Below are 57,671 nucleotides of genomic sequence, written 5' to 3' on the forward strand. Positions count from 1 at the left end.
GCCATTAGCTATTAGATTAACGCAAATGGTTAAGCAGACCAAAATATTAGATTAAATAGCTGTTAGCCATTAGCTATTAGATTAACGCAAATGGTTAAGCAGACCAAAATATTAGATTAAATAGCTGTTAGCCATTAGCTATTAGATTAACGCAAATGGTTAAGCAGACCAAAATATTAGATTAAATAGCTGTTAGCTTATAGTAAAATGACAATAGATCCGCTGCATTTTGCTAAAAGCTAACAGCTAAAAGCCAAAAGCTAATGCGAATCATATCTTACAATGTAAACGGCCTGAGGTCAGCCATGACTAAAGGGTTCACCGAATGGTTACAATCTGATCCTGCCGATATTATCTGCCTGCAGGAAATCAAAGCTCACCAGGAAAACATCGACTTTGCCCAATTTGAGAAACTCGGTTACGAACATTACTGGTATCCTGCACAAAAGAAGGGATATAGTGGAGTGGCGGTGCTCACACGTATTAAGCCCGACTTTGTACAATATGGTAATGGTCATGAACAGAGTGACACAGAAGGCCGCTTTATAAGGCTGGATTTCGGCGATATTACCCTGATCAATACCTACTTCCCTTCCGGGACGAGCGGGGATATCAGACAAACCTATAAATACCAGTGGCTGGAAGAGTTTTTCAAGTACCTCGATGAGTTAAAGAAAACCCGTCCAAAGCTGGCGGTATGCGGCGATTACAACATTTGCCACAAGCCGATAGATATACATGATCCGGTGAGCAATAAAAATTCTACCGGCTTTTTGCCTGAAGAACGGGCCTGGATGGACCGTTTCTTTGAGAGTGGCTTCGTAGACAGCTTCCGTCATTTTAATACAGACCCGCATCAATACAGCTGGTGGAGCTTCCGGGCCAATGCCAGGAACAATAACAAGGGCTGGCGTATAGACTATATCAATGTTACAACGCCCCTGAAAGAGCAGCTTAAACATGCCACTATATACCAGCAGGTAAAGCATTCAGATCATTGTCCGGTGTTTGTGGAACTGGCCATATAAGCATTTGAGAACAAGCCCAATTTAATATGATTATATACAATGTAACCACGAAAGTGGCCACAGACAGGGAGTTTCAGTGGCTACAATGGATGAGGGAGTCGCAGATTCCGGCTATTATGGCCACGGGATTGTTTAGTGATTACCGTATGAGCCGGTTACTGGAGCAGGACGATACAGAAGGGCCTACTTATGTAATACAATATTTTGCGGATAGCCTGGAACAGTACAATATCTTCTCAGAAAGGCACCAACAAGGGCTCCGGGAAAGTGCCTATGCTATTTTTGGGGATCGTTTTATTGCCTTTACAACCGTTATGGAGGTGATTTAAGTAAGGGATCTTGACTAAACTTATCCACAGGAAATCCACTATTTTCAAGGCATCCGGACTTTGGTACAATACTTGGTTTAAAGCCGCGTTAATAGTAAAAAAACAGGCAAACATGCCACGGTGCAGGGTTCTACAAGATCCTGCTAAAGCTCATTACTTTAGCATGGATCAGGTCAATCAGCTGTAACCGTTACCAGTAGCGTTTTTCAGCCGATAAATTTTTCTATAAAAAAGTTGTAAAAAATTTGGTAATCTGATAAAACGCGCTATATTTGCTCACATCAAACATTTTTTCACTAGTTAAATCTTACTAACTATGAACAAAGCCGAATTAATCGACAAGCTTGCTAAAGATGCAGCTATTACCAAAACCCAAGCTAACGAAGCTCTGGATTCTTTCACCAAAGCAGTTGCTGATACCTTGAAAAAAGGTGGCAAAGTAACTTTGGTTGGTTTCGGTACTTTCTCCGTTTCTAAACGTGCTGCACGTAACGGTAGAAACCCACAAACCGGTCAGATCATCAAGATCAAGGCTAAGAAAGTTGCTAAGTTCAAGGCTGGTAAAGCTTTATCCGACAAGCTCTAATCAGTTAGCACAACTTATTCAAGCAAGGAACAATCATGTTTCTTGCTTTTTTTTATATCAAACGGCCGGCACTATACAATTTCATCGAATTACAGTAATTTGCAGCCTGATAACATCATATTTAATAAACAACAAACTTCAAATTATTCGTTATGGGTAGAGGAGATATCAAAACCAAAAAAGGTAAGATCTTCAGTGGATCCTTCGGTAAAGTAAGATCTGCTAAGACAAGAAAAAATACTGCAGCCAAGACTGCCGCTACAGCTGCACCAAAGGCATAAGCATAAAGCATAAGGCTAAAAGCAAAAAGCTATTGAAGCGAATAATTAAAGTAAAGGGTTAATACCCGCTTGGATCATTCGCTTCAATAGCTTTTTGCTTTTAGCCTTATGCTTTACACCTACATCAGGGCGCCAGCCGCTCTATCTTCCAGCTACCATCCGCTGTTAAAGTATACAAAATCCGGTCGTGCAGACGATTACTTCTACCCTGCCAGAATTCTATCACCTGAGGCTTCACTACGTAGCCACCCCAATAATCGGGTCTCTGAGGGGCTTCTTGCTGATATTTTGCGGTTGCCTGGTCTACCTGTTCTTCCAGGAAAGATCTGCCCGGAATGACCTTGCTTTGAGGCGAAACGATGGCGCCTATCCTGCTACCTAATGGACGGCTGTTATAATACTCATTACTGATCGCTACCGGTGCTTTACTAACGGTACCCTCTATACGAACCTGTCTTTCCAGCTCCCGCCAGAAGAACAACAACGTAACATGTGGATTCTCTGCCAACTCCTGTCCCTTGCGGCTTTCGTAGTTACTGAAAAACAAAAATCCATCTTCAGCAAAGCTCTTCAGCAATACAATTCGCGCCGAAGGATGCCCATCTGGCGTGCTGGTTGCCAGGGTCATGGCATTGGCTTCATCTATTTCGCTATGGATAGCATCGTCCCACCACTTCCCGAATTGTGCTAAAGGATAGGGAGCTATCTCGCTTTCATCCAGGGACGCCAGCTTATAATCTTTCCGTAAATCAGCTATTTTCTGGTTCAACATGGTCTGTTAATTTTATTGGTTCAAACGGGTCATCAAAGGTATGGAAGGATAATAGTAATTTTGACGGATCTGATATAAATCATACTATGAAAAGAGTTTCATTTTTGGTATTGCTGATGACTATTGCCCTGCTATCCTGCCATACGCGCAATGAAAAAGACAGTAGTGCTACCGGTAATACTGCTGATATCATTGTCCCGTTGGCATCTACTCCCTTGTTTTATACACAGCTGAAAGGCAAACTAGGTGATAAAGAAATTACCATGCAACTGCTGAAAACCGCCCCCAACCTGTTTCGTGGCTACTATAGTGACGACAGCACCGGACGGCCTATTGCATTATGGGGTACACTGGATTCCAACCTGGTCAATATTTATGAAGAAACCAATAACAGTGCGGAAGACCGGTTGTTTAGCGGATATCTTTCTGATGACGGGAAATTCAAGGGGGTATGGCATGGGAACGGTACTTCCTACCATTTCGAATTTCATACGGACCTGAAGAAAGCCGTACCACTACAGGTGTTTTACCAGATAGACTCTGCCAAACTGATACCCTCCTTTCCTAAATCACCGATAGGAACCGTTTCCGGGAGTGTAATATGGCCTGATTCCCTGGTAGATTCCACCATTGCCAATTTCATCATTCAGCAGGTGACTGGTGGTAGTCACTTCAAAAGCCCGCAACAGTATCTGAAAAGAGGAATTGACTCGTTTATCCTGGGCTATCGTGTATCTGCCAAAGATGCGGATAGCAGTGAATTCAGTGATGCGTCTGAGGCGATGTCGTGGAACTGGACTACAGACAACGATACAAAAGTGGTGTACAATACCTGGCCATTGCTGGTGATAGAGAAGTACGCATATGATTTTACAGGCGGCGCACATGGCAATTGGGGGGCCACTTATAAAACACTGGATCTGTCTAAACGGAAAGTGCTTACACCCGATGATATTTTCAAACCTGGTTATAAAGAAACGCTGAGTACCTTACTGGACAAAGCTTTCAAAGACAGGTTTCATATGAGTGAAGAAGATGCACTGGATCAGAATCTGTTGGTAAAAACTATTCCCCCTAATAATAATATGATTGTTACAGGTAAGGGTGTTGCCTTCAGTTATGTACCTTATGAGATAGGTCCTTATGCTTTGGGGCAGGTAACATTGTTTGTACCGTTTACAGCGATGAAGGGGATACTGAAATAATAGCTTTTAGCAGTTAGCTTTTAGCTTTTAGCAAAAATGCAGCGAGAAACATAACATATGTTCTTCGCTGCATTTTTGCTAAAAGCTAAAAGCTAACTGCTAAAAGCTAACTGTTAAATATTTATCCTTTCACTAAAGTACCTACATTTTTACCCATGATAACGTTCAGGAGATTACCCTGGCGGTTCATATCAAACACGATGATAGGCAGTTTATTTTCCTGGCAAAGGGTAAATGCTGTCATATCCATCACGTTGAGGGATTTCTGATATACTTCTGAGAAAGTAATGGTTTCGTAGCGGGTGGCTGTTTTATCTTTTTCAGGATCTGCGGTATAGATACCATCTACACGGGTTCCTTTAAGGATTACATCGGCCTGAATTTCTATAGCACGCAGGGAAGCGGCGGTATCAGTGGTAAAGTACGGGTTACCGGTACCTCCACCAAAAATCACAACACGACCTTTTTCCACGTGGCGGATAGCGCGGCGGCGGATATAAGGTTCAGCAATTTGTTCCATTTTGATAGCAGATTGCAAACGGGTGTAAAGACCAACTCTTTCCAATCCACTTTGCAGGGCCATACCATTGATCACTGTTGCGAGCATTCCCATGTAATCGCCTTGTGCTCTTTCAATGCCTGTTTCGGCTTCATTCATACCGCGGTAAATATTACCTCCGCCAATTACGATGGCTACCTGTACCCCGAGGTCGGTAACCGCCTTAATATCGTAGGCGTACTGTGTTATCACCTTCGGATCAATACCATAATTTGCATCCCCCATGAGGGCCTCTCCGCTCAATTTGAGCAAAATACGCTTATACTTTGGCAACATGACGCTATAAAATATTGTAAGATTGTGATTTCCTAATCTGGTTTACGGTATTCTAATATACAACTTAAATGCAGAAAGGAGGAAATGAAGGAAAAAATGCCTTTTTTATCGCCTGTTTCCTGTGGGTTAAAGTGTATGATTAGTTATGCGCAAAAAAAAGGAGAGAAACGAATTCTCTCCTTTTTTTCGATATGTTTTTCTTAACCTAAAGCGATTCGCTTAAAGCCAACCACTTTCAGATCAGCATCTACTGATTTCAGGTAATCCGCTACGGACTTATTGTTGTCCTTAACGAAAGCCTGTGGCAGCAGGGTGCTTTCTTTGAAGAATTTATTTACTTTACCGGCAGCAATTTTCTCCGCCATTTCAGCAGGTTTGCCTTCAGCTTTCACTTGTTCAACAGCGATTTCTCTTTCGCGGGCGATCAGTTCAGCAGGAACACCATCCGCATCAACTGCGATTGGGTTCATCGCTGCGATCTGCATAGCGATATCTTTACCTACTTCTTCAGAAACAGGTTTAGAGAAAGCTACCAGTACACCCATGCGGAAATTACCGTGAATATAAGCGGTTACGCTACCAGCTTCAACGAATTCGAATTTATTGAGGGTGATTTTTTCACCGATTTTTGCTACCTGATCGTTTACTTTATCAGCTACTGTAGCGCCGTCCAGAGGAGCAGCGTTCAGATCTTCAACGGTTTTGATACCGCTGGTCAGTGCCAGATCAACGATAGACTGTGCAAATTTTACGAAGTCTTCGTTTTTAGCAACGAAGTCAGTTTCACAACCCAGACCTACGATAACACCGGATTTACCATCAGCTGCTGTTTTAGCGATGATAACGCCTTCTTTGGTTTCACGATCGGAACGTAATGCAGCCACTTTCTGACCTTTCTTACGCAGGTAGTCTACTGCTTGTTCAAAATCACCATCACTTTCTACCAGTGCCTTTCTGCAATCCATCATACCAGCACCAGTTTGCTGACGCAGTTTATTTACATCAGCTGCTGTAATTGTTGCCATGAGCTATAATTAGTTTAATTGTTGTAAAAATTTATGATCAGCTTTTAGCTATTAGCCTTTAGCTTTTAGTAAATGCTGTGAAGAACATTTTATGTTATCTCCGCTGCATTTACTAAAAGCTAAAGGCTAATAGCTAAAAGCTTAATGATTATCTTCCGCCGCCTGGTTTTCTAGGACCACCGCCGCCAGCGCCAGATGGACGACGTTGTCCGCCTGCTGCACCGCCACCACGGTTTCCACCTGCACCACCGCCACGGTTAGCACCGCCGCCCTGGCCACCTGGACCACGACCGCCGCCTTGACCACCACGGTTAGCGCCACCTGGACCGCCTTGACCACGTCCACCACCTGGTGCACCTGGTTTACGACCTCTTTCACGATCTTCACCGCCTTCAACATCGAACTTGCGTCCTTTGTCGTCTGCTTCTTCTTCTTCCTCTACTTCTTCAGATTTCTCTGTAGCTCTTTCAGAAAGACCTTCAGCGATAGCTGCGCAAATGTAGCTGGTGATGATAGCGATAGATTTAGTAGCATCGTCATTCGCCGGGATAGCGAAATCTACTTTAGTAGGATCGGAGTTAGTATCCACCATACCGAAAGTAGAGATACCCAGACGCTTAGCTTCTGCCAGTGCAATGTGTTCGTGGCTGATATCAACCATAAACAGCGCAGCTGGTACACGTGCCAGTTGGGCAATACCACCCAGCACTTTCTCCATTTTCTCTTTATCGCGGCTTAAAGTAAGACGTTCTTTCTTAGTGATGTTGTCGAATGTACCGTCCTGCAGCATCTTTTCAATGCTCTGCATTTTCTTAACACTCTTACGGATCGTAGAGAAGTTAGTGAGCATACCACCTAACCATCTTTCAGTAACGAAAGGCATGTTGATGTTACGCGCAGCATCTGCTACGATTTCTTTCGCTTGCTTTTTAGTAGCAACGAACATGATCTTTTTACCGCTTTTAGCGATAGATTTCAGGGCAGCTGCTGCTTCCTGTAATCCTTCTACGGTTTTGTTCAGATCAATGATATGAATACCTTTCTTTTCTGCGAAAATATAAGGCAGCATCTTGGGATTCCACTTTTTCTTCAGGTGACCGAAGTGAACACCTGCCTCCAGTAACTGCTGCTGCAATGAGGTATTATTTTCCATGTTTATATTGCTCAATTAAAAGGATCAAATAATGTTTAGCTCTTGGCGGTTAGCGTCCAGCAATTAGCTAAAGGCTAACAGCTAATGGCTAACAGCTCAAATATTAGCGTTTAGAGAACTGGAAGCTTCTTCTTGCTTTTGCTTTACCTGGTTTCTTACGTTCAACTCCACGTGGATCACGTTTCAGCAGACCAGCAGCTTTCAGTGCGGGACGGAACTCGATGTTCACTTCGCAAAGAGCGCGGGCAATACCCAGCTTAATTGCTTCTGCCTGACCTTTGATACCACCACCCTGTGCATTCACTTTCACGTCAAATTTATCGAGTGCTTCGATAGTTTTGAAAGGCAGTTCCACCTGATTTTGCAGGTAGATCAAAGAAAAGTAGTTTTTATAATCTTTGTCGTTAACAGTAATGTTACCGGTACCCTTGTTGATGTAAACACGGGCAACAGCTTCCTTACGACGACCTATTGTATTTTTTTGCTTTTCCATGTATCAGAGAAAAATTAGAAAGTTAAAGGTTGTGGTTTCTGCGCAGCATGAGGATGTTCAGCACCAGCATATACAAATAATTTTTTGTACATCGCACGGCCCAGACGGTTTTTAGGCAACATGCCTTTAACAGCCTTTTCGATCAACACCTCAGGACGGCGACGGATTAGATCCTTAGCCAACTCGATTCTCTGACCACCTGGGAAACCAGTGTAGTGCATATATTCTTTCTCCTGCATTTTGTTGCCGGTTAAAGCAATCTTTTCTGCATTGATTACGATGATATAATCACCACAATCAGTATGAGGCGTATAGTAAGGCTTGTTTTTACCTCTTAAGATAGCCGCCATTTTAGCTGCAACTCTTCCCAGAGTCAGGTTGGTAGCATCTACTATATGCCAGTCACGCTTTACGTAAGCGTCGTTAGCCGATTTAGTTCTGAAACTTAATGTATTCATTGTTGTATACGATAAAAATTACGTCTTGTAAACAATTCCCCATTATGAGGAGTGCAAAGGTACATAGCACAATCTTAATAACAATACATTTTGGGCACTTTTTTCCGAGGCACCTTTGTAATAGATTGATTTTCAATAAAAAATTTGTATAAAAGTTATTAACAGAAAAAGAAATGCTGTTAATATTATTAATATTTCTTTAATAAAAGAGGGCTTCCCGCAACCGGGAAGCCCTCTTAAGACCTATTATATTAAGATAAATTAGTATCCAGGATTCTGGGTAAGCTTCTTATTAACATCCGTTTCACGCTGAGGAATAGGCAGTACCAGCTTATCATCCTGGTAAGTTAAAGGGCCTACATTTTTCTTCAGGCGTTTATATGTCCAGAGCTTATCTCCTTCAAATGCCAGTTCTCGGATACGCTCAGCCACTACAATATCAGGCGTAACAGCCGTCAATATGCTAGCATGAGATCTCCTTCTTACGGCATTTACATCATCCAAAGGAGGAACATTTCCTACCGTAGTACCTGCGCGTAAATTGGCTTCAGCACGGGTCAGTAACATCTCAGCCAAACGTACTACAGTGTATACTTTGTACTGTAACTTCCATTTTCCGGTATAATCACCCTCGTTTCCGGCGATCCCTTCACCTTCATAGGAAAAGCTTTTACGATCATCTCCGGCTTCATAGGGCAGGCTGCTCAGGGTAACATTGATATCTCCCCTGCCGCCTGTGGAACGCGCTCCGTAAAAAGTTTGTATTCCATTATCTACGGTTCCAGCATTACTCTGGTTAGTTTGCTGAATAGCAAAAATATCTTCCAAAGTGTTGGAAGCATTATTAAAGACTTTATCAAATGAAGCAGCTAAGACAAATGCTCCGCTTTCAATAACGGTATTTGCAGCCTCTGCAGCCTCTTTGTATAATCCTTCTGCCAGATACACCCTGGAAAGAATCGCGTATGCTGCATATTTGTTCGCCCTGCCGTTTTCACTTTCTTCAGGAAGATTCTCAGCCGCAAATTTTAAATCTATCAGCACTTGTTTGTGTACTGCATCCACAGTAGCGCGGGGCTGGTTACCCTTTTCGAGATCTGCCTGCGCAATAATAGGATCCAGTATCAGCGGAACAGCGGGATTGGTGGTAACAGCTCCTGCTGAATAAGGCTTACCATATAAGTTACATAGATGGAAGTACATTAATCCACGTATAAACCTTGCCTCTCCTTCTATCGTCTTCTTGTTATCATCGGATACCAACTTAATATTCCCTATAACAATATTAACGTTGTTGATCGTTTTATACCCGCGCTGCCAGATACTTTCTGCAATACTACTCGTTTTCAATTGCGATTTATCCTGGTATTCGCGATAGGTCAGAAACGTTCCTTCAAATGACAATTCGCCCTCAGCAGCCATCAGATCAGGAATCACAATAGCGCGTTCGCCATAGGCGTCATAGTGGAGTAAATTCGCGTAAGCCCCAAACAACTCTGCGGCAACATCACTTTCGTCTTTTACCTGATCCGGAACAATGTAAGATCCTGGCGCCACATCCAATTTTTTATTGCAGGCAGGCAACCCTGCAACGGAAACCGCTAACAGGAAAGGAGCAATATATTTTTTATATGATTTCATCATTTACATGTTTAAGATTAAAATTTAACATTCAGTCCTACAGTGATCTGTTTAGCCTGTGGTATTGTGTAGTAGTCGATACCTCCTGCAATATTGCCCAGTACATCTGAGTTGATTTCAGGATCTCCGAAATACTTGGTTTTTGTCCACAGATTATAACCTGCTACATATACACGTAAACTTGAAATTTTCAATGTATTGATCACGTTCTTAGGCAATGTATAACCCAGTGTGACTGATTTCAGGCGAATGTATGATCCATCATAAATCCAGCGGCTGTTAGCAGTATAAGCACCTCCACCAGCATAATAGCGAGACAAGCGGGGAACATTGGTAATATCACCAGGTTTCTGCCATCTGTTCAACACATCGCTTAACTGGTTATCATAGCCTCCGGCAAATCCGTTACCCTGATAAACACCAGCGCGGTTAAAAATACTGTTGCCATCTACGAATGATAAGAATGCACTCAGATCAAATCCATAAGCAGAGAAAGTATTGGTTAAACCACCGGTCCAGTCCGGATTGGCTTTACCCACTACCATTCTTTGTGCTTTAGAAAAATCTGCATTTGGCTTGCCAGATTCATCAATATATAATGCATCCCCGGTTTGCGGATCTACACCGGCAAACTTAGGCATATAGAAAGCACCGATAGGCTGTCCTTCCACGGCTCTTTGTTCTCCACCGCTAGATTCGATGATCTGACCTTTGATGTCCTTCACCTTATTTTTATTGTAGGAAAGGTTCAGCGAGGTATTCCATTTGAAATTGCGGGAATCAATATTTACGCTGTTCAGCAAAATTTCCACGCCTTTGTTTTCCATATTACCAATGTTCAGGTACTGGAAATCATAACCGGTTGTATAAGGGAGATTTGCCTGCAACAACAAATCCGAAGTTTGTTTATTGTAGTAGTCAACCTCACCACTTAAACGATTATTAAACAACCCGAATTCCAAACCAACGTCAAATTGTTTTGTTTTCTCCCATTTCAGATCAGGGTTACCCATTTGACTTTGACGGTAACCTGGTAAATTTGGATAGGAAGTTGGTTGCAGCAGTGTAAGGTACCTGTTCTCACCAATTTCAGCATTACCGGTAGTTCCGTAGCTTACACGGAGTTTCAGGAAGTTCAGTGTTTTATTATCTTTCAGAAAATCTTCCTGAGATACTACCCATCCCAATGATGCAGCCGGGAACACGCCATAACGGTTATTTGGCCCAAAACGGGAAGATCCATCAGAACGCACGCTTACAGATGCCAGGTACTTATCTTTATAAGAGTAATTGGCTCTTCCAAAATAAGACAGGAAGGTATAGCGCTGTGTGCTGGAGTTTCCATAAGTGATGGAAGCTGCTGCTACCAACGATTTGATGATGTCAGATGGGAACAGTTCTCCGGAAACCTGTGTAGTAGAGAAGTCATTTTGCAGATAGCTCATACCAGCAGTAACACTCAGGTTATGATCCTCACCCAGCTTTGGTGTGAGTGTAAAATAGTTATTCGTATTCAATGATACATTCTGCAGGTAGTTAGATGACGCACTACCTTTACCAAGCGCATCAGAAGCTTTAATACCAATGTACTGATCTTCTGTAAGGCTTGAAATATCTGCACCTAATTCTGAGCGGAACGACAGTATTGGTAGTATCTTATAATTAAAGAATACATTACCTAAAGTACGGAAAGTAACCTGCTTGTTAGAATTGAATTGTGCATCATACAACCCGTTTGGATACAGGGTGTTGTTATTGATGGCACCAGTGGAATCACGTAATGGAGACAATGGCGACTGTGCTACCAGCTGGCTGGGGGTTGAAAAGACGTTGTCATTACTTACACGATCCAGCTGAGAACGGCTTACATTCACATTCATACCAAAGGAAACCTTATCTGAAATAGTGTGTTCCAGGTTCAGGCGGCCACCATAACGAACAAATTTATTATTGATCACAATTGCTTCCTGGCTATTGTAAAAGCCGGAAACATAGAATTTGGTTTTTTCCGTGCCTCCGGAAGCTGATAAATCTAACTGTTGTGTATGTGCCGGGTTTCTGAATTGAGCTTTTTCCCAATCCGTACTGTAACCAAGATTATGAATGTCTTTTCCCAGCGCGAACTGAGTCATTGCATTATCTACACGATTTTTGAAAAAAGTGATAGCTGCAGCTTCTGTAGCAAATGCGGGAAAGTTAGGATCTTTCGTAGCAAAAGCGGTTCTACCGTCATTAGTAGCCCTTTCTTCCAGGAGCATTACATAGTCTTTCGCATCCAGGAAACCTCTTTTTGTAGTTGGATTTCCCCAGCCAGTGCTCGCATTCAGTTCTACTTTGGTTCTTTCTCCGGTTCTACCTTTTTTGGTAGTAATCAGGATTACACCGTTTGAACCACGTGCACCATATATTGCAGTTGCAGAAGCATCTTTCAATACATCGATAGACTCGATATCATTTGGGTTGATATCCGCCATCGGGTTGGTTGGATCGTTGTTTACATCCGTTTTACTGATAGAGTTTACCGGCATACCATCCACTACATAAAGCGGCTGGCTGTTTGCAGAAATAGAGGAAGTACCGCGTATACGTACTTTAATACCCTGTCCTACTTTACCACTTCCGGACTCTATCACCACACCTGGTGTTTTACCCTGGATGGCAGATTCAAAGCTCGCTACCGGCTGGTTTTCTATTTCCTTTGCAGAAATCTTACTTACCGAACCAGTCAGGTCGCGCTTGTTTTGGGTACCATAACCCACAACCACCACCTCAGAGAGGTCTTTATTTCCTGAACTCAGGACTACACTAATTGATTTTTGATTGCCTACGGCTATTTCCTGGTCATTATAACCAACAAATGAAAATACCAGAAATGCTCCTTTCTCAGGAACATCCAGTTTATAACTTCCGTCCGGAGTAGTTACGGTTCCGGTCATTGTTCCTTTTACCTTCACGGTAACACCGGGCAGGCCACTACCATCTTTCTGGTCTGTAACCCTACCAGTAATTTGTCTTGACTGGGCAAATGTCAAGGTACTGCATAGGAACAGCAACATGCCCACCATCGAGTAGAATCGCAACATGGTTCTTAGTTTAGATTTTGAGTTATGAACAGCAGTTTATTACACATTTGGTTGATGAGGTAATTTTGGGCCTTATCAATTACGCAAAAAACACAAGCAATGCACTCACAGTACATTTTACACAAGCAAACACTATAAAATTGGCTGAATTAACAATCCAAGATTTAAAAATATAAAAATATTTTCACTTTCTTAACAAAATGTTAAAGGAGAGTTTACTACATGATAAAAATATAAAGGGACGACCGCAGCCGTCCCTTTATCATATAAGTATATTATATCACCTCTAGCTGTTTCTGTTCCTGGCTCCCATATAAATGAGAATATACTGGAACAGGGTAGCTACGGAGGCCAGGGCGGCTACCACATAAGTCATGGCTGCCCACCAGAGTGCATTCTTCGCCTTATCATGTTCCTCTGTTCTCATCACCCGGCTGCTATCCAGCCAGGCGAGTGCCCTCCGGGATGCATCGAATTCCACCGGCAGCGTTATAAGCGCAAATAAGGTGGTAATGGCAAAAAGGATAATACCCCCAAGGAGCAGTTGCGGGAACCTGTTTATAAGGAAGATACCGGCCAGCAACACCCATGAAACCAGATTGGAGCTGAACTGTACCGCCGGCACAAGCCTGGACCGTAATCCCAGCCACGGATAAGCTGCTGCGTGCTGAACAGCATGCCCACACTCATGGGCGGCTACTGCTGCGGCAGCCACATTAGCACCGTTATATACATCGGGGCTGAGGTTAACGGTTTTATCAGCCGGATTGTAGTGATCGGACAGGAAACCTTCTGTTTCCCGGACCTGAACGCCATATATCTGGTTGTCTTTCAGCATTTTATCTGCAATCTGCTTCCCGGTAAGACCGGAAGAGGTGGGTATTTGGCTGTAAGCCTGGAACTTACTCTTGAGTACGTAGCTTACCAGCATACTGATCCCCACAAAAATCAGTGATAAAAACATGATTCCAGGTGTCATATTATGTAAAATTTGGTAAAAAGGGGGCGCAAATATCTCACCAGATCCCCCCTTTTAAGTTTTATTTAGCACTTGTCTGCCATCCCTTCCTTTTGTCTTAAAATTATAAATTTAACACTGCCATTTTGGCGCCCATGTTATTTTTTTAGCCCAAAAAGCGTCTGTTTGTCATTTAAAAAAATGTATCTTATTAGCATTTTTTCATATGCAAAAATCATCAACATCAACCCTATTTATCAACATTTTACGAGTACCCAATGAAAGTAATATTGGATAAAAACAACCCCTGAAACAAGCGATGGCAGCCACTTTGTTAGATCGGGCAAAAGGCTCAAAAGTTATTCACATCAATTAAATAAACTTTTTTATTCTGAAGCCATTTTGTAATTTAGACCTGAATTTAATGGGTTAGTAAGTAGAAAGAGTCAGCGGAATCTTCCGTTTGGCTCTTTTCTCTTTTTATACCTTTTCTCCTCTCTTTTTATCGCTTCTCTTTTTATCATTTCGGTGCAATAAGTATAAAACCATTTACTTTGTATGCACCCTCTTTAAAAAAATTATGAGTAAAATAAGAACTGCTTTTTTCTGTCAGAATTGTGGATACGAATCAGCTAAATGGAATGGAAAATGTCCGAGTTGCGGAGAATGGAATACGTTTGTTGAAGAAAGAGTGCAAAAAGATATTCCTCAGAAGCAACAAGACTGGAAAAACAACGACGCCCCTACTGCCCGCACACATAAAATCATTAACCTTTCCGAGGTAGTTACACAAGAAGAAGAAAGGATATTAACCCCCGACAACGAATTGAATCGCGTGCTGGGAGGTGGCATAGTAGCGGGTTCGCTGGTATTGGTAGGCGGAGAACCTGGCATCGGAAAATCTACGCTCTTCCTGCAGAATGCATTGCAACTAAAGCATATTAAAACACTTTACATCAGCGGTGAAGAAAGCGAACAACAGATAAAAATGCGGGCAGACCGCATACAAAATTCCAATGAACAGTTTTACCTGCTCACAGAAACATCTACACAAACAATTTTCCAGGAAATAAAAAAACTACAGCCTCAACTGGTCATTGTAGATTCTATTCAAACACTCCACTCTCCTTTTATAGAATCTGCTCCCGGCAGTGTATCTCAAATCAGGGAAACAGCCGCAGAATTACAACGTTTTGCCAAAGAAAGTAACACCCCTGTATTCCTCATTGGTCACATTACCAAAGATGGCTCCATTGCTGGCCCAAAAGTGCTGGAACATATGGTGGATACGGTTCTGCAGTTTGAAGGAGACCAACATTATGCCTACCGCATCCTCCGTACCATCAAAAACAGGTTTGGCTCTACCGCCGAACTGGGTATTTATGAGATGACCGGAACAGGACTCCGGCAGGTCACCAACCCCTCTGAAATTTTAATCTCGCAACGCGAAGATCTGCTGAGCGGTGTAGCCATATCTGCCACCATGGAAGGCATGCGTCCTTTGCTCGTGGAAGTACAGGCACTCGTTACACAATCGGTATATGGTACCCCGCAACGCACCGCCACCGGTTTCGACCTGCGCAGGTTACAACTCTTACTGGCTGTCCTGGAAAAACGAGGCGGATTCCACTTCGGCGTGAAAGATGTATTCCTCAATATTGCCGGTGGCATCAGGGTAGAAGATCCCGCAATTGACCTGGCGGTATTATGTTCACTGCTCTCTTCCTATGAAGACAATGCTATCCCTCCTAAAATCTGTTTTTCCGGAGAAGTAGGGTTGAGCGGTGAGATAAGAGCAGTAAACCGCATAGAACAAAGGATAGCGGAAGCAGAAAAACTAGGCTTCGAGAAAATATTTATCTCCCGTTACAATAAAAAAGGAATTGATTTCAGTAAATTCCATATTGAAGTAATTGCGGTAGGTAGAGTGGAAGAAGTATACCAGCGATTATTTTAAAATGCTATTCAAACCATATCTTTTAAAACCCAAACCATGTTTACCAGTTTGTTATCCCCACTGGTTCACCTGTTTTATCCGCATTGCTGTGAACTCTGTGGCACAGATCTGCAACAAACAGATGAACTGTTATGTATTCGTTGCGTGCAGGCATTACCCGTTACCCATTTCCACCGATACGCTGGCAATCCGGTAGCGAACGTATTTAACGGCAGGGTCGTTGTACAACATGCCACTGCTGCCTATTATTACAACCAGTCATCAGGTATGCAGCAACTTATTCATCGTTTTAAATACCGGCAACGGCCCGATATAGCCACCTGGCTGGGTAAACAAACTGGCTATCAACTGCAGGACAGCTCCTGGATCAAAGACATAGACATACTGGTGCCTGTACCTTTATTTCCCCGCAAAGAAAAGCTGCGTGGTTACAATCAGGCCACCCTGCTGGCCAAAGGCATCGCACAGATCATACCATTACCGGTACATCCGGCCGCACTTATGCGGCTACAATTTACGGCTACCCAAACCAAAAAGGGGCGGACAGACCGCTGGCAAAATGTAGCCGCCGCCTTCAAAGTCAATGGCAACCTTCCGGCAGGAATACACGTATTACTGATCGATGATGTTATTACTACGGGCGCCACCACCGAAGCGTGCTGCATGGCCCTCCAACAAGCCGGCGCCAGGGTAAGTATATGCTGTTTGGCCTATGCCTGGAGTTAAAGCCAACAATCAGCTGCCAATAAAGCCTTCAGAAAATTTCTTCCCTGCCGGAAAACACTGCTTTTTCAACAGGCGCCCTACTTCTGATCGCTAAAATCTCACTTTGGAAAAACTTCCTTTTTTTTGACACGGGAATGCTAACTTTACAAGTACAGCCTTTTCGGTGTTCATTTTAATCAGTCTTTAAAAAAACGTCTATATGTTTAGGTTAGCAATACTATCAGTTGTTATGCTTTTTGCCTCATCCCATCTTTATGACTTCAAAGTAGATGCTGTTGACGGAGGAAAAATCGATTTCTCCAAATACAAAGGAAAGAAGATATTAATTGTAAATACAGCCTCCCTGTGTGGCAACACACCACAATACGAAGGACTGGAAAAACTGTATAAGAAATACCAGGGTAAACTGGTGATTATTGGTTTTCCTGCCAACAACTTCGGCTCTCAGGAACCCGGCAGCAACAAGGAAATACAGGAATTCTGCACTAAAAAATATGCGGTTAGTTTTCCTATGGCCGCCAAAATATCTGTAAAAGGTGCTGATATCCATCCGCTGTACAAATGGCTGCTGGAGGAAAGCAAAGCCAAACACTTTGAACCAGCCGAAGTAACCTGGAATTTCCAGAAATATCTGCTGGATGAAAAAGGAAACCTGGTGGCCGTATTCTCTCCAAAAACTCAACCCGAGTCTGCGGAAATTATTGCTGCGATTGAAAAGTAGTCGTAGTAAGCACGTTATTATCCTGTTGCCAACTTTGTGTATATAAGATTTTTGCAGGTGCTTGCGTTAGCGTATACGCGTTAACGTAAGTACGCTGTTGTTTTTATTCACAATGTGTAACAGTATTCATGAAACACCAACTTATCCCCCGCCGAAAAACACTACTACTAGCCGCCATGGCTACCTTTTTCCTATTATTTCCCGCTTGTCAAAACGACACAGATGGACCATCCTTTTCCTGTCCGGAGATGAAGATGACGGCCACTATAGCTGGTCGCAGCAGCGCAATGACGCTTACCAACAGTATCATATTCCGATCAATTACGGATAGTGGTAGTCACAAATTGCTGAATATGGAAACCATATCCGACACCTTTAAAATAGTATTCAATCTTACAGATGGCATGTTTGATGAGAATGCAATAAAGAATGATAGTCTGCACCTGGATACTTTCCGCTTTTCCCGTCTCGGTCCTCAAAAGAAGGGATTAGTAGCTGCCGCTTTTTTAAATAACAACGGCAACTTTGATTTTCTCACCACTGATACCTCCAATATTATTATCCGTAAAATAAATACCAGGGCACAAACGATTTCCGGGAGCTTCTTTTTTATGGCAAATGACCGGACCATCACGGGTGGTGGCTCTTTTGAAAATGCCTGCTATGTATCGTTGCAGTGACCGTGATTAGCCCCTTTTCATTATCTTGCGCCCATGCTATTTTCAGATATCATAGGACAAGCTGATGTGAAGCAGCAGCTCATTCAATCCGTTCAGCATAACCGGCTTAGTCATGCCATGATACTACTCGCTCCGGAAGGTGCTGGTGGTCTTCCGTTAGGATTGGCATTTACACAATATCTTGTTTGTGAAAACAAAAAGGAGCACGATGCCTGCGGACAGTGTGCTGCCTGTACAAAAGCGTCCCAATTTGTTCATCCGGATATTCATTACTCCTACCCTGTTATTCCACGTAAGTCAGGTGATAAACCTGTCAGTACAGATTATATCAGTGAGTGGCGCGAATTTGTGGTGACACACCCTTATGGCAACGCTTATGACTGGTTACAGTTTATAGGCGCCGAAAATAAACAGGGGAATATTACGGCTACAGAATGCCAGGACATTATCCACAAACTGAACCTGAAAAGTTTTGAGAGCGGGTATAAGATCCTGGTAATGTGGATGCCAGAATACCTGGGCAATGAAGGTAACCGCCTGTTGAAGCTGATTGAAGAGCCACCTCAAAACACACTCTTTATCCTGATTGCGGAAAACCAGGAGCAAATATTAGCTACCATCTTATCAAGAACACATCTTATTAAAATAAATCCGCTGGAAAAAGCGGACATGATTACAGCATTGGAAGTGAAAAGCAAAGTACCTGCTGCCCGGGCACAGCAAATTGCCACCCTCACGGCGGGCAACTACCGGGAGGCTTTATATCTGTTACAACATTCCGATGATGACTATCATGAGTTACTCCGCAGCTGGCTCAATCATTTATTTACCGGTAACCGGGTAGCCCTGCAGGAATGGATAGAAGGTATTTCCAGCGCCAAAACCGGGCGGGAAAACCAGAAACAGTTTCTGCGTTACTTTATTAACCTGCTGGAACATACCCTCCGCCTGCAATACCTCGACAAAAGCCTGCTGGCTTTTTCTCAGGAGGAAATGGACTTTGCGGCCAAGCTCGCTAAACTGGCCAATCTTGACCAGATGCAGGAAATAACGGAGGAACTGAACAATGCCAGTTACTATATTGAACGCAATGCCAACGGAAAGATGCTATTTCATGCCCTGTCCATCAAGCTCCAATATATATTCAAAAAGAAACCTTTACCGGTTATGTAATAAGCACAGGTATCCCAGGGGGCTTATCAGCTGCTTTTCCCTATCTTTGTTGCTTCCGGCCTTTTGTTTTTCTGAAAGGAAAAACGTATTTTGAAGAACTGGAATAACCTGAAATGCTTATTTATAAAATTTAAACTAATTAATAATATGGCTTGTGCCGGATGTGGTACGGGTGTGGATGGGAAGCCGTCAGGATGCAAGAGTAATGGAGGATGCAGTACAGGAGGTTGTAACAGACTGAATGTATTTGACTGGCTGTCCAATATTCCCCTTGGTGATAGCTTAGCACCATTTGACATTATAGAAGTAAGTTTTAACAACGGCAGCCGCAAAGACTTTTTCCGAAATGTGACCAAACAGCTCTTTGATAAAGGAGAAATGGTAACAGTGGAAGGGGTTAGCGGATTTGACGTTGGTACGGTGAGCCTGACAGGCGAACTGGTAAAACTACAAATGAAGAAGCGACGCGCGGAAGACACACCCGAAGTAAAAAAAGTTCTACGCCGTTCAACTAACGACGACCTGCAGCGAATGAATGACAACAAGTTACGTGAAAAAGAGGCACTTATTAAATCGAGAGCACTTGCCCGTAACCTTGGACTTGAAATGAAACTCGCAGAAGTGGAAATACAGGCCGATGGCCGAAAAGCCACTTTCTTCTACACAGCAGACGATCGCGTTGATTTTAGAGAGTTAATTAAAGTATATGCCTCTGAATTCAGGGCCAAGGTGGAGATGCGCCAGATAGGCGCCCGCCAGGAAGCCGGAAAAGTAGGTGGCATCGGCAGCTGCGGCAGGGAGTTATGTTGCTCCACGTGGTTGTCTGATTTCAAAAGCGTGAATACTACCGCTGCCCGTTACCAGAACCTGTCTATCAACCAGGCCAAGTTATCCGGACAGTGCGGTCGTTTGAAATGCTGTCTGAACTACGAACTGGATACCTATCTGGATGCGTTGAAAGACTTCCCCGATGATGCGGATAACATTGAAACTGCCGGCGGGGTTGCCCACCTGCAGAAGAGAGATATCTTCAAAAGCCTCATGTGGTACTCCTACGAGGGCAGCAACAAACAATACCCCCTTACCATTTCCAGGGCCAAGGAAATACGCCTGCTCAACAAACAGGGTATTAAACCGGAAGACCTGAAACCAGTAGAGGTAGTAACAGCCAAACCAAAAGAAGCGGATCTCGGATACGCAGATGTGGTAGGGCTCATCAGTCTGAAATCTCTCGAAAAAACTGCTCAGAAGCGGAAACAGAAAGATAAAGACAAACAAAAACAACAGAAAGTCGGCGAGCAGAAACCAGCCCAGGGCCCCGGTCAGCCAAGAACGGAGCAAGCGCCTAAACAAGCTCAAAGACCTGATAACCGTCAGCAGCAGGACCGGAAGCCTAAACAGGAAAACCGTCCACAGCAACAACGGTCACAAGGTGGTGGTCAGCCTAAACAGGGACGTGAACAACAACCCCGTTCAGAACAGCAGCCCCGCCCGGAACAACAACCCCGGCAACAAGGTCCAAGGCAACAGCAAGGTCCAAGACAACAAGGCCCCAAACAGTCAGGGCAACAACCTGATCAACCAGGCCAACAGCCCGAACAAGGAGGGCAGCAAGGAGCAGCCCCCAGACACGACAGACGCCCACCAAGGCATAAACACCGGTCTGGTAATCCAAACAAGAACAACAATCCTGAAAAGGATAACAAATAATAAAAAAGACAACCGTAATGGTTGTCTTTTTTGTTTGCATAAAATGCAAAAAACTGTAAACCTATATCAGGACGAGACACATAGTGCAGTGAAAGAGTAGTAAGAGTGTAGTAAGAGTGTAGTAAAAGAGTAATGTAATAGTAGTAAGAGTGTAGCGGGACAGTAATAGAACTATAGTGGGAATGCAATACATAGACAAGTCCTAAGTACCGGAGAAGTATACGAGAAGTAATAACAATACCATCCGAGACCGTATCTGTTAAAATAAAAGGCCGCCCAGACGAGGCAGCCTTTGTTAACAATTGGTTTTTGCTTATGAGAAAATCTTAAAAATTCGTGTTATCCCTCTCTTCACAAAATCAACCACACAGGTGCCTCTACTGTTTCTTACACGAACCTACGCTTCATTTTCAAACAGTAATTTATAATAATTCATATTGGTAGCTTCGTCAAACCCGCGCTCAATCATTTCGCGGTTGCCGTGAATGTACACATGAAAATTCTTATCCAGTTTCAATATACTTTTAAATACTCTCTGCTGTTTCTTTACAGCAGGTGCAGATATTTCAAATTCGTCAGGGATATCTTGCTGAAAATGATTCGCATATTCATTTCGGTACTCTTTAAAAGAAGCTATCGCGTCGGGATGTCCCAGTACTTCTTTTGCGAAATCATCCAGCTGGAATTGCTCTTTTTCCTTGAAATAGGCGGCTGATTTATTTAACAGATCTACCTGATCCACCCTATCCATCTCATACTCTGTTGGTAGTTTATTATGTATAAACTGCTTACACATGTCTACCGCTGTTTCCGTCTGATGGTAGCTATCTTCCCGGCGCTGAACCTGTAGAAAGGCATCTTTCCAGTATACCGCCTCGGTTTGTTTGCTATTACTATCTATAATACTGACCTTAAACCCTTCTGATTCTTCTGTATTAAAAACCAGACAGCCTTTGTCCAGCTTATTAATATTTATACCATCTTCATAATTTACCTGGTAATTTTCATCTGCCAGAAACACTTTTAAATAAGTATCGCGGTTTTCCGACTTGAAAATGCCAATCGCCTCCACTTCTTCACCATCTACCTGGCACTTGCTAAAGTAGGCTATATATAGCTCTCCGCCCTTAATTTTAGGATGGGTGGAATGTTTATATAGATGCTTGGCAATATTGACCGACTGCTCCTGGAATTCATTTTGGTCAGTAAATATACGGCGACAATATTGAAATATTTCATTCAATTGTATATCTGCGTCATGACGGAACCGAAAATATTCCGCGGCATTGGCAAAAGGCTGAATAAAATACGTGATCAATAACTGGCTGATCGTTTCATCCTCCAGCTGCAAAGGCGCTTTGGAACAGAGTAAAGCCTCTTCATTTGAGGAATTCCCTACCTTATGTATTGTCAGGTGCGCCAAATCTTTAAACTCCGAAACATGGATCATGGGCGCAAAATTAATAAATTAGTTGACAAGGCAACGGAACCGATTCTGCCGGGAATTAATTCTTGATAATTTCATTACATAAGCCCCTTCCCGGATGAATACACGAAAAAATCCGGAACAGTTCCTTAATTTAAAGTTTCAAAATCCGATGAACATGCGAAAACAGATATGCCTGATGGCGATGATGACTGGCTGGGGCCTGCCCATGATGGCACAACAACCAACAGCCGCAAGACCCCTATACGAAACACGTGATCTGACAGCAGAAAATATGTTTTCCGTGAATATCGAAGGACCCAACTTTGACAAAGCGGGCAATTTTTATGTCGTGAATTTTAAACAGGATGGTACCGTGGGAAAAATAAATACCCACACCGGCGCCGGTGAAGTATTCGTGACCCTGCCCGATAGCAGCGTTGCCAATGGGATTCATTTTAATAGCAAAGGCGCTATGTTCCTCCCGGACTTTATCAAACACAATGTGCTTACCATAGATATGAAAACAAAAAAGGTAAGCATATATGTCCATTCAGATAAATTCAATCAGCCCAATGATCTCTGTATTAATCGCAAAGACCAGATCTTTGTATCTGATCCCAAATGGGCCAATAACACCGGGCAGCTGTGGCGCATAGATGCCAACCGCACCCCCGTTTTACTGGAAGCCAATATGGGCACCACCAATGGTATAGAGCTGAGCCCCGATGAAAAAACCCTGTATGTAAATGAAAGTGTACAGCGAAAAGTCTGGAAATACGAGGTGGACAAAGCAGGCAACATCTCCCATAAAACCCTGTTCGCGACCTTCCCCGATTTCGGATTCGATGGGATGAAATGCGATAAAGCCGGCAACCTTTATATCGCACGCTGGGGAAAAGGCGTCATCGCCGTCATGTCTCCTCAGGGCACATTGATCCGTGAAATACCACTGAAAGGAAAACAATGCAGCAATCTTGTTTTCGGAGATAAAGATGGTAAAACAGTGTACGTAACCCTGCAGGACAGAAAATGTGTAGAAACATTCAGAGTAGCCATTGCAGGAAGGAAATATTGATATAGCTGTTAGCCATTAGCTGTTAGCTGTTAGCAAAATGCAGCGGAGACATAAGCAAAGTATCCTACACTTACGCTTATGTCTCCGCTGCATTTTGCTAACAGCTAACAGCTAACAGCTAATTCCTTATAATCAGTATCCATCCTTTGTTCTTCGAAACCGGGATGCTGGCGTCTTTTCCAAACACCTGTCCCTGCTGGAAGTTGTGTATATCCGGCGCCGTTATCACTGCCTTTGCAGGGTCTAGTCCAAGGGCTTTCCAGTCGATGGTCAATTTGATAGTGGTATCTTCTGTTGCCCAGCTGGCAAGGGATACCAATACTGCACCGTCTTTCCTGTAGATAGTAGCCGGCACCAACGGATTATTGGTTTTAACCGGATTGTTCTCTACCCAGTAACCAATCATTTTTGTGCCCTGCATACCAAAATCATCCCATACTTTCCAGATAGGACGTGGGTCTGAGTTCTCTGTCCATGGCATGCGGTTAGTCATACCATACACCATACCACGCCATTGATTACCGCCATCCTGCAGCATTTCGCCCATCAATCCAAATGGAATACCACTCACTTCCGTCAGGAAGAAGTCAGGGCTGTTCTTCTCATAGTCGAAGTATTCACCAAACCAAAGCCTGTTCAGGTAAGGGAAGTTCTCCATATAAAGCACCGCACTGTTAATAAATCCATCTGATTTATTATACTGATTCGCAGAGTGCAGGTCTATGATGCCAGGATGATTATCCTTTGTAAGTACACGTTTCACACGTTTCATTGTTACCCGGTCAAAGGCTACATCATCAAGATAGATACCATCTATACCTACGTTTTGTACCAACCAGTTCATGCCTTCCACATAGTAGTTGTGCCAGCGGTTCATGCCACTGTTGATAATAGCGGCATCCTTAAATTCCGGTACAAACCAGGCGGCGATATAATCTTTTGCCACATGCTCCTGCAGCCAGGAGAAGCCACCACCATTGCCCGGGCTGTATACCTCATGCCCCAGGCTACGCAGCGGGAATGTTTCCCAGGCGTGGTTAGAGAGTTCTCTTACCGTATTATAGATCTTTACTTTAAGTCCTTTGTTATGTGCCTCATCGATATAGTCCTTCATCTTTTTCCATTCAATAAATGGATAATTGATCCAGGGATTTATATCAGTACCATGGTGGATGTTCACTACAGTAGCGCCGGTAGCTTTGATGCTGTCCAGGTTATTATACCTGTGATAGAAACGGGTAGACCATTGAAAATCGGTATTAATAGTATGGAACGGCGTAATGATGAGGTGGAAGTTATAATACAATACCTCGCCTTTATGCAGGGTTCTTTCACCGCTATAGCTGTTTACCAGGATCGCCTTTCCTTTTTCGCCGATGGTGATACCGCCTTTATCGCCGTTACCCCAGGAAGTGGGTAGCAGTAATGGTTTTTGCAGGTAGAAGTTGGTGTTCAACGGGCGTACGTAGTTTTCATCCCGGAGATTAAATTGTATCCCTGCGTTAACATCGCCTATCCAGGCGCCGTCCTGATTTTTATTTTTCACATCCCATTTCCAGTCGATCTTTTCCGGGCGCAGGCCTCCTTTCTGATTCAGGCCCATCATGTATTTGGCTGCGCCTTTATCAAATGGCAGGTGCATGGTGATTTCCTTCAGCGACACATCTTCCAGGGCAGTTACTTTTACAGTGTAGTCCATGAAGCCATCAAATTCGAGGGAAGCATTTACTTCCATCTGTAATCCGGTGGTAGTGTTAACAGCCTTCCAGCTGATTTTACCATCTTCTTTGGAAGTGATCTGCCAGCCATTGCTTTGCCAGGGGAGATCCTTGCCGGTAGCGGCAGCTGTGAAATGAAAGTGTACCGGTTCTGTGAAAATATTCTTTGCCTGGGAAGACAAGGTTGTCATTTCAGGGGTAAAGAAAGTTTGTATCTGTGCAGGGAAACCGTCTTTGTTGATCCCTACTTTACGACCCAGTAAGCTGATCACGCTGTCTTTTATTTCCAGCGGTGTATAGGGTGCTGTCAGGGAATTATCCTGTGCCAGCGTGGAGTTCAGCCATTTTAAACGGGTTTGCTTCCAGGGCTCATTAAAGCCACTGTTTACCGCTAGTTTATTCGTTACTGTTAGCGTAATTCTTACCGGCATAGCAGGCATACCGGCAGCGCTGATAGTTACTACTCCTTTATAAACACCTGCTGTAGCAGATGGTGGCACATCTATACCGCACCACAATGCCTGTACCTGATCTGCGGGGATGTTTACCTTAGGTGCAAAAGGTTTGGCATCATAGGTAGTACCACTGGTGTTGATGCAATTCAGCTGAGCAGCGGGAATTGTTTTGCCATCAGGTGCTGTAAGATTTGTAAAAGTGACCTGCACCTCTTTCATATCATGACGGGCATAGATGCCGAGCTGAAAAGCATAGTATTCTCCTTTATCGGCTTCACCGGTGAAGGACTGCGATGGTCCTTTCTTCACCCAGCGTTGCGGCAGATCGTCCGTCATTTTAATGGGAAACTGCCTGTCTTCCGGAAACACCATATAGCCTGCACCGGGGTGTTTTAGCAGCAGTTGTTGCTTTTCTGCTGCGGTGGCAATTACTTCCATTGGGTAAAAGCTGTTGAAAGTATCAATGGCTTCTATTTCCTTTACGGTAGTATTGGGTTTTATACCGGCAGGGATGGATTGCAGCCAGCTGTTATCGGCTGTTTGTTCCGGCGCCAGGTACATGCCTTTGGGGTAGTTATCGCGGCCTTCATTTTTAGAAGGCAGATAATATATGTAGTAGTCGCCTTTACCGGAGATGGGTTCAAAGCAGATATCGCCCTGCTCGCGGGTAAGCGCCAACGTTTTTACATTGGTAATTTTTTGCTTTGTTTTTGCATCCTGGATGATGATACGTTTCATTTCCGGATGTTCATCGCGGCGGCGCCATGGAATGACTACACGGGCCACTTTAGTGGCTCCGTTAAAGCTAACTACTGCACGGTGGTTACCGAGCGAATCCGCGTTCCAGCTATTGTTACCGGAGGTATATTTCAGTTCCTGGGCCAGTGCCGTAGTGAGGAAGCCGAAAGTAAAGCCTGCCAGCAACAATCCTTTCCTGATGTTGCGGGAATGGTGGTTGATCTGATACATGTAGGACGATAAGTTTTTAAATGTTCACCGGTTATAAATTTACTATTGTTGTAGTTTCTTTTCCGGATTATTTTATAAAAGCAAAAGCCCCGTAGAACGGGGCCTGTGCGGGATATTTTAATTAATCGGGTTCTGCACAAGGTTCGGGTCCAGCAGTATTTCCTGTTCAGGAATAAAGTGAATCACCCTTGCATTCGTGTAGGATATGGTTTGCGGATTAGTTTGTACACCAGGATAATTTCTGTAAACGTTACGGTTGTTGCGGAACAGGTCAAATGAGCGGTGTGTTTCAAAGGCCAGTTCCAGACGGCGTTCATCGAGCACTACATCCAATACGCTGGTATACCCTTGCATATTATTCTCACTGAACAGGGCGTTTCCACTTAATCCGGCCCTTGTACGGATAATATTTACATCTGCCAGCGCCGCCGGGTTATTACCCAGTTTAGCATTGGCTTCTGCACGGATCAGGTACATTTCAGCCAAACGTAATACCACCGGTGAGCTAAGAGTAGGTACGTTATCCTGGTTGGAATATTTCAGGATATACCATTTTTCCACACCATTACGCTTAGCGATCACTTTCTGGCCGGCAGCGTTTACAGAATCTTTACCATTAACGCCTTTCAGGTATACTACCTGTATAAAGGCGTTGCGCACATCTTCCCGATGTTTTTGAATCAGGTCACGGAAAGATTGGGAAGCATACATTTCACCATAACCCATACCACCTGGCGACATATAATACATAGAACCAATAGAGCTCCAGGTACGGTCGTCCTGCAGGGTATGATGAATAGCGAAAAGCGTTTCCCTGTTATTTTCATTCGACTTGGTATAGTAACCAGGAAGATCTCCGGTAGACACCAATAAGCGATCTTTCGCATTGATCACAGAATCTGCATAGATACGTGCAGAATCATTTTTCCCCATGTAGAGATAAGTCCTCGCCAATAAAGCCATTGCCGCATCTTTGGTGGCGTAGCTGTTGGTATTGGAGTTATCCATCAGGTCTTTCCCTTTTTTCAGATCAGCTATTACCTGCGCGTATACCTCTTTAACGGTATTACGTTTAGGCATCGCTGTTATATCGAATTTGGTAATCACCGGTACACCCAGATTGGTTTCAGGACTTTGGGTATAAGGGCGGCCAAATGTTCTTACCAGGCTCCAATGAACGAAAGCGCGTATAAACAGGTTTTCACCAATCAGTTGATTTACCGAAGCAGCGCTGTCCTGCGGCATCACGGCCAGCAATTTATTGCAGCCATTGATGGCTTTATATCCCATACGCCAGATCTGCAGCGCATTGCCCTGATTGGTCAGATGTCCATATGTATAAGAGTAAAACAGCGGATCTGTAGTGGCACCACTTAACGCTACATCATCACTGGGAAATTCTCCCATCTGAAAATAGTTACGCGTAAAATTTTCCTCTTTCAATAACGCATAGTTACCGGCAGTAGCTGCCGACCATTTACTCGGATCTCTCAGGATATTATCATCCGGAATAGCACTATATGGATCTTTCTTTAATGAACAGGAACTGGCCACAGTTAACAGTAACAGCCCTGCAAAATATTTTGATAAGTGTTTCATGATCTTCTCTTTTAGCTCCTGTTAAAAATTAATTTCAAGCCCTGCAAACCATTTGGTGCTGGATGGATACTTAATGTAGTTGATACCACGATCATCTACTTCAGGGTCCAGACCGGAGAATTTGGTTAATGTCCACAGGTTATCACCGCCAACAGAAATTCTGGCGTTTCCAATGTGCACGCGGTCCAGCCAGGCTTTCGGCAGTGCATAGCTCAGGTTCACGTTTCTTAAACGCAGGTAGCTTCCGTCTTCCAGGAAACGGGAAGATGGTTTATGTGAGTTTTTATTTCCTTTGATGGTGTACTTCGGATGAGTAGCTACATCACCAGGTTTTTCCCAGCGGCTCCAGCCCTTATCCAGTTCCATCATGTTATAGGTGTAATATGCACCATCATTGTCCATCAGTTCACGGGTGCTGTTATATACATCATTACCGGAAACAAAGGCCAGGAAGGCACTCAGCTGGAAGTTTTTATAAGAGAAGGTATTACGCATACCACCAAAAAGTTTTGGTGTAGCAGAACCTACAATCTGCAGAGACGCATCATTATAATTATTGGTAGTTGTTTTACCGGTTACATTACCGTTAGCATCGGTAGTGAGTTTTTCCCACAACGGATCACCATTGGCAGGATCTACACCAGCCCATTTACGCATATAAAAGCTACGCATATCCTGTCCCTGACGCAGCACAAAGTAACCACTGATAGGATCTACGATCTGGTTTTTACCACCGTATAAATCAGTTACCCTGTTTTTGTTGAAGCCGATATTAAAGTCTGTACTCCATTTGAATCCACCCACCAGGTTATCTGTGCTCAGGTTGATTTCAATACCTTTATTACGCACAGATCCTACGTTCTGTGAAATGTAGCCGTAGCCGGCAGTTCCGGGCAAAGGCACATTAAACAGCAGGTCTTTGCTATCTTTCTGATAAATATCAATGTTCAGGTTAATACGGTTAAACAAGCCCAGGTCAAAACCAAAGTTAGTATTGTAGGCTTTTTCCCAGGAGAGATTCGGAACATTATAAACGCTCTGATAAGCTCCCGGATATCCGTTGTACTGCGTATTGATGGCGTATGCACCTATAGCGCTATAGTCGCCTATTTCAGCATTACCGGTGGTACCATAACTGGCCCTTACTTTCAGGTTGGTGATGGCTTTGATGTTTTTAATAAAACTTTCTTCCGAAACAGCCCATGATGCACCAAAAGCATAGAAGTTACCATACTGTTGATTAGCACCGAATTTCGAAGATCCATCTCTTCTGAAGGAAGAGGTAAAGTAATATTTATAATTGTAGTTATAATTCGCCTGAATGAAGTAGGAATTAAATGCCCGGTCAATTTTTGTTCCACCGATAGACATAGGAGAAGACGTTCCATCCAGTACACTTACGCCCTGCAGAATACCTTTACCTTTTGCATTGATATCATTCAGATTGGCCTGCTGGAATTCAGCACCTACCAATCCATCGATGTTATGTACCTTATTGATCGTATATCTTGCTTTCAACAGGTTGGAGCTGATATAGCTGGCAGTATCCTGGTAATAGTTATACAGATTACCACGATCATCTGACCCGGAAGATGTTCTCACATCACCGTTGCTCTCCTGGTTGAAGTGATAGTACTGCGCGCGGTTGGTAGAGCTGAATGATAACCACTTGGTGATATCATATTCCAGTTTTACCAATGCTTCGAGCGACTGTCTTTTATTTTTGACATAATTATACTGTTGATCGTACAGGAAGTTGCCCATATCGCGACCATACCAGGTAGCAGCGGTTAACGGATTTACCGGTTTACCCTGATCATCATAGGCTTTATCCCACGGCAGGTTGGTATAATACTGATACAGTGAACCATTTGAGTTATCCTTGTCTGTTGTTTGTGTTCCTGCAATATTTACACTCACGCGGAATCTATCAGTGATATTATGATCCAGGTTGAGGCGTGCGCTGAAACGCTCTACACCAGTACCTTTCAGGATACCATCTTCTTTGTAGTAGTTACCACCCAGGTAGAATTTAGTTTTCTCATTACCGCCACTGGTAGATAATTCGTAGTTCTGGTTGCTGGCATTCTGGAAGGCCAGTTTTTGCCAGTTAGTATTAATATTACGGAGAGATGGATCTAAGTCCGCCCCTGCGGCTTTCTGAAGATCATACAGGTCTGTTCCGTTCATCAGGTGAAAATGCCCGGTATTGATCTGAGCTGTTCCGATATTGGTACGGAAGTTCACCTGTGTTTTACCGGCTTTACCTCTTTTAGTGGTAATGACCATTACGCCGTTGGCTGCGCGGGCACCATACAATGTAGTAGCAGCCGCATCTTTCAACACCGTTACACTTTCAATATCACTGGGGTTAGGTAAACCACCAATGATACCATCTACTACTATCAGTGGAGAGTTGCCGGCAGTTAATGTTCCGTTACCACGGATACGGATAACAGGAGCCGCAGAAGGGTCACCGGAGGCGTTTCCAACAAACACACCGCTTACTTTGCCCTGCAGCATTTTGTCCATGCTGCTTGCAGTAACGTCTTTCAGCTTGGTACCGCTTACCGCTTGTGCCGCACCGGTGAGGTTTTTGGTGGTGGTAGTGGTATAACCCATTACAACTACTTCTTCCAGTTTTTTGGTATCTCCTTCCAGCTTAACGCTAATCTCGGAACGACCACCTACCGCTATTTTCTGCGGTATATATCCTATATAGGAAAACACCAGTATACTGGTTTCAGTGGGCGCCTGGATGGTATATTTACCGGTAGCATCGGTGACGGTACCTATGCTGCTGCCTTCTACAGACACGGTTACACCAGGCAACGGATCTTTGGTGACAGCATCGGTTACATAGCCTGTCACCTTTAGCTGTGCGGTACCGGCAGGTGTAATTACAACCAGGTTATTTTCCAGCACACGATAGGTAACATTGGAACTATTGAAGAGCAACTTCATGATGTCATTGATCTTTTTATCTTTCACATCAATGGTCACTGCCTTATTCAGGTCAGCGAAGTTCTCGTTATAGAAGAAGCGGTAGTTGCTGCTACTCTCAATTAGTTTAAATACCTCTTTCACGCTAGCATTTTCAGCATGCAGTTCTTTTATTTTCTCCTGCCCAAAAACACTCGCGGATACTTGTAAAAAACTTCCGAAAATCAGCAGACCTGTCAATTTCGTCATGAGCAATAATTTTCGCCCGGGGCAAAAAAATGCCGCCAGGTTTGCAGTGGATTTCATAAACTTGTATAGATTTTAGTTAAACGAATGATTACGGTGATACGGCCCGTCGCAAAGGCCATTCACCAACACGTGATTTTCGTTGAATTGGGGGTGAGTCGCATCACTCCCAATTTTTTTTTCAGTTGTTCATATCGTGCATGTAAGTTGGTTTTTACAGGTGATGAATGATGATTCTCCTATATGTTCCGGTTGTTACCGTGTCTTAAATGCTTTTATATATTTTTCTTTCAGCTCATTATCCACAGCGAGGGTTACAACACCCTTGTCTATAGTATATTTCAGCGGAGCAGTGAGCTTAAGAATGTTGAGTACCTGTTCCAATGTTTCCTGTCGGAAAGTTCCACTGAAGCGATATTCTTTCAGTTCCTGTTCTTTAAAAATCACCTTTACATTAAACCTGCGTTCCATGGTTACCGCCAGTTCTTCCATGGTTTGAGCGGCTACAATCCAGTTGCCATCTTTCCAGGCGGTATATATTTCTGTGTTGTTCACTTCCCTGCTTTCTATCGGAGCAGCCGTGGAGCTATCTCCGTTAGATGCAGGTATTTTCATATGTTCACTGTCGTTGGTTGTCAACGGTTTCTTATACACAACATGCTGATGTGGTTTCATCATTAGTCCGAAAGGCGTGGTTGTTTTGCTGCCATCAATTTTCACTTCTCCATCTACCAGCGTGGTCACCACGGTTTTATCTTCCGGATATGCCTTTACATTGAAAGAGGTACCCAGCGCGAGTATTCTCAGGTCGGAAGCTCTAACTGTAAAGGGTTTCTGGGCATTGGTATGCACTTTAAAGAAAGCTTCTCCTTCCAGTTTTACTTCACGGCCGCGGAGATTATAAGACTGTGCATACTGCAGTTTACTACCTGCATTCAGCCATACTTCCGTACCATCAGACAATTCGATTTTGGTAGTCGCCCCTTTTGGGCTGGTTACCGTTACCATGGCGTTATTACTATTTTCTTTTTTCAGGGATGACCAGGCATATACCAGGCCACCACCGATTAAGAAAGGCAACGTATAGGATGCAGCTACACGGAAATAATATTTCCATCTGTTTACCACCATCGGTGGCGCTATCGCTGTCCTGTACTGCATACTATCCCAGGCGGCCGTAGTATCATATGCTCCTGACGGTGCAGTTGCCTGCCATACCTCCCTTAGTTGCAGAAAGTAGGACCTGTTCTCTGCCAATGCATTGATCCAGTGTTCCAGTAATTTCTGCTCTTCTGCGGAAATATTGCCGGATAAAAAGCGTGCAATCAGGTCATCTACCTGCTCCTGTGTATAGTTAGGCCCCATAATATAGAAAACAAGTACTAAGACAATATTTAGTATTGTATAGGGTGACAAGACAAGGAAAAAAATTTGCTTTAATTTAACATACTACTTCAGGAGTGGAAGTAATTCGTCCCGTAACCGTTGCAGGGCGCGGGTCATCTGGGTTTTTACTGTGTTGATGGAGATTCCTAAATGTCGGGATATTTCCGGATAACTGAGTTGTTCGAACCGGCTGAGGCGGAAAACATCCTGGCATTGGGGGGGTAATTTCCGGATGGCTTTTTCTGCCAGTTGCTCCAGTTCGGAGGTTTCCAGTTTTTCTGCCGGTGAATGAGATGGAAGACTGAAGAGGGAAATACGGGATTCCAGTTGTTGTATTAATTCGCTGCTGTATTGTGTCCGGATCCTGTTTTGCTTAATAAAATTGAGGCAGTTATTTTGTACAGCCCTGTACAGGTATGCCTTTTCGGACACCTGGATGTCGAGGTCATCATACTTCTCCCATATTTTCATAAAGGTGTCCTGCACAATTTCTTCTGCCAGTTCATGTCTGTTTACAAAATCATAAGCAAATGTGCAGAGCGCAGGATAATACGTTTTGAATAATGATTCAAAAGATGGCATTTGACGTTGTTGCTGGGCAATATTTTTACTTACTTCCTCCAAAGTATTCCGACATCCTCACAAATATGTTCACTGTGCCGAAAAGATACGACAAAGGAGCGAAATGCAGAAAGCAGAAAGCAAAAAGCTAATATGGAGGAGACATAAGCGTAAAAAATACCCGCTTAGATCTCCTCCATATTAGCTTTTTGCTTTCTGCCTTCCGCTCTACATGCACAGCCCTCCGCAGGTGCTGATTGTCTGGCCGGTTACATACCCGCTCATATCAGATGCCAGGAAGAGGCAAACGTTGGCAATATCTTCCGGCGTACCAAAACGGGCCAACGGGATTTGTTCTATATAATTGGCAGCAGCCTCTCCTTCTTTGAGGTAGCTGGTCATATCTGTTTCTACGAAACCTGGTGCTACGGCATTGCAGCGAATGTTACGGCTGCCCAGTTCCTGAGCGATGGATTTGGTAAACCCGATAATGCCTGCTTTGGAAGCAGCATAGCTGCTTTGCCCGGCGTTACCCATAATACCTATTACAGAACTCATATTAATGATGCTGCCACTTCTTGCCTTCATCATAGGGCGTATCACCTGTTTGGTCATATTATATACGCTCTTCAGGTTGATGTTCATCACATCATCCCATTGATCAGGGCTCATACGCAGGAGCAGGTTATCTTTGGAGATACCAGCGTTATTCACACAGATATCAATTTTCCCGAATTCTTTCAAAACTTCTGCTACCAGTGTTTCACATTCTTCATAGACGCCGGCATTAGATTTATATGCCTTTGCTTTTACACCTAAAGCTGTTAGTTTAGCTTCGAGTGCCTGGGCTTTTTCATCAGAACTCACGTATGTAAAAGCTACATTCGCTCCCTGTGCTGCAAATTTTAAAGCAATTGCTTCTCCGATACCACGGCTGGCACCTGTTACAATCGCTACTTTGTTCTCCAGTAATTTCATGTTATAGTTGATAGGTTTTAAGCGTTCATGTTGTTGGCCGCAAATTTCAGGATTTCTTCCAGGTAATTACGGTCATTATTCAGTCTGGGGACTTTATGTTGTCCACCCAGTTTACCTTTACTCTTCAGAAATTCGCAAAAAGTGCCTTCAGGCAATACATGTACTACCGGCATATGTAAAGCGATGTCTTTATATCTTTTTGCCTCATAGTCTGAGTTGATAGCTTTTAACGTGCTATCCAGTACATTGGTAAACCGGTTGATATCGTCCGGAGCAACTCCGAATTCCACCAGCCATTCGTGTCCGCCATTGCCGTGGTCACTGAAATATACCGGTGCGGCGGTATAGTCATTTACAACAGCGCCGGTGGCCTCACAGGCTTTGGCAACTGCTGTATCAGAATTTTCAACGATTACTTCTTCACCAAAGGCGTTGATAAACGACTTTGTTCTGCCACTCACTTTTATCCGGTAAGGAATCAGGGAGGTAAACTGTATGGTATCCCCTACCAGGTACCGCCATAAACCGCCGTTGGTACTGATTACCAGGGCATAGTTTTTACCCAGCTCCACTTCCTGCAATTGTAATGTTTGCGGGTTTTCCTTACCTAATTCCTCCATGGGCATAAACTCATAGAAGATGCCATGGTTGAGGAACAGGAGTAGTCCTTCGTCTCCTATTACGTCCTGGGCGGCAAAAAAGCCTTCGGAGGCGTTATAGGTTTCCTGGTAGTGCATCAGTGGTTTGCGGATTAGTTTTTTAAACTGTTCGCGGTAAGGGGTAAAGCTTACACCACCGTGCATATATAACTCTACATTGGGCCATACATCGGCCAGGTTATCTGTGCCGGTCAGCTCAAATATACGTTTGATCAATACAATGGTCCATGTAGGTACCCCGGCAATCGAGGTTACGTTTTCATGGATCACCGCATTGGCCATGCGTTCTATTTTTTCTTCCCATTCGTCCATGAGTGCAATTTCCAGGTCCGGCGTGCGGATCATGTTGCCATAAAATGGCATGTTTTGCAACATCACTGCGCTCAGGTCTCCGAAATAGGAGTCGCTGTTTTCGGACAATTTATTCACCTGGTGGCTACCGCCGATGACCAGGGATTTCCCGGTAAAAACATCAGAATCAGGGAAATTATTGTAGTAGAGAGAAATCACATCCCTGCCGGATCGGTAGTGACATTCATCCAGACTTTCTACCGTTACCGGAATAAACTTGCTTTTATCGGCAGTGGTGCCGCTCGATTTAGCAAACCATTTAATGGGCGTATTCCAGAGTACATTTTGCTGTCCCTCCATCGTGCGTTGTATATACGGCTTGATGGTATCATAAGTATGAATGGGAACGCGCTGCTTATATTCGTCTATCTTATAAATCTTCGAAAAGCCGTACTGCTTACCGAATTCGGTATACTGAGCGGCACTGATAAGGTTTTGGAATACCTGCTGCTGCACCTGCACGGGATACTGCATAAAATATGCAATACGCCCCATGCGCAATCTTGCCAGTTGTGATATTGCAGGACTTAAAATTCTCATATAGGATGCTGTAGAATTATTTTTATTGTTTAGCTGCTTCGTCCAGGTAATCTTTCCGGCGCAAAATAAAATTCTGGCCAAGATACACTTTTCTTACCTGTTCGTCCTCTGCCAGCTCTTCTGCCGACCCGGATTTAAGGATTTTGCCTTCAAACAATAAATAAGCCCGGTCAGTAATGGACAGTGTTTCCTGTACGTTATGATCTGTAATCAGGATGCCTATATTCTTATATTTCAGCTTGGCTACTATTCCCTGGATATCTTCCACCGCAATGGGATCAATACCTGCGAAAGGCTCATCCAGCAGAATAAATTTGGGGTCTACTGCCAGGGCACGGGCAATTTCGGTACGGCGTCTTTCCCCCCCGCTCAATACATCGCCGGGGCTTTTACGCACGTGTGTAAGCCTGAACTCAGATAGCAGGCTTTCCAGTTTATCCCGTTGCTCGGCTTTTTTAAGGGAGGTCATTTCCAGTACTGCAGAAATGTTATCCTCCACACTCAGCTTCCGGAATACGGAGGCCTCCTGCGGCAGATAACCAATGCCCATCTGGGCTCTTTTGTACATGGGCAACTTGGTAATGTTCTGGCCATCCAGGTACACATTCCCTTCATCCGGCTTAATAAGCCCTACAACCATGTAGAAGGAGGTGGTTTTACCCGCTCCGTTAGGGCCCAGCAGCCCCACTATCTCACCCTGAGACACCTCCACAGATACATGGTTTACCACCGTTCTGTTGCCGTAACGCTTTACCAGCTGGTCTGTATGTATTCTTAATGCCATATGATCAAACTTAGCAAAAATAAACAATTCATTCAGTTAGCCTAGTTATAGTTGTCATAAGATTAAAAATGATCTGATTATAATAATCGGATATCTTATTTTTGCCCGCGTATTTTAGCAGGAATATCGGCATTCGCCGCATTCTTCAAAGCTTATAACTTTATGAAAGTAACTGAACATATTGCCCAGGCCAAAGACACCCTGATTTCTTTTGAAATCCTTCCTCCACTGAAAGGAAAGAGTATTGAGTCTATTTATGACCACCTGGATCCCCTGATGGAATTCAAGCCGGCTTTCATTAATGTGACCTACCACCGCAGTGAGCATATGTTCAAGAAAAAGGCGGATGGCTCCTTTGAAAAAGTAGAAATCCGTAAACGCCCCGGTACTGTTGGTATTTGTGCTGCCATCATGAACCATTACAATATAGATGCCGTTCCTCACCTCATCTGTGGCGGCTTTAGCCGGGAAGAAACAGAAAATGCCCTCATTGACCTGAACTTCCTCGGTATTGACAATGTACTCGTTTTACGCGGTGATGCGCCTAAAAACGAAACTTTTTTTGAACCAGACCCACATGGTCACAGCTATGCCATAGAATTGCTCGACCAGGTTGCCCATATGAATAACGGTGTATACCTGGAAGATGACCTGCAGAGCGGTGTAAAAACCAATTTCTGTATTGGTGTGGCCGGCTATCCAGAGAAACATTTCGAGGCGCCAAATATGCAGACAGACCTGTCTCACCTGAAACGGAAAGTAGAAAATGGTGCTGATTATATCGTTACACAGATGTTCTTCGATAACCAGAAGTTCTTCGATTTTGTGACCAAATGCCGGGAGGCAGGGATTACCGTTCCTATCATTCCGGGATTAAAACCACTTACCTCCAGGAAACAAATGACCATGCTGCCGCGCATTTTCCATGTAGATATCCCTACAGACCTCTCTACAGAGATCCTGAAATGCAAAACAGATAAAGATGTGGAGCTGGTAGGCACCGAATGGCTGATTGCACAGTCTAAAGAATTAAAAGCATTTGGTGTACCGGTATTACACTACTATACCCTGGGCAAACCCAAAGTGGTTCGTGCGGCAGTAGAAGCGATTATGTAATATCAAACCGACTTATAAATAAAAAAGAAGGGAAGGACAGAAGTCTTTCCCTTTTTTCGTTTTCTTTCATATAAAAAAATAATGCCATCACGTAGATACGTAGTGGCATATCCCTATAACTGTCACACTTTTAATTATAACTGTCCAATGATCGAAATCGCCTTACGGTGACCTCTTTCGCTAATAAGACGCGGTAAACAGATTTGTCCCCTACTCCATTTTAAAAAAAATAAAAAGAAGGCGCAAACGCAGCCTTCCCTACCTGGCATAAAAAAAGTTCTTCCCGTCAGGAAAGAACTTCTCTTTTATCCTTGCGCATCTTATCGCTACCAGTCTTCCCGGTCAAACAGAAAGCCAAGGCTCACGCCCCAATACCTGTTTTTTAAATCGCCTGATGATTTATCCAGGTCCACCAGACCATAGCCATAATGTGCAGTCAATGTAAGTAAGCAATTAAATTCTATACCCGCAGTAAAGTTTAATCCTGCGTCCCAGCGTTGCAGATTGATATTGGTTCCGAATATATTAGGGGATCTGTTAAAGTTTAATTGCTGGGAACCCGATTGCACCAGTTTTGTACCATCAAAAGCAGCTACATTATAATGACCGCGTAAGCAGTAAGCAGCATAAGGTCCCGCTCCCACCAGGAGTTTGCCAAAGCTCACCGGTAATTTATATACCATGTTCACCGGTAGTTCCAGGTATTGCAGTTTTAAGCTGGTAGGTCCCGATGCAAAAAGATCGGGATGCAGCACCGTGTAATCGAGACCGGCTCCTTTTACGATATACCCTGCACCTGTTTGCAGGTACCCTCTTTCAAATAACGGGATATTCAGGTAGGCACCGGCTTGCCAGTTGTCCAGGGACGAGGTTCCAGGGGCGGTACTATTTTGGGATGTGGCCAGTCCTGTATTTACGTATCCCCCCCGTATGCCTAAACTTACCTGGGCTTGAGATGAGGAGACAACAAAGAACACAGCTGTAGATAGAAATGTAAAAAATTTCATCAGTAGTTCGCTAATAAGTGTATTAAAAGATAAATGTGACAAACGATTTGGGGAAAAGTCCTATAGCTCAGTCGGTTACTAGCACTAAAGTAAACAAAGGTTTTGATAAAAATAAAAAACCACCCGGTAATTTCGGGTGGTTAATACAAAAATCATTTTGAGTATTCCTTATTTGCCGCCGAACTTATATCCTACGGAAACACCGAAGGAAGTGTTCTTAAATTTGCGGTCATTATTTGTGTTATCGGCAGTATTTATCAATCCGAGATCTGTGTTCAGTCCAAAATAAAGCCCCATAGGCATTTCGTACCCAACATTGATCCCCACTCCTGCATCAAAACGTTTCTGTTTCAATAATAGAGATTCATCGTCATACACGTTGAAATCACCCAAACCAGTATCCTTAATCTTACCGCTGATACCATATGCGAGGTAAGGACCAGCCGACAGTACCAATCTTCCGCTTCCTACTTCAGGCTTGAACATGAAGTGAATTGGCACTTCCAGGTACGATAAGGTGGTTTTCGCATCTGAATTTTTAGCCTTGCCTCCTTTACCGGAATACAGTAAACCTGTTCCGATATAAAATTCATCTGCCAGTGGAATGTCTACAGTAACACCTGCCCTGATACCTGTCAGGATTTTACTGGTTTCTTTAGACGTACCCGTTAAACCCGGGTTTTTAACAGTCATGCTGGAGAACTGGGGTCCTGCAACGATACCCCACTTAGCCTGACCGAAGGAAAGACTGGCGATTAATAAAGCTGCTGCAGATAATAATACCTTTTTCATGTGTGATGTAATTTGAATGATACCAAAAGCGATACCCACAGGCCAGGTATCGCTTTTGTAGTTTTTCTTGATTGCCAACTAATGAATGAACCTGTTTTTTTTGCTTGCTGCTGTTATTACAACTGAATTAGCTAATTGTTTGTTCTTACATTATTTTCCACCAAACAGGTAACCTACAGACACGCTGAAAACACGGTTTTTACTCTTGTCATCAGTGCTGTTATCCTGGCCGGAGCGTACTTTTGCAAACCCAATACCATACTGGGCAGAGATCAGGAAGTTGCTTATTTCAGCACCTACCTGTACGTTACCACCCCAGTCAAAACGTTTGAATTTGTCATAACCCTTGTTAGGATCACCATTGTTAAATGGGGTATCATCATCCCATTTGATGTTGGATGAGCTACTGAGCGTATTTCCAGCAACGGTGTTTTCGTATTTGTTTTTCCCTGCAACACCAAAAGCAAAGTAAGGTCCTGCACCGGCGAATAAGCGGGCATTGGGACCAACCGGTAATTTTGCAATGAAATTCAGCGGAACTTCAATGTAGGATGGATTCGTTGTAAACTTCGAATACGTAGTGGTGGTACTGTTGCTTAAGTCCACCTTAGTTCCTTTCGTAGAATAAAAGACCCCGGGCTGGAAAGACAATATTTTAGGTACTAATGGTAAGTCAACAATGGCACCCACATTAAAACCAGATAAAGAACGGCTGTCTTTTGTATTTCCTGCGTTATCGGTAGTAATGTTTGAAAGATTCCAACCAGCCTTAATACCGACACGGGCCTGAGACATTGCAGCAAACGAAATACTTAATGCTGCAAGGGATAACAATAAAAACTTCTTCTTCATAATCTTTGGTTTTATGGTCTGTTACCCACAAAGCCAAAGACTATGCCAAAGGAACGTTAAAAATACCCAACTAACTGATTATCAAGTATGATTGAGGACCATATTCTACGTTCTACACTCCTATTTCTACAGCTTTGATGCTGTACTTTTGGGCGTTACACGGTCCAAAAACTCCTGTAACTGTTCCACACCCAGCTTTTTTGCCACAATTTTCTTTTTATCATCGAGCAGGTAGATCATTGGAGTGCTGTATACGTCATACAATCTGCGGTAATTGGTCGCAGATTGTGGATCTGAGCCATGTACCCATCCGCTGAGATCGTGGTCTTTAATAAACTGTATCCATTCTTCCCGGGTACCTTCTGTTTTTACGCCTATCATAGCTACTCCTTTGCTTTTCCAGCTTGCTTTATAGGCTGAGTCGAGGCGGGGCAGCTCCGTTTTGCAATGGCCGCAGGTAGGATCCCAGAAAACCAATACCGTATACCTGGACTGGGTTTTATACAAAGAAAGCATATTGGAAGCCGTATCCTTGAACTCCAGTGGGGCAGCCTGTTTTCCGATAAGGTTGGGGGCCATAGTATACGCCCTGTCCACAATTTTATTCAGCTGTTCGTCAGTCAGCCAGAAGGCTTCTCCCGGCACATAGTACTTCTCTACCAGGTGAACGAATACCGCGTCCATGCCCATGTAGGGAGAGCTTTCATAGTTATAGGTAAGCCACCACAGTACAAATTTGAACACTTCTTTGCTTTTGCGGGTGCGGGCAATCAGGGCATCACAATCTACGATAATAGAGTCAGGAGAGGCCATCACCAGTTGTGTGAAGTATTTTTTCAGTTTTCCTTCCAGGATGGGGGTCCTTACCAGGCGGTCACTTTCCAGGTCTACCTCATCCCAGTAGTGCCCCTTGAAATAGCGGTAGGCAAAGGTAGAATCTTCCCCGGCAGGCTGCTGGGGCACTTCCGGCTCCTTCATTGCCAGAAATATGGAGCTGAGAATGGTACCAGGATGTTTACTCACGAAGTTTGTCCGGAATTCCTGGATCTTTTTCCCCAATTCCTTTTGTAATGGCAGCACTTTCGCCGTATCAGCCGCGGTATGCGCTGCCTGCAGTTGTTGCTGGATATTCCGGCTCAGTGTTTCCTGCTGAAACAGGAATTTATTATAAGAAAGGAACAAATCGTTGTCGGGACTGCCTTTGTAAATGGTTTTATTAATAAGATCTGAAGTGTCGAGGGTAACGCTAAAGACCTGTTGTTTATCGATCAGCGCTTCCACGTACTTTTCCTTTCCCGGCAGTACCAGCAGGTAAATGCCCGGGAGCAGCTTTTCCTTGCCTTTCAGGATCGCGTCTCCTGATGGGCTAACATCAGCAGAATCGGCCAGATAGGTAGATCTGCCCATGTAGTGGGCGAGGAAGAATTTACCACCGGTAAAATTTTTCAGTTTAACGGAGATCTGGTATCCCTGTGCCAGCAGGTGCAAGTGCCCTAAAAGGGTGGCTATCAGTATTAAAAATAATTTACGCATAGGATTTCAAAGCAATATGTAAATGTAAGCGGAAAAAAGGAAAAAAGGAAAGCTGCGTGGTGAGTGGTAATTACATGAATTACGGCGTAGGATTCAGCATTTCCAATTACCTTTGCAGCCGTGAGGAAAAAAAACGTTGTTTTAGAAAATGTACCTGTTACTGCCTATGCGGCAGAGGGTAAAGCCCTGGCCCGTCAAGACGGGAAAGTTATATTTATTGAAGGCGGTGTGGTGCCTGGTGACGTAGTGGATGTTCGTCTTAGTAAAAACAAAAAAGACTGGGCAGAAGGGAAAGTGGTCCACTTTCACAGTTATTCTGACAAGAGGGTGACTCCTTTTTGCCAGCATTTTGGTACTTGTGGTGGTTGTAAGTGGCAGATGCTGCCTTACGCTCAGCAACTGGAGTACAAACAGCAGCAGGTGGCAGACCATCTGCAGCGTATTGGGAAGCTGACATTACCACCAATGGAGCCTATCCTGGGTGGTGTGCATACGGAGCATTACCGTAACAAACTGGAGTTTACCTTCAGTAACAAGGCTTACCTTACCAATGAGGAAATAAAGGCGAATGATGGAGAAATACCTGTAAGACCCGCACTGGGCTTCCATGTACCCAAATTGTTTGACAAAGTCCTGAATATAGATACCTGCTATCTCATGCAGGAGCCGGTAAACCTGATCCGTAATACCATCCGTGAATATGCTGTTGCACATGAACTACCGTTTTACGATATCCGTGCCCAGCAAGGCTGGCTGCGTAACCTGGTCATCCGTCTTTGTACCACCGGGGAGATTATGGTGAACCTGGTCATCCGTCATGAAGACAAGCCTAACCGGATTGCTTTACTGGATCATTTGCTGAAAACAGTTCCGGCCATTACTACGGTGCTGTATACCATTAACGCCAAGGGGAATGATACCATTTTTGATCTGGAGCCGAAGATATATTTTGGGAAAGGGTATGCAGAAGAGAAGTTGGAAGATTTTGTTTTTAAGATAGGTCCTAAATCTTTCTTCCAGACCAATACCTACCAGGGGGAAGTATTGTACAAGGTAACACGGGATTTTGCCGGGTTAACAGGGTCTGAAATAGTATACGATTTATATTGCGGCACAGGCAGTATCGGCATCTTTGTATCGCGCAACGCCCGTAAGGTAGTGGGTATTGAGTTGATCAAAGAAGCAATAGATGATGCGAAGGAAAATGCTGCAAGAAATAATGTAAACAATGCCGAGTTTTTTGCAGGCGATGTAGTGGATATTTGTGATGATGCATTTTTTGCACATCATGGACAACCGGATGTAATTATTACGGATCCGCCACGGGCAGGCATGCACGAAAAGCTGGTGAACAAGCTGCTTGAAATTGCAGCGCCTAAAATTGTATATGTTAGCTGCAATCCGGCTACACAAGCCAGGGATCTGGCATTGCTGGATGCACTCTATACAGTGGAAAAGGTACAGCCAGTAGATATGTTTCCACACACACATCACATTGAAAATGTGGTGATGTTGAAAAAAAGAGCTAATAACTAAGCAACAATGAACGAGTACAGGCCCGGAAAATTTCAGCTCCTACCGATGGTGATCAAAAATCTGATGATCATTAATGGTTTGGTTTGGTTAGTGCAGATTACGCTGCTGAACAGATTTGATTATGATTTGAGTCGCTTATTTGCCCTGCATTACTGGGGCTCAGAACTTTTCAGACCACATCAGTTCATCACACATTTGTTCCTGCATGATCCGAAGAACATTACGCATGTGCTCTTCAACATGTTTACGCTGTGGATGTTTGGCGCTACCCTGGAAAACTTATGGGGTCCGAAGCGTTTTCTCATTTTTTACATGGTATGTGGAATTGGTGCGGCACTTTGCCATATGGGTGTACTTACTTATGAGAACGTAAACCTCACCAGGTATGCAACGAATTTCCTGAACGATCCCTCCTACAGCAATTTTGCATTGCTGGATGGCAAGTATGATCTGGGTAACGGCACCAATAGCATGGAAAGTCTGAAAAACGCGCTGGCTAATCATGATCCCCGTGCCATAGACATTGCCAGGCTATACGTCCGGGACTACGTGCATATGTACCGCAGTGGTGCTACGCTCGGAGCCTCCGGTGCCGTGTATGGCATCCTGTTCGCATTCGGCTATCTGTTTCCGAATACTTACATGTACATCTACTTCATGTTCCCTGTAAAGGCGAAATATATCGTTGGATTTATGATTGTGGCTGAGTTATGGTCCGGCATTCAAAATTCTGCCGGTGATAATGTGGCCCACTTTGCGCATTTGGGTGGCGCACTCTTTGCGTACTTATTGCTGCGAGGGTGGACGAAGAGGCGAACAGATTTTTATTAATACAACTGTATTAATGACGTATTTTTGTATTGAAAAATATATGTACCATGCATGCGTTGGAAAAGGAGAAATTACCCCGCCTCTCTTTAGGAGAAGGAAGAAATATGGTGACACAATTGTTGGTCGTTAATCTTACCATTTTTATTTTCCTGCTCTTCACTCTTGTTATTTACAAGATGGAAGATGTTGGGGAACCACGGTTTCACCAGGACATCATGACCTGGCTGAGGCTTCCCGCAGATCCGGCAAAATTATTAATGCGTCCGTGGACGCTGGTCACCTCTCTATTTACACATATCAGTGTCTGGCAGGTATTTACCAATATGGTGTGGCTGTGGTGCTTTGGCACCTTTATGCAGCACCTGGCCGGCTATCAGCGGATTTTACCCTTATATCTTTTCGGAGGTATCTGTGGTAATCTCTTTTATGTAGCTGCCATGCAGTTTATACCGTCTTTTCATGTACTCAACGGTACTGAATACTGGCTGGGCGCAGCGGGCAGCATCATGGCGATAGCTGTTGGTGTTACTGCCATTGCTCCACGTTACCGCATTTTCCCGTTGCTGGCAGGTGGTGTTTCCCTTTGGGTCATCACCCTGTTGTTTATCGTACTTTCTGTAGGGTCACTGCTGGCCTCTTCTACCTACGGTTATACTTACATTCCGGTACTGGCGGGTGGCGCATTTGCCGGCTGGATCTATATGACTCAATGGAAAAAAGGCAACGACTGGGGATCGGGCTTCAACAGACTTACGTTTAAACTGACACATGTTTTCCATCCGGCTTCTCAGCAGATTAACCCGGATGATTTTAAAAAAAAGAATAGTCCATCAGATATCGATCAACAGCCTTTCAGACGCATTGGCAAAGTACCGGAGCAACGATTGAATGAAATTCTTGATAAGATAAATGAAAACGGCCTGTCTTCCCTCTCTCCGGACGAAAGAGATACTTTACTCAGGGCAAGCCGAACAGAATAAAAGCATTACAAATTAAAAATTAAGAGTTACGATAAATGGGGACACATTAGCGGAGTTTATTCGCCGATGTGTCCCCATTAATTTGTAATTTGATTCCAGCAATTCGCAATTGCTTGTAACCCTATGCTACATAAAATTTTTCTCCGGATTTTACTTTGGGGCAGTACGATGCTCGCTGTAGGCCTTCTGCTGAGTACATATCTATCTCACCTCAATCCAGGTAAATACTGGATCACCGGATTTTCTGGCTTCTTCTTTCCCCTCCTGTTTCCCATTTGTCTTCTTTTAATTCCTGTTTTGTGGTGGTATAAGCGCAAAGAACAGCTGCTGTTGTGCAGTATTGCAGTACTATGCTGTATCCCCGCAGCCCTGGTCACCTGGGGTGTTCATATCTTTTCTAAAAATAATATTGTCAAACAGCCCAACAGCCGGGAGTTTACGCTCATGACCTATAATACCAGCAGCATGGGCCTAATGGCGTATAAAACAGATAAGGACAAAGAAGCGGCTATTTATAAGGTGGTTAGTAAAAACAGCCCGGACATTTTGTGTATGCAGGAATTTTACAGTAATGACAAGCCGGATAAAGAACATCATATTGATAGTTTAATGCAGAGAGGCCAATACTCCTATCATTTTTTCACCTGTGACAAAACACAATGGGACACCTGGTTTTATGGCATTGCCCTGTTTTCGCGCTATCCGATCGCAGCTGCTGCTGTTATTCCCTGTGGAGAGAGCAAAGTGGGTAGTGGCAGCTCCTTTTTGCAGGCGGATCTTGTACTACAGGGAGATACGATCAGGATATTTTCAGTGCACCTGACTTCGTATATGTTTAAGGGTGAGGATTATGATAACATGAAGGCGCCCGGAGGCGGTGGCCTGGTTTATAAAATGCGGTCCACTTTTCAGAAAAGGTCCGCACAGGCACTACAGCTGGCAGCATTGGTAGCTGAAAGTCCCTATCCTGCGATAGTTTGTGGCGACTTCAATGATACCCCGGTATCATTTACCTATAAAACGGTGAGCAGGAATTTGCAGGATGTTTTCCTGGAAACCGGCAGTGGCTGGGGGCGTACCCTCTCCTTTTTGTCGCCTTCCCTACGGATAGATTATGTGCTGACGCAGCCATCCTTCCGTATTCACGGTAGCCAGGTTTTCCCTACCCATCCTTCAGACCATTTCCCGGTTATGGCCTGTCTGTCGTTGAAAAAACACTAACTTTAGTACTTCAACAAAGTATGACGCGGTGCGATTTTTAAGACTATTTACGAAAGGATTTTTTTTGATCATCAACTTCGCCGTGGTATTACTTTTCCTGGCAGCCTGTATGGCGCCATATATTTCACCGGCGTGGTTTTGGCCCATTAGCTTTATTACACTGGCGTTCCCGTTTTTACTGGGGGTGTTGATAATATTCCTCATCGGATGGTTATTTTTTAATTATCGCTATGCCCTATTATCACTGATCGCCCTGTTACTGGGATGGAAATCTATCAGCGCTTTTGTGGCCTTTCATATGCCTTCCGGTAATAAGGCCGTGAAGAGTGATAGCACGCTCACAATTATGAGCTACAATGTGAGCCAGTTTGGCTTATACCGGGAAAAGGACAGTAAATACAACCGGCAGGCAATGTTTGCCATGATTAAAAAGCAGGAGCTGGACATTGTCTGCTTCCAGGATTTTTATACCTCTGAAAAAAAGAATGATTTCAACAACCGTGAGGATATTTCCAGGGAGATGACATTGCCCTATCGTTACTTTTCCAGCGATTTTAACCGCGATGGCATGCAACACTGGGGGTCAATTATTTATTCTCGTTTCCCTATTATTGCTTCCGACAAAGTAAAGATGAGCGTGGGCCCCAGGAGCGAAAGCCTTATCTATGCAGATATTCAGAAAGGGAATGATACAATCAGGATCATTAATATGCACCTGGAATCATACCGGTTTGATAAAAAAGATTATTCGGCTATTCAGAAAATCAAAAACCAGGAAGATACCGGGTTGAAAGCCACCAAAAGCATCATACAAAAAATGAGGGAGGCGTATATCCGCCGCAGTCAGCAGGCCGATATTGTAGGTGATTTTATCCGGCAAAGCCCCTACCCCGTTATTGTATGTGGTGATTTCAACGATACCCCGGCCTCTTATACCTACTTCACCATTAAAGGAGGTTTGCAGGATGCTTTTCTGCAAAAAGGTTTGGGAATAGGACGTACTTTTACAGGGCTGGCGCCGACATTACGCATTGATTATGTTTTTGTGAGCAATCATTTTAAGGTAAACAGCTTCCGGAAAATCATTTCTGACCTGTCTGATCATTATCCTGTAATTGCCAATCTGAGTTTAATGGGCAGCGGAAAAACGGAAGTAGAAGTAAATAAATAACTGTAACCATTATGAAAATGTATAATATTTGTAGGGCAGACCGATGTTGTTCCGGTAGTTTTATCGTACCCGGAAAACAATTTTTATCTTTGCCATCCATCAATAAAAAATAAGATGTCAGGACCCGGTGCAACCGGATGACATCTGTCATTTACAGCATATGTCAGAACTCAGGATATACAATTCATTACATCGACAGAAAGAAGTATTTACACCATTACACCCCGGCCACGTAGGCATGTATGTGTGCGGACCCACCGTATCCGGCGAATCACACCTGGGACACGCCCGCCCTTATATTACATTTGATGTAGTATTCCGCTATTTAAGGCACCTGGGCTACAAAGTGCGTTATGTACGTAATATCACCGATGCCGGCCACTTTGAAGAAGAAGGCCGCGCAGCAGAAGATAAGATTTCAAAGTTTGCCGTACTGGAAAAGCTGGAACCTATGGAGCTGGTGCAGAAGTACACTAACCTGTACCACTGGGCCATGCTGCAATTCGGCTGCCTGGAACCGAGTATAGAACCTACGGCTACCGGTCATATTATTGAACAGATAGAAATGATCAAAACGATCATTGAAAAGGGATATGCCTATGAAGTAGACGGCAGCGTGTACTTTGATGTGAAAAAATATGCCGCCAACTACGACTACGGCATTCTGAGTGGTCGTATCCTGGAAGATATGCTCGAAACCACCAGGGAGCTGGAAGGCCAGGATGATAAACACAACAAAGCAGATTTTGCCCTCTGGAAAAAGGCGCCACCAGAACATTTGATGCGCTGGCCAAGTCCATGGGGTGAAGGATTTCCCGGCTGGCATATTGAATGCTCTGCCATGAGTGCCAAATACCTGGGCGGCCAATTCGATATCCATGGTGGTGGTATGGACCTTCAGTTTCCTCATCACGAATGTGAAATTGCACAAAGTGAAGTAGTACATGGAGAGATGATGGCCCGTTACTGGATGCACAATAATATGATCACCATTAACGGCCGCAAAATGGGTAAGGCTTACAACAATACCATTAAGCTCACGGAAATGTTCACCGGCAGCAATCCTCAACTGGATAAAGCTTATAGCCCGATGACCATCCGCTTTTTTGTGTTGCAAACGCATTACCGCGGTACCCTGGACTTCTCTAATGAAGCCCTGCAGGCCGCAGAAAAAGGATTACAACGTTTGTGGGCTGCTTATGAAACATTGCAGAAGTTAACTTATACCAGCAGCAATGGTCAGGGTATTAATGAGGAACTGGACAAACAGGTACGTACCTGGTGCCAGGAATGCCCTGAATTCATGAACGATGATTTCAATACAGCTAAAATACTGGCTAATCTGTTTGAACTTACACCAGTGATCAATTCCCTGAAAGGCGGGCAGATAAACATGCACGAGATCAGTGAAGATACTTTCGTCCTGTTACAGCAAACATGGAAAACCTACCTGGTAGACATTCTGGGTATTCAACAGGAAACTATTACCGGAGAAGACAACAAGCTGGATGGGGTATTACAGATGCTGATTGAAATGCGTAAGGAAGCTAAGAGCCGTAAGGACTATGCCGCTTCCGACAAAATCCGTAATGAATTATTATCTATCGGCGTTCAGCTGAAAGATGAAAAAGACGGGTCTGTTTCTTACAGTCTTCAATAACTAAATATTTCCGAAGATAATGCGTAAAGCTCTTATTACGCTGACTGCGCTGGCCTTGCTGGCCGGCGCCTGTCAGCAGAATGGCCAGACAACAGAAAACACCAACGACAGTACAGGCGCCAGTAAAGTAGCCAAACTGGATGTACCTGTGCCCGTTTTCCAGGCAGATTCAGCGTATGCTTACACTGCCAAACAGGTGAGTTTTGGACCCAGAATACCCAATACGCCGGCACAGGAAAAATGCGCCAACTGGTTGATCGGCAGCTTGCGGCCGTGGGCAGATACCGTATACGTACAACGTACTACTGTAACCGGCCCTAAGAATGAAAAATTGCCCTGTATCAATATCATCGCCAGCTTTAACCCGGCAGCCAAACAGCGTGTACTGCTGCTGGCACACTGGGATACCCGCCCATGGGCAGATGAAGATGCTTTTGATAAAACAAAGAAGCTGGATGGGGCAGATGATGGGGCCAGCGGCGTAGCTGTACTCATGGAAGTAGCCCGGCAGTTTCATCTCCAGAAGCCGGAAGCAGGTGTAGATATTTTACTGGTAGATGTGGAAGATTATGGTTCCAAAAGTGATGAGAACTCTTTTTGTCTGGGTACCCAGTACTGGGCTAAGAACCCGCATGTACCGGGTTATAAAGCCAGTTACGGTATCCTGCTGGATATGGTAGGCGGCCGTGGTACACAGTTTTACATGGAAGGATCTTCCAAACAATATGCTGCTGCTCAGATGAAGCTGTTCTGGGATGTAGCCAACAAACTGGGCTACTCCGATAAGTTCCGTTATGAAAACAACGGTGCTTATATTACAGATGATCATATAGCGGTGAATACTATCGCCAATATTCCTACATTCGACATCATTGCATTGCAGGCCAATAACGACTTTGCTCCGCACTGGCATACACAGAACGATAATATGGATGTGATAGACAAAAAAACGCTGCAGTCAGTGGGTCAGACCCTGCTGCAGGTGATCTATACGCAGCCATTCAATTACTAATCAGGTAACTGGTATTCCGGGGTGAAGGATGATGTGATGTATTAACTAAAAAACAGTTTATGCCCAGATCAGCAGGCACTCCGGAAGCTAAGCCGGTGCACTATCAGATACATCTCAGCAAGGATAAGAAGCTGCAGAAAATTATAGGTGGCCCCCTAACGGAGCTGACCATACGAAAAAACATCTGCCTGAAACTGATCGGCTCTATTATGAGTCAGCAGCTATCCACCAGGGTAGCAGATGTTATTTACTCCCGTTTCCTGGATCTTTACGGACGTAAGGAGCCTACCGCACAGCAAATACTGGATACCCCCGCTGTAACGCTCCGGGGCATTGGTTTATCCAACGCCAAGGTGACCTATGTACATAATGTAGCCGCTTTTGTGATTGCTGAAAAGCTGACCGACAGCAAACTGAAAAAGATGGGAGATGAAGAAGTCATCAGCTATCTCACACAAATCAAGGGTGTAGGCCGATGGACCGTAGAAATGCTACTGATGTTTTACCTGTGCCGCAACGATATATTTGCCATAGATGACTGGGGGCTGCAGCAGGCCATGATCAAGCTGTACAAGCTGAACCGGGAAGATAAGAAAGCCTTCAGGGATCAGCTACGGAAAATATCTGATAAATGGTCGCCTTACCGTACACATGCCTGCCGTTATTTGTGGTCCTGGAAAGATAATACACCAGATAAATAACACCACATATACACTGCGTAGCATCTGCCTAAATTTGTAGTATGAATGTGCAGGGAAGTTTCTTCGATGATCAGGATGCAGCTACCAGGATTTCATTACTGAATGGAGAGCTGGTCTATTATCCACAGTTTTTTACTACTGAGGAGAGCGATAATTTCATGCAAAAATTAACCGATACCATTGCCTGGAAACAGGAGTCTATGACGATGTATGGCAAGCGGGTCCAATTTCCCCGTTTAATGGCCTGGCACGGCGATTCCCCCACTTCTTACCGGTTTTCCGGCAATACCTTCTCCCCGGAAAACTGGACGCCTTCATTGTTGCAGATACGCGACCGTATTACGCCGGTTAGCGGCCATGCCTTTAATAGTGTATTGCTGAATCTTTACCGTAACGGAAACGACTCTATGGGCTGGCATGCAGACGATGAGCCCGAGCTGGGCCGCCAGCCGGTAATCGCCTCCGTCAACTTTGGTGCCACCAGACGATTCCTGTTGCGATACAAAAGTGACCATCAGCGGAAATATGAGTTACCGCTACAACACGGATCCCTGCTCATTATGAAAGGTATGTTGCAGGAATATTGGGAACACCAGGTCCCTAAAACAGCTAAAGTATCTACCGGAAGAATTAACCTCACCTTCCGATTTATCCACCCCTAAAAACCGAATGTATCTTATGAAAAACCATGTTCTATTAATTGGAAATGACATTAACAACATTTCCCGCGGCCAAAGCTGGAAAGACCTGCTGCAGGATATTATCACCTTCTGTCATGCAGGCGACTGCATAGAGCTGGATGATAAAAAACCTTTCCCTTTGCTGTATGAAGAAATATTTTTAACCGCCAGTAAAAACCACAAAATCCGTGAGAAAGACCTCAAATCATTTATCGCTATCAAAGCCGCAGAGATAAAAAGTAATCCCATACACAGCGCCATCAGGGCACTAAAGCCGGCACATATCCTTACCACGAACTATGAATTTACGCTGGAAGGCAGCACCCCGCTGGAAAACACGAGTCTTATCAACGAAAAGTTTTACAGCATTTTCAGAAAATATAAAGTCGGGGATACCAATTACTGGCATATTCATGGCGACTGTTTGAATCCGATGAGCATCAATCTTGGCTTTGAGCACTATGGCGGACAGTTACAGATGATGCGCAATTATGTGGTCAGCGGCACCGTGTACACTTCCAAAGAAGTCCCTAAAAAGTCCCTATTACGGCGTATACATTTCAAAGAAGTATACTTCCACTCGTGGATTGATCTCTTCTTTACGGACGATATCCACATCTTCGGGTTGTCACTCGACTTTGTAGAAACGGATCTGTGGTGGCTCCTGACTTACAGGGCCCGGCAGAAATTCCACCATAAAAATGTGCCGGTGCACAACAAAATATTTTATTACATCCCGGAAGAATATGTAGCCGCGTCCAAATGCAAGCTCGATTTGTTAACAGCAAATGATGTTACCATTATTGCGCTGCCAGGAAAAGATAAGCTGGCTTATTACGAATCCATTATAAATGGCATTGGCAAAATAAATAAAACTGCCTACCATGGCTGCGACAGCGAATAGCATGGCCTTCAAAGTGAGTCTGGCAGCGTTTTTGAAAAATATAGGAAGTTGTAACAAAAGATAAAACCTGATCGTTCCTTTTGTTGTTATTTATTAAAATCTATATTTTATGTTATTTGAATTAGCAATCACCCTCGCGACCACTTTCATGGCCCCCGCCCAAAACAAGCAACAGCCTGCCAAAACGCAGGTGATCTATGTTAAAGAATCCAAGGAACCCTGTACGGGAGTGGCGCCTATGGAGTGTTTGCAAATAAAAGGCGTTAATGATGCTGACTGGTCCAATTTATACACCAATATCAATGGCTTTAAATATACACCTGGCTATCGCTATAAACTGAAAGTAAGGATCACCCAGATCAAGAATCCACCGGCAGACGGCTCTTCTATTAAATACACTTTAACGAAAGTATTGGAGAAAAAAAGAATCAGCAATAGCAGTCAGTCCGCCGCCATTACCGGCAAAAAATGGATATTGGTGAAAATGGATGATACCGATATCTCCGATGGTAAAACCTGGATAGAGCTGGATGCCGGCAAAAAGCGTATGCATGGTAATGGTGGCTGCAACGGCATGATGGGAAGCTATACTATTGCCGGCAACAACATTACCTTCAGTAAAGTAGCCAGCACACTCATGGCTTGCGCCGATAATAATGTAATGCAACGTGAAGGCTCTTTTAGCCAGCATCTGGGCGATCAGACCTTTAAATACGAAGTGGTAGGAACGACCGTTAACCTGATCCAAAATGGCAAAACAGTCCTGCAATTCTCGCTGCAGAATAAAGATGCCAACACCGGCAACACTACCGGCATTACCGGCAAAAAATGGACGCTGACACAAATGAATGAAGGTACTATCAGCAACTCCGGTGTATGGATTGAATTAGATGCTGCTAAAAAACGCTTCCACGGAAAAGGTGGTTGCAACAGCATTTCCGGAGGATACACCACTACCGGCAACAAAATTACTTTTACACAAGCCATCAGTACGCGCATGGCTTGCCCTGATGCCGATGTAATGCACCGGGAAGCAGAATTCCTGCAGCAATTAGGTGGACATACTTTCACCTATACTGTAACAGGTGAAACGGTAAACCTATATGAAAATGATAAACTCACCCTGCAATTCACCATGGAAGCAAAAGAAAGCAGCTCTCCTGATGCCAGGCAGTGGGCTTTCATTGGCAGCAAAAAATGGAATGTGATTCAACTGAATGGCAATACGCTATCTAACTCCGGCATCTGGGTGGAATTTGATACTGATAAAAAGCGTTTCCATGGCAAAGGAGGTTGTAACAATATCTCCGGCGGTTACAGCGCTACCAAAGATCAGATTAAATTTACCCAGGGTATCAGCACCCGCATGGCCTGCCCTGATGCAGATGTGATGCGCCGCGAAGCAGAATTTCTTAAACTGATCAGTGCAAATACTTATCGGTATGACGTAGCAGACCAAACACTGAACCTGTATAAAGACGGGAAGATTATAGTAATGTTTGGTATGTAGGATAAATAAATTCAGCTACACTATACCATAAAAAAGCTATCGCAGATAAAGATCAACGGGGCGAAAATATACCTCTTACTGATCCTATCTGCGATAGCTTTTTTGATAAATAAGTCTGTCATTTCCCGCGCCGGGCTTTGTGCTGCTTAGTTTATAAGCGCCTCTTCCCTACGTTGAAATCACTACATAATCGCCCAGCTTCTCTCCTGTGCAGGTACTCTCAACGTTGCAGATATATCGTAGGACTATCTCCGGAAAATGCTTTGAATTCACGGGTTAAATGTGCATGATCATAAAAGCCATTATCGAGGGCCAGCGATAATAAAAGAGTAGGTGCATTTGTTTTCAGTTGTTCCTTTATTTCTATAAAACGAACAATCCGGGAAAATTTTTTAGGAGACACGCCGGTTATCTGCAAAAAGCATCGTTCAAAATTGCGGGTACTCATAAATGCCTGCGCAGCAAGGGTTGCAACGGGCACTCCGCCTTGCGACTGCCGGATCAGTGATATGCTTTGTTGTATTTTATCTGCCTGTATATTGCGTACCGGTAAACGTTGCAACAGAAATTTTTCCAGAGAATGTATTTTTCCTGAGAGAGAATTTTCTTTTGCCAGTAAAGGTTCCAGTATAGTATGCCAGCCGGCAGCTATTTCTTTTAATGATAGATGCCCATCTGTAATTAGCTGCAACGGTAGTCCCGTAAAGGCATTCAGGCCACCGGGATGAAAACGTATTCCCAGCATGCGTGTATTTGCCGACATCTCTGCATCCTGAAAAGCGGTCATTGTACCTACCACAAAAGCGGTATTAGGCGCTATCAAATCTCCATTATCAATGGGAATGATGTCCTCACTGATATTGAATATAATATCCGCACAGGTATCCGGCAGAATGCGCTGCTGGCTGAACTGCGTAACAGCGCTTACCCAGTAGGCATCTACATAATCAGCCAATAAATGATGAGGTCGGATCTCCTTATACATACAGCAAGTGTAGGAAAAAAATACGACTTAAAACATAATGGGTAGATGATCTTAAAAGACCTCTACCCATTACATTTAACTCACACTCTTTTAAAAGCTGGAAGCTACCAGCTTAGGATGATATGCAAACAGCATAGCGTTGGAAATATTTTCTCCTACAGTTACTACTACGGGTACCGTAGCAACTTTTTGCACAGGAACCTGTACCAACAGGTAGTCTGCATCCGCACGCAATACCTGCGCAGGGACCGTTCCAAAGATCACTTTATTTTGATTTTTGTCTTCACTAAAACCATGGCCTTTAATAATGAGGAAATTACCTGCATTTCCTGTTACTACTTCAGTGGTGTTTTCTTTTTGATTAGGGGAACAAGCCGTCATGGCTGTTATCAACAGCACAATGGCTGCCACAAACATTCTAAGTTTCATCTTATTTCTTTCTTTTTTGGGGGGTCACAAACCCTGTTACAAATAATTCACCGGGGTTAACACCATTGCAATTGCAACTCTTATCAGCAACAGTATATATTCGGTATTCAAACGGACGCAAATTTACAACCTATATTTCAATAAAAGACAAGTATCCTAACTTATTTTTAAAATAAGTAGTAATACGTATACGGGTATATGAAGAAATGATTTTACTTTTTCAGCACCTGTGCTTTGTTATACTCATAGTTCATGCGGGCGATGTGCAGCACTGAAATTTGTTGCGGACATTCTGCTTCACAGGCTTCCGTATTACTGCAGTGACCAAAACCTTCTTTGTCCATCTGATCTACCATATTTCTTACTCTTGTTTGCGCCTCTATTTGACCCTGCGGCAACAGCACCAGGTGCGATATTTTCGCGCTGGTAAATAAGGCCGCACTCGAATTTTTGCATACTGCCACACAGGCGCCGCAACCAATACAGGCGGCCGCATCAAACGCCTCTTCGGCGATCGGAGAACCAATCGGAATACCATTGGCTTCCGGCGCCTGTCCTGTGTTTACCGAAATAAAACCACCTGATTGTATGACGCGGTCAAAAGAAGAACGATCTACTTTCAGATCACATTTCACCGGAAATGCACTAGCACGAAAAGGCTCTATTACAATCTCCTCGTTATCCTTAAACGTGCGCATATGCAACTGACAGGTAGTTGTATTCAGTAACGGTCCATGTGCACGGCCATTAATCATTACACCACACTGCCCGCAAATACCTTCCCGGCAATCATGGTCAAATTCTACCGGGCGCGTACCTTCCTGCAACAACTGCTCGTTGAGCGTATCCAGCATCTCCAGGAATGACATATGCGGATTAATATCTTCCAATGTATAACTCACCATTTTTCCAGGATCTTCCTGATTTTCCTGCCGCCATATTTTTAATCGTATACGCATAACCGTTAGTTTACGTTATTTGTAGCTTCTTACCGTAGGTGTTACAAACTCGAAATGCAAAGGTTCTTTGTGAAGCTGCGGTGGTTTACCGTCACCCTCCCACTCCCAGGCAGATATAAAAGAGAAATCAGCATCGTTACGCATGGCCTCACCTTCCGGTGTTTGATATTCTACGCGGAAATGTGCCCCGCAGGACTCTTCCCTCGTAAGCGCATCATAACACATCAGCTCTCCCAATTCCAGGTAGTCTGCTACCCTGCCTGCTTTTTCCAGCTCTGTATTAATCGCATAGCCACCAGGTACGTATAAACGCTGCCAGAAATCTTCCCGTAACGCCGCAATCTCTTTGATAGCGGCCTCCAATCCCTCTTTGGATCGGGTTAAACCACATTTATCATACAGTATCCTGCCCAATGTTTTATGGAAATAATCTGCGCTGAGATTGCCCTGTATGCCCATTAGCATTTTTAATTGCAACTGCACATGCTCCTCCGCTGCTGCAAAAGCGCCATGTCGTATATCAATAGGTCCTGTTTTAATTTCATCTGCCAGGTAATTAGCCATAGTATAAGGTGCAATAAAATACCCGTCAATACTTGCCTGCAGGAGAGAATTGGCCCCTAAGCGATTAGCACCATGGTCAGCGAAATTGGCTTCTCCCAAAGCAAACAACCCCGGGATAGTGGTCATCAGTTCATAGTCTACCCACAATCCGCCCATTGAAAAATGTGCCGCCGGAGAAATACGCATCGGCTCTTTATAAGCGTCTACGCCAGTAATTTTTTCGTACATGCGAAACAGATTGCCATACTTTGTCCGGATCTTATCTTCTCCCTGATCTTTAATTGCTTTGGAAAAATCAAGGTATACCGCGTTCTTTAGTGCCCCGATACCATAACCGGCATCTATCCGCTCTTTGGCTGCCCGGGACGCAATATCACGGGGAGACAAATTACCAAAGGCAGGATATTTTCTTTCGAGATAGTAGTCCCTTTCTTCTTCGGGTATCTGGTTGGGCTCCCGCTCCTCTCCTTTGTTTTTCGGCACCCAGATGCGGCCATCATTCCGTAATGATTCAGACATCAGCGTGAGCTTAGACTGGTATTCGCCGGATTGCGGTAAACTGGTGGGATGAATCTGTGTCCAGCTTGGGTTGGCCATATAGGCTCCCCTTTTATGCGCACGCCAGATCGCAGAGCCGTTGCAGCCCATAGCCAGCGTAGACAAATAGTATATTTTACCGAAACCACCCGTTGCCAAAACGACTGCATGCGCACCATGACGC

At 44.0% G+C, this 57,671-nt stretch carries 50 protein-coding genes (1 of these 50 running past the window's edge); 24 read left to right on the plus strand and 26 right to left on the minus strand.

Annotated features, from left to right (window positions below; translation table 11 throughout):
• Nucleotides 1-263: 263 nt before the first annotated feature.
• The 4 genes from AB4Z08_RS33685 to AB4Z08_RS33700 all read left to right on the plus strand — a co-directional run bounded on the left by AB4Z08_RS33685 (nt 264) and on the right by AB4Z08_RS33700 (nt 2,224).
• A complete protein-coding gene (locus AB4Z08_RS33685) occupies nt 264-1,028 on the plus strand; it encodes an exodeoxyribonuclease III (protein WP_441578187.1) in 765 nt (254 codons plus the stop codon).
• Between the two features lie 26 nt (nt 1,029-1,054).
• The gene (locus tag AB4Z08_RS33690) at nt 1,055-1,357 is read left to right on the plus strand and encodes a DUF4286 family protein (RefSeq protein ID WP_441578188.1); all 303 of its coding nucleotides are present in this window, start codon (nt 1,055-1,057) and stop codon (nt 1,355-1,357) included.
• A gap of 316 nt (nt 1,358-1,673) precedes the next feature.
• Complete coding sequence (locus AB4Z08_RS33695) at nt 1,674-1,943, plus strand: HU family DNA-binding protein (protein WP_029465307.1); 270 nt, start codon at nt 1,674-1,676, stop codon at nt 1,941-1,943.
• A 152-nt stretch (nt 1,944-2,095) separates the two neighbouring features.
• Nucleotides 2,096-2,224 (plus strand): 30S ribosomal protein THX, encoded by a 129-nt coding sequence (locus AB4Z08_RS33700; protein WP_331957710.1) that lies wholly within the window; start codon nt 2,096-2,098, stop codon nt 2,222-2,224.
• A gap of 124 nt (nt 2,225-2,348) precedes the next feature.
• On the opposite strand, the gene pdxH is transcribed toward AB4Z08_RS33700, so the two are convergent.
• Nucleotides 2,349-2,996, minus strand: a complete 648-nt coding sequence (gene pdxH / locus AB4Z08_RS33705; protein WP_441578189.1) for a pyridoxamine 5'-phosphate oxidase — start codon at nt 2,994-2,996, stop codon at nt 2,349-2,351.
• An 86-nt stretch (nt 2,997-3,082) separates the two neighbouring features.
• On the opposite strand from pdxH, the gene AB4Z08_RS33710 reads away from it, so the two are divergent.
• Nucleotides 3,083-4,201 (plus strand): DUF3298 domain-containing protein, encoded by a 1,119-nt coding sequence (locus tag AB4Z08_RS33710; RefSeq protein WP_441578190.1) that lies wholly within the window; start codon nt 3,083-3,085, stop codon nt 4,199-4,201.
• A 121-nt stretch (nt 4,202-4,322) separates the two neighbouring features.
• Here AB4Z08_RS33710 and pyrH read toward each other — a convergent pair whose 3' ends face one another.
• From pyrH to AB4Z08_RS33750, 8 genes are all read right to left on the minus strand, one after another.
• Nucleotides 4,323-5,036, minus strand: coding sequence for a UMP kinase (gene pyrH, locus AB4Z08_RS33715; RefSeq protein WP_133807696.1), 714 nt, complete (start codon nt 5,034-5,036; stop codon nt 4,323-4,325).
• Between the two features lie 200 nt (nt 5,037-5,236).
• Nucleotides 5,237-6,061 (minus strand): translation elongation factor Ts, encoded by an 825-nt coding sequence (gene tsf / locus AB4Z08_RS33720; RefSeq protein ID WP_441578191.1) that lies wholly within the window; start codon nt 6,059-6,061, stop codon nt 5,237-5,239.
• A 148-nt stretch (nt 6,062-6,209) separates the two neighbouring features.
• Nucleotides 6,210-7,214 (minus strand): 30S ribosomal protein S2, encoded by a 1,005-nt coding sequence (rpsB, locus tag AB4Z08_RS33725; protein WP_441578192.1) that lies wholly within the window; start codon nt 7,212-7,214, stop codon nt 6,210-6,212.
• A 103-nt stretch (nt 7,215-7,317) separates the two neighbouring features.
• Nucleotides 7,318-7,707, minus strand: coding sequence for a 30S ribosomal protein S9 (gene rpsI / locus AB4Z08_RS33730; protein ID WP_079471350.1), 390 nt, complete (start codon nt 7,705-7,707; stop codon nt 7,318-7,320).
• Nucleotides 7,708-7,721: 14 nt separating this feature from the next.
• Nucleotides 7,722-8,165: a 50S ribosomal protein L13 gene (gene rplM, locus AB4Z08_RS33735; RefSeq protein ID WP_079471351.1), complete on the minus strand. Its 444-nt coding sequence runs from the start codon at nt 8,163-8,165 to the stop codon at nt 7,722-7,724.
• Between the two features lie 261 nt (nt 8,166-8,426).
• The gene (locus tag AB4Z08_RS33740; protein ID WP_441578193.1) at nt 8,427-9,806 is read right to left on the minus strand and encodes a RagB/SusD family nutrient uptake outer membrane protein; all 1,380 of its coding nucleotides are present in this window, start codon (nt 9,804-9,806) and stop codon (nt 8,427-8,429) included.
• 17 nt (nt 9,807-9,823) lie between these two features.
• Nucleotides 9,824-12,889 carry a SusC/RagA family TonB-linked outer membrane protein gene (locus tag AB4Z08_RS33745; protein WP_441578194.1) on the minus strand — a complete coding sequence of 1,022 codons (3,066 nt, stop codon included), beginning with the start codon at nt 12,887-12,889 and terminating at the stop codon, nt 9,824-9,826.
• A gap of 286 nt (nt 12,890-13,175) precedes the next feature.
• On the minus strand, nt 13,176-13,868 hold the full coding sequence (locus AB4Z08_RS33750) for a zinc metallopeptidase (RefSeq protein ID WP_441578195.1): 693 nt from the start codon (nt 13,866-13,868) through the stop codon (nt 13,176-13,178).
• A 559-nt stretch (nt 13,869-14,427) separates the two neighbouring features.
• On the opposite strand from AB4Z08_RS33750, the gene radA reads away from it, so the two are divergent.
• From radA to ricT, 6 genes are all read left to right on the plus strand, one after another.
• The gene (radA, locus tag AB4Z08_RS33755) at nt 14,428-15,804 is read left to right on the plus strand and encodes a DNA repair protein RadA (protein WP_133807701.1); all 1,377 of its coding nucleotides are present in this window, start codon (nt 14,428-14,430) and stop codon (nt 15,802-15,804) included.
• Between the two features lie 36 nt (nt 15,805-15,840).
• Nucleotides 15,841-16,530 carry a ComF family protein gene (locus tag AB4Z08_RS33760; RefSeq protein ID WP_441578196.1) on the plus strand — a complete coding sequence of 230 codons (690 nt, stop codon included), beginning with the start codon at nt 15,841-15,843 and terminating at the stop codon, nt 16,528-16,530.
• A gap of 199 nt (nt 16,531-16,729) precedes the next feature.
• A complete protein-coding gene (locus tag AB4Z08_RS33765) occupies nt 16,730-17,251 on the plus strand; it encodes a glutathione peroxidase (protein WP_441578197.1) in 522 nt (173 codons plus the stop codon).
• Nucleotides 17,252-17,379: 128 nt separating this feature from the next.
• Complete coding sequence (locus tag AB4Z08_RS33770; protein ID WP_441578198.1) at nt 17,380-17,931, plus strand: hypothetical protein; 552 nt, start codon at nt 17,380-17,382, stop codon at nt 17,929-17,931.
• A 33-nt stretch (nt 17,932-17,964) separates the two neighbouring features.
• Entirely contained in the window at nt 17,965-19,104 is a 1,140-nt protein-coding gene (locus AB4Z08_RS33775; protein WP_441578199.1) for a DNA polymerase III subunit, read from the plus strand.
• Between the two features lie 147 nt (nt 19,105-19,251).
• A complete protein-coding gene (gene ricT, locus AB4Z08_RS33780; protein WP_441578200.1) occupies nt 19,252-20,814 on the plus strand; it encodes a regulatory iron-sulfur-containing complex subunit RicT in 1,563 nt (520 codons plus the stop codon).
• A gap of 397 nt (nt 20,815-21,211) precedes the next feature.
• On the opposite strand, the gene AB4Z08_RS33785 is transcribed toward ricT, so the two are convergent.
• Nucleotides 21,212-22,264, minus strand: a complete 1,053-nt coding sequence (locus tag AB4Z08_RS33785) for a nucleoid-associated protein (RefSeq protein ID WP_441578201.1) — start codon at nt 22,262-22,264, stop codon at nt 21,212-21,214.
• 154 nt (nt 22,265-22,418) lie between these two features.
• Here AB4Z08_RS33785 and AB4Z08_RS33790 point away from each other — a divergent pair, with 154 nt between their 5' ends.
• A complete protein-coding gene (locus AB4Z08_RS33790; RefSeq protein ID WP_441578202.1) occupies nt 22,419-23,318 on the plus strand; it encodes an SMP-30/gluconolactonase/LRE family protein in 900 nt (299 codons plus the stop codon).
• 118 nt (nt 23,319-23,436) lie between these two features.
• On the opposite strand, the gene AB4Z08_RS33795 is transcribed toward AB4Z08_RS33790, so the two are convergent.
• From AB4Z08_RS33795 to lptB, 8 genes are all read right to left on the minus strand, one after another.
• Nucleotides 23,437-26,460, minus strand: a complete 3,024-nt coding sequence (locus AB4Z08_RS33795; protein WP_441578203.1) for a glycoside hydrolase domain-containing protein — start codon at nt 26,458-26,460, stop codon at nt 23,437-23,439.
• A gap of 117 nt (nt 26,461-26,577) precedes the next feature.
• The gene (locus AB4Z08_RS33800; RefSeq protein WP_441578204.1) at nt 26,578-28,059 is read right to left on the minus strand and encodes a RagB/SusD family nutrient uptake outer membrane protein; all 1,482 of its coding nucleotides are present in this window, start codon (nt 28,057-28,059) and stop codon (nt 26,578-26,580) included.
• A 21-nt stretch (nt 28,060-28,080) separates the two neighbouring features.
• Nucleotides 28,081-31,251, minus strand: a complete 3,171-nt coding sequence (locus tag AB4Z08_RS33805; protein WP_441578205.1) for a TonB-dependent receptor — start codon at nt 31,249-31,251, stop codon at nt 28,081-28,083.
• A gap of 252 nt (nt 31,252-31,503) precedes the next feature.
• Nucleotides 31,504-32,613 carry a FecR family protein gene (locus AB4Z08_RS33810; RefSeq protein WP_441578206.1) on the minus strand — a complete coding sequence of 370 codons (1,110 nt, stop codon included), beginning with the start codon at nt 32,611-32,613 and terminating at the stop codon, nt 31,504-31,506.
• Nucleotides 32,614-32,697: 84 nt separating this feature from the next.
• Nucleotides 32,698-33,258, minus strand: a complete 561-nt coding sequence (locus tag AB4Z08_RS33815) for an RNA polymerase sigma-70 factor (RefSeq protein WP_441578207.1) — start codon at nt 33,256-33,258, stop codon at nt 32,698-32,700.
• Between the two features lie 165 nt (nt 33,259-33,423).
• Nucleotides 33,424-34,173 (minus strand): 3-oxoacyl-[acyl-carrier-protein] reductase, encoded by a 750-nt coding sequence (gene fabG, locus AB4Z08_RS33820; RefSeq protein ID WP_441578208.1) that lies wholly within the window; start codon nt 34,171-34,173, stop codon nt 33,424-33,426.
• Nucleotides 34,174-34,190: 17 nt separating this feature from the next.
• On the minus strand, nt 34,191-35,723 hold the full coding sequence (locus tag AB4Z08_RS33825) for a GH3 auxin-responsive promoter family protein (RefSeq protein ID WP_441578209.1): 1,533 nt from the start codon (nt 35,721-35,723) through the stop codon (nt 34,191-34,193).
• A 22-nt stretch (nt 35,724-35,745) separates the two neighbouring features.
• The gene (gene lptB, locus AB4Z08_RS33830; RefSeq protein WP_441578210.1) at nt 35,746-36,507 is read right to left on the minus strand and encodes an LPS export ABC transporter ATP-binding protein; all 762 of its coding nucleotides are present in this window, start codon (nt 36,505-36,507) and stop codon (nt 35,746-35,748) included.
• A gap of 162 nt (nt 36,508-36,669) precedes the next feature.
• Here lptB and metF point away from each other — a divergent pair, with 162 nt between their 5' ends.
• Nucleotides 36,670-37,623: a methylenetetrahydrofolate reductase [NAD(P)H] gene (metF, locus tag AB4Z08_RS33835; protein ID WP_441578211.1), complete on the plus strand. Its 954-nt coding sequence runs from the start codon at nt 36,670-36,672 to the stop codon at nt 37,621-37,623.
• A gap of 326 nt (nt 37,624-37,949) precedes the next feature.
• Here metF and AB4Z08_RS33840 read toward each other — a convergent pair whose 3' ends face one another.
• From AB4Z08_RS33840 to AB4Z08_RS33855, 4 genes are all read right to left on the minus strand, one after another.
• Nucleotides 37,950-38,630, minus strand: a complete 681-nt coding sequence (locus tag AB4Z08_RS33840; RefSeq protein WP_441578212.1) for an outer membrane beta-barrel protein — start codon at nt 38,628-38,630, stop codon at nt 37,950-37,952.
• A gap of 168 nt (nt 38,631-38,798) precedes the next feature.
• Nucleotides 38,799-39,422 carry a porin family protein gene (locus tag AB4Z08_RS33845; protein ID WP_441578213.1) on the minus strand — a complete coding sequence of 208 codons (624 nt, stop codon included), beginning with the start codon at nt 39,420-39,422 and terminating at the stop codon, nt 38,799-38,801.
• Nucleotides 39,423-39,572: 150 nt separating this feature from the next.
• Entirely contained in the window at nt 39,573-40,274 is a 702-nt protein-coding gene (locus tag AB4Z08_RS33850) for a porin family protein (protein ID WP_441578214.1), read from the minus strand.
• Between the two features lie 126 nt (nt 40,275-40,400).
• Nucleotides 40,401-41,807, minus strand: coding sequence for a redoxin domain-containing protein (locus tag AB4Z08_RS33855; RefSeq protein WP_441578215.1), 1,407 nt, complete (start codon nt 41,805-41,807; stop codon nt 40,401-40,403).
• Nucleotides 41,808-41,927: 120 nt separating this feature from the next.
• Here AB4Z08_RS33855 and rlmD point away from each other — a divergent pair, with 120 nt between their 5' ends.
• The 11 genes from rlmD (at nt 41,928) to AB4Z08_RS33910 (ending at nt 54,013) form a co-directional block, all read left to right on the plus strand.
• On the plus strand, nt 41,928-43,343 hold the full coding sequence (gene rlmD, locus AB4Z08_RS33860; RefSeq protein WP_441578216.1) for a 23S rRNA (uracil(1939)-C(5))-methyltransferase RlmD: 1,416 nt from the start codon (nt 41,928-41,930) through the stop codon (nt 43,341-43,343).
• Nucleotides 43,344-43,349: 6 nt separating this feature from the next.
• Nucleotides 43,350-44,174 (plus strand): rhomboid family intramembrane serine protease, encoded by an 825-nt coding sequence (locus tag AB4Z08_RS33865; protein ID WP_441578217.1) that lies wholly within the window; start codon nt 43,350-43,352, stop codon nt 44,172-44,174.
• Between the two features lie 47 nt (nt 44,175-44,221).
• The gene (locus AB4Z08_RS33870; RefSeq protein ID WP_441578218.1) at nt 44,222-45,154 is read left to right on the plus strand and encodes a rhomboid family intramembrane serine protease; all 933 of its coding nucleotides are present in this window, start codon (nt 44,222-44,224) and stop codon (nt 45,152-45,154) included.
• 123 nt (nt 45,155-45,277) lie between these two features.
• The gene (locus AB4Z08_RS33875; RefSeq protein WP_441578219.1) at nt 45,278-46,375 is read left to right on the plus strand and encodes an endonuclease/exonuclease/phosphatase family protein; all 1,098 of its coding nucleotides are present in this window, start codon (nt 45,278-45,280) and stop codon (nt 46,373-46,375) included.
• A gap of 64 nt (nt 46,376-46,439) precedes the next feature.
• Nucleotides 46,440-47,546 carry an endonuclease/exonuclease/phosphatase family protein gene (locus tag AB4Z08_RS33880; RefSeq protein WP_441578220.1) on the plus strand — a complete coding sequence of 369 codons (1,107 nt, stop codon included), beginning with the start codon at nt 46,440-46,442 and terminating at the stop codon, nt 47,544-47,546.
• A gap of 160 nt (nt 47,547-47,706) precedes the next feature.
• Complete coding sequence (gene cysS, locus AB4Z08_RS33885; protein WP_441578221.1) at nt 47,707-49,206, plus strand: cysteine--tRNA ligase; 1,500 nt, start codon at nt 47,707-47,709, stop codon at nt 49,204-49,206.
• 19 nt (nt 49,207-49,225) lie between these two features.
• Nucleotides 49,226-50,218 (plus strand): M28 family peptidase, encoded by a 993-nt coding sequence (locus AB4Z08_RS33890; RefSeq protein ID WP_441578222.1) that lies wholly within the window; start codon nt 49,226-49,228, stop codon nt 50,216-50,218.
• Nucleotides 50,219-50,277: 59 nt separating this feature from the next.
• Entirely contained in the window at nt 50,278-50,919 is a 642-nt protein-coding gene (locus AB4Z08_RS33895) for a DNA-3-methyladenine glycosylase family protein (protein WP_441578223.1), read from the plus strand.
• 41 nt (nt 50,920-50,960) lie between these two features.
• Nucleotides 50,961-51,581 carry an alpha-ketoglutarate-dependent dioxygenase AlkB family protein gene (locus AB4Z08_RS33900; RefSeq protein ID WP_441578224.1) on the plus strand — a complete coding sequence of 207 codons (621 nt, stop codon included), beginning with the start codon at nt 50,961-50,963 and terminating at the stop codon, nt 51,579-51,581.
• A 16-nt stretch (nt 51,582-51,597) separates the two neighbouring features.
• Nucleotides 51,598-52,503 (plus strand): hypothetical protein, encoded by a 906-nt coding sequence (locus AB4Z08_RS33905; protein WP_441578225.1) that lies wholly within the window; start codon nt 51,598-51,600, stop codon nt 52,501-52,503.
• A gap of 109 nt (nt 52,504-52,612) precedes the next feature.
• Nucleotides 52,613-54,013 (plus strand): META domain-containing protein, encoded by a 1,401-nt coding sequence (locus AB4Z08_RS33910; protein WP_441578226.1) that lies wholly within the window; start codon nt 52,613-52,615, stop codon nt 54,011-54,013.
• 220 nt (nt 54,014-54,233) lie between these two features.
• Here AB4Z08_RS33910 and AB4Z08_RS33915 read toward each other — a convergent pair whose 3' ends face one another.
• The 4 genes from AB4Z08_RS33915 to AB4Z08_RS33930 form a co-directional block, all read right to left on the minus strand.
• On the minus strand, nt 54,234-54,998 hold the full coding sequence (locus AB4Z08_RS33915) for an AraC family transcriptional regulator (protein ID WP_441578227.1): 765 nt from the start codon (nt 54,996-54,998) through the stop codon (nt 54,234-54,236).
• 90 nt (nt 54,999-55,088) lie between these two features.
• A complete protein-coding gene (locus AB4Z08_RS33920; protein WP_441578228.1) occupies nt 55,089-55,427 on the minus strand; it encodes an IPT/TIG domain-containing protein in 339 nt (112 codons plus the stop codon).
• Nucleotides 55,428-55,639: 212 nt separating this feature from the next.
• Complete coding sequence (locus tag AB4Z08_RS33925; protein ID WP_441578229.1) at nt 55,640-56,386, minus strand: succinate dehydrogenase/fumarate reductase iron-sulfur subunit; 747 nt, start codon at nt 56,384-56,386, stop codon at nt 55,640-55,642.
• 15 nt (nt 56,387-56,401) lie between these two features.
• On the minus strand, nt 56,402-57,671 hold the 3' portion of the coding sequence (locus AB4Z08_RS33930) for a fumarate reductase/succinate dehydrogenase flavoprotein subunit (RefSeq protein ID WP_441578230.1). It continues 641 nt past the right edge of the window; only the last 1,270 of its 1,911 coding nucleotides appear in the window; its start codon lies beyond the right edge, outside the window — the gene reads right to left on this strand; the stop codon is at nt 56,402-56,404.

It is taken from the genome of Chitinophaga sp. RAB17 (assembly GCF_052114225.1).
GTDB lineage: Bacteria > Bacteroidota > Bacteroidia > Chitinophagales > Chitinophagaceae > Chitinophaga.

Excerpts from the sequence above, each read along its gene's own strand:
- rplM (WP_079471351.1), bottom strand. The coding sequence starts at position 8,165 with ATGAATACATTAAGTTTCAGAACTAAATCGGCTAACGACGCTTACGTA.
- AB4Z08_RS33800 (WP_441578204.1), bottom strand. The coding sequence starts at position 28,059 with ATGAAACACTTATCAAAATATTTTGCAGGGCTGTTACTGTTAACTGTG.
- AB4Z08_RS33695 (WP_029465307.1), top strand. The coding sequence starts at position 1,674 with ATGAACAAAGCCGAATTAATCGACAAGCTTGCTAAAGATGCAGCTATT.
- AB4Z08_RS33810 (WP_441578206.1), bottom strand. The coding sequence starts at position 32,613 with ATGGGGCCTAACTATACACAGGAGCAGGTAGATGACCTGATTGCACGC.
- cysS (WP_441578221.1), top strand. The coding sequence starts at position 47,707 with ATGTCAGAACTCAGGATATACAATTCATTACATCGACAGAAAGAAGTA.
- rpsI (WP_079471350.1), bottom strand. The coding sequence starts at position 7,707 with ATGGAAAAGCAAAAAAATACAATAGGTCGTCGTAAGGAAGCTGTTGCC.
- AB4Z08_RS33700 (WP_331957710.1), top strand. The coding sequence starts at position 2,096 with ATGGGTAGAGGAGATATCAAAACCAAAAAAGGTAAGATCTTCAGTGGA.
- AB4Z08_RS33775 (WP_441578199.1), top strand. The coding sequence starts at position 17,965 with ATGCTATTTTCAGATATCATAGGACAAGCTGATGTGAAGCAGCAGCTC.
- AB4Z08_RS33745 (WP_441578194.1), bottom strand. The coding sequence starts at position 12,889 with ATGTTGCGATTCTACTCGATGGTGGGCATGTTGCTGTTCCTATGCAGT.
- AB4Z08_RS33710 (WP_441578190.1), top strand. The coding sequence starts at position 3,083 with ATGAAAAGAGTTTCATTTTTGGTATTGCTGATGACTATTGCCCTGCTA.
- AB4Z08_RS33895 (WP_441578223.1), top strand. The coding sequence starts at position 50,278 with ATGCCCAGATCAGCAGGCACTCCGGAAGCTAAGCCGGTGCACTATCAG.
- AB4Z08_RS33870 (WP_441578218.1), top strand. The coding sequence starts at position 44,222 with ATGCATGCGTTGGAAAAGGAGAAATTACCCCGCCTCTCTTTAGGAGAA.
- AB4Z08_RS33915 (WP_441578227.1), bottom strand. The coding sequence starts at position 54,998 with ATGTATAAGGAGATCCGACCTCATCATTTATTGGCTGATTATGTAGAT.
- tsf (WP_441578191.1), bottom strand. The coding sequence starts at position 6,061 with ATGGCAACAATTACAGCAGCTGATGTAAATAAACTGCGTCAGCAAACT.
- metF (WP_441578211.1), top strand. The coding sequence starts at position 36,670 with ATGAAAGTAACTGAACATATTGCCCAGGCCAAAGACACCCTGATTTCT.
- AB4Z08_RS33765 (WP_441578197.1), top strand. The coding sequence starts at position 16,730 with ATGTTTAGGTTAGCAATACTATCAGTTGTTATGCTTTTTGCCTCATCC.
- AB4Z08_RS33770 (WP_441578198.1), top strand. The coding sequence starts at position 17,380 with ATGAAACACCAACTTATCCCCCGCCGAAAAACACTACTACTAGCCGCC.
- AB4Z08_RS33875 (WP_441578219.1), top strand. The coding sequence starts at position 45,278 with ATGCTACATAAAATTTTTCTCCGGATTTTACTTTGGGGCAGTACGATG.
- AB4Z08_RS33855 (WP_441578215.1), bottom strand. The coding sequence starts at position 41,807 with ATGCGTAAATTATTTTTAATACTGATAGCCACCCTTTTAGGGCACTTG.
- AB4Z08_RS33805 (WP_441578205.1), bottom strand. The coding sequence starts at position 31,251 with ATGACGAAATTGACAGGTCTGCTGATTTTCGGAAGTTTTTTACAAGTA.
- ricT (WP_441578200.1), top strand. The coding sequence starts at position 19,252 with ATGGCTTGTGCCGGATGTGGTACGGGTGTGGATGGGAAGCCGTCAGGA.
- fabG (WP_441578208.1), bottom strand. The coding sequence starts at position 34,173 with ATGAAATTACTGGAGAACAAAGTAGCGATTGTAACAGGTGCCAGCCGT.
- AB4Z08_RS33905 (WP_441578225.1), top strand. The coding sequence starts at position 51,598 with ATGAAAAACCATGTTCTATTAATTGGAAATGACATTAACAACATTTCC.
- lptB (WP_441578210.1), bottom strand. The coding sequence starts at position 36,507 with ATGGCATTAAGAATACATACAGACCAGCTGGTAAAGCGTTACGGCAAC.
- AB4Z08_RS33795 (WP_441578203.1), bottom strand. The coding sequence starts at position 26,460 with ATGTATCAGATCAACCACCATTCCCGCAACATCAGGAAAGGATTGTTG.
- AB4Z08_RS33900 (WP_441578224.1), top strand. The coding sequence starts at position 50,961 with ATGAATGTGCAGGGAAGTTTCTTCGATGATCAGGATGCAGCTACCAGG.
- AB4Z08_RS33685 (WP_441578187.1), top strand. The coding sequence starts at position 264 with ATGCGAATCATATCTTACAATGTAAACGGCCTGAGGTCAGCCATGACT.
- AB4Z08_RS33825 (WP_441578209.1), bottom strand. The coding sequence starts at position 35,723 with ATGAGAATTTTAAGTCCTGCAATATCACAACTGGCAAGATTGCGCATG.
- AB4Z08_RS33785 (WP_441578201.1), bottom strand. The coding sequence starts at position 22,264 with ATGATCCATGTTTCGGAGTTTAAAGATTTGGCGCACCTGACAATACAT.
- AB4Z08_RS33760 (WP_441578196.1), top strand. The coding sequence starts at position 15,841 with ATGTTTACCAGTTTGTTATCCCCACTGGTTCACCTGTTTTATCCGCAT.
- rpsB (WP_441578192.1), bottom strand. The coding sequence starts at position 7,214 with ATGGAAAATAATACCTCATTGCAGCAGCAGTTACTGGAGGCAGGTGTT.
- AB4Z08_RS33865 (WP_441578217.1), top strand. The coding sequence starts at position 43,350 with ATGAACGAGTACAGGCCCGGAAAATTTCAGCTCCTACCGATGGTGATC.
- AB4Z08_RS33925 (WP_441578229.1), bottom strand. The coding sequence starts at position 56,386 with ATGCGTATACGATTAAAAATATGGCGGCAGGAAAATCAGGAAGATCCT.
- AB4Z08_RS33920 (WP_441578228.1), bottom strand. The coding sequence starts at position 55,427 with ATGAAACTTAGAATGTTTGTGGCAGCCATTGTGCTGTTGATAACAGCC.
- AB4Z08_RS33740 (WP_441578193.1), bottom strand. The coding sequence starts at position 9,806 with ATGAAATCATATAAAAAATATATTGCTCCTTTCCTGTTAGCGGTTTCC.
- pyrH (WP_133807696.1), bottom strand. The coding sequence starts at position 5,036 with ATGTTGCCAAAGTATAAGCGTATTTTGCTCAAATTGAGCGGAGAGGCC.
- AB4Z08_RS33910 (WP_441578226.1), top strand. The coding sequence starts at position 52,613 with ATGTTATTTGAATTAGCAATCACCCTCGCGACCACTTTCATGGCCCCC.
- AB4Z08_RS33890 (WP_441578222.1), top strand. The coding sequence starts at position 49,226 with ATGCGTAAAGCTCTTATTACGCTGACTGCGCTGGCCTTGCTGGCCGGC.
- pdxH (WP_441578189.1), bottom strand. The coding sequence starts at position 2,996 with ATGTTGAACCAGAAAATAGCTGATTTACGGAAAGATTATAAGCTGGCG.
- AB4Z08_RS33850 (WP_441578214.1), bottom strand. The coding sequence starts at position 40,274 with ATGAAGAAGAAGTTTTTATTGTTATCCCTTGCAGCATTAAGTATTTCG.
- AB4Z08_RS33690 (WP_441578188.1), top strand. The coding sequence starts at position 1,055 with ATGATTATATACAATGTAACCACGAAAGTGGCCACAGACAGGGAGTTT.
- radA (WP_133807701.1), top strand. The coding sequence starts at position 14,428 with ATGAGTAAAATAAGAACTGCTTTTTTCTGTCAGAATTGTGGATACGAA.
- AB4Z08_RS33840 (WP_441578212.1), bottom strand. The coding sequence starts at position 38,630 with ATGAAATTTTTTACATTTCTATCTACAGCTGTGTTCTTTGTTGTCTCC.
- AB4Z08_RS33790 (WP_441578202.1), top strand. The coding sequence starts at position 22,419 with ATGCGAAAACAGATATGCCTGATGGCGATGATGACTGGCTGGGGCCTG.
- AB4Z08_RS33750 (WP_441578195.1), bottom strand. The coding sequence starts at position 13,868 with ATGACACCTGGAATCATGTTTTTATCACTGATTTTTGTGGGGATCAGT.
- AB4Z08_RS33845 (WP_441578213.1), bottom strand. The coding sequence starts at position 39,422 with ATGAAAAAGGTATTATTATCTGCAGCAGCTTTATTAATCGCCAGTCTT.